The 55,644-nt window shown below is 69.8% G+C and carries 59 protein-coding genes, 1 tRNA gene and 1 pseudogene (2 of these 61 running past the window's edge); 43 read left to right on the forward strand and 18 right to left on the reverse strand.

Translation table 11 applies throughout. The features are described from left to right. Positions 1-908, forward strand: the 3' portion of a protein-coding gene (locus OG322_RS22585) for an NAD(P)/FAD-dependent oxidoreductase (RefSeq protein ID WP_123459753.1). The gene continues 478 nt to the left of window position 1, outside the view; the window shows 908 of its 1,386 coding nt (coding positions 479-1,386); its start codon lies beyond the left edge, outside the window; it ends in the stop codon at positions 906-908. 364 nt (positions 909-1,272) lie between these two features. Then, the gene (locus tag OG322_RS22590; RefSeq protein ID WP_207318888.1) at positions 1,273-2,577 is read left to right on the forward strand and encodes an SAM-dependent methyltransferase; all 1,305 of its coding nucleotides are present in this window, start codon (positions 1,273-1,275) and stop codon (positions 2,575-2,577) included. A 73-nt stretch (positions 2,578-2,650) separates the two neighbouring features. Here OG322_RS22590 and OG322_RS22595 read toward each other — a convergent pair whose 3' ends face one another. After that, the gene (locus OG322_RS22595; protein ID WP_329306847.1) at positions 2,651-5,179 is read right to left on the reverse strand and encodes an ABC transporter permease; all 2,529 of its coding nucleotides are present in this window, start codon (positions 5,177-5,179) and stop codon (positions 2,651-2,653) included. Positions 5,180-5,282: 103 nt separating this feature from the next. Further along, a complete protein-coding gene (locus tag OG322_RS22600; protein ID WP_123459750.1) occupies positions 5,283-6,053 on the reverse strand; it encodes an ABC transporter ATP-binding protein in 771 nt (256 codons plus the stop codon). A gap of 359 nt (positions 6,054-6,412) precedes the next feature. On the opposite strand from OG322_RS22600, the pseudogene OG322_RS22605 reads away from it, so the two are divergent. From OG322_RS22605 to OG322_RS22625, 5 genes and pseudogenes are all read left to right on the forward strand, one after another. Beyond that, positions 6,413-6,604: pseudogene (locus OG322_RS22605) on the forward strand (RNA-guided endonuclease TnpB family protein); the annotation flags it as partial. A 14-nt stretch (positions 6,605-6,618) separates the two neighbouring features. After that, on the forward strand, positions 6,619-6,744 hold the full coding sequence (locus tag OG322_RS22610) for a hypothetical protein (protein ID WP_260146666.1): 126 nt from the start codon (positions 6,619-6,621) through the stop codon (positions 6,742-6,744). A gap of 247 nt (positions 6,745-6,991) precedes the next feature. Beyond that, positions 6,992-7,077: transfer RNA gene (locus tag OG322_RS22615), tRNA-Leu, on the forward strand. Positions 7,078-7,178: 101 nt separating this feature from the next. Beyond that, a complete protein-coding gene (locus OG322_RS22620) occupies positions 7,179-7,640 on the forward strand; it encodes a hypothetical protein (protein WP_329306848.1) in 462 nt (153 codons plus the stop codon). Beyond that, positions 7,618-8,492 (forward strand): IS5 family transposase gene (locus OG322_RS22625; RefSeq protein ID WP_329306761.1). Its coding sequence is split into 2 segments (ribosomal slippage): positions 7,618-8,007 and positions 8,010-8,492, totalling 873 coding nucleotides; the frame shifts between segments, so codons are not numbered across the junction. The genes OG322_RS22620 and OG322_RS22625 overlap by 23 nt, the downstream gene beginning before the upstream one ends. 406 nt (positions 8,493-8,898) lie before the next feature. Here OG322_RS22625 and OG322_RS22630 read toward each other — a convergent pair. Then, complete coding sequence (locus OG322_RS22630; protein WP_329307759.1) at positions 8,899-10,341, reverse strand: NF041680 family putative transposase; 1,443 nt, start codon at positions 10,339-10,341, stop codon at positions 8,899-8,901. Positions 10,342-10,472: 131 nt separating this feature from the next. Beyond that, positions 10,473-11,009 (reverse strand): phosphoribosyltransferase family protein, encoded by a 537-nt coding sequence (locus OG322_RS22635; RefSeq protein WP_329306849.1) that lies wholly within the window; start codon positions 11,007-11,009, stop codon positions 10,473-10,475. 282 nt (positions 11,010-11,291) lie between these two features. On the opposite strand from OG322_RS22635, the gene OG322_RS22640 reads away from it, so the two are divergent. The 15 genes from OG322_RS22640 (at position 11,292) to OG322_RS22710 (ending at position 24,669) form a co-directional block, all read left to right on the forward strand. Then, complete coding sequence (locus OG322_RS22640) at positions 11,292-11,978, forward strand: glycine-rich domain-containing protein (protein WP_329306850.1); 687 nt, start codon at positions 11,292-11,294, stop codon at positions 11,976-11,978. Between the two features lie 198 nt (positions 11,979-12,176). Then, positions 12,177-12,449, forward strand: a complete 273-nt coding sequence (locus OG322_RS22645; protein WP_329306851.1) for a hypothetical protein — start codon at positions 12,177-12,179, stop codon at positions 12,447-12,449. Next, positions 12,449-13,483 (forward strand): peptidoglycan recognition protein family protein, encoded by a 1,035-nt coding sequence (locus tag OG322_RS22650; protein ID WP_329306852.1) that lies wholly within the window; start codon positions 12,449-12,451, stop codon positions 13,481-13,483. The genes OG322_RS22645 and OG322_RS22650 overlap by 1 nt, the downstream gene beginning before the upstream one ends. A gap of 64 nt (positions 13,484-13,547) precedes the next feature. Then, a complete protein-coding gene (locus OG322_RS22655; RefSeq protein WP_311305307.1) occupies positions 13,548-13,787 on the forward strand; it encodes a holin in 240 nt (79 codons plus the stop codon). 2 nt (positions 13,788-13,789) lie between these two features. Beyond that, on the forward strand, positions 13,790-14,170 hold the full coding sequence (locus tag OG322_RS22660) for a hypothetical protein (protein ID WP_311305308.1): 381 nt from the start codon (positions 13,790-13,792) through the stop codon (positions 14,168-14,170). A gap of 1,024 nt (positions 14,171-15,194) precedes the next feature. Further along, positions 15,195-16,223 (forward strand): hypothetical protein, encoded by a 1,029-nt coding sequence (locus OG322_RS22665; RefSeq protein WP_311305309.1) that lies wholly within the window; start codon positions 15,195-15,197, stop codon positions 16,221-16,223. A gap of 643 nt (positions 16,224-16,866) precedes the next feature. Next, positions 16,867-18,117 (forward strand): helix-turn-helix domain-containing protein, encoded by a 1,251-nt coding sequence (locus OG322_RS22670; protein WP_329306853.1) that lies wholly within the window; start codon positions 16,867-16,869, stop codon positions 18,115-18,117. Positions 18,118-18,487: 370 nt separating this feature from the next. Continuing rightward, positions 18,488-18,685 (forward strand): hypothetical protein, encoded by a 198-nt coding sequence (locus OG322_RS22675; protein WP_329306854.1) that lies wholly within the window; start codon positions 18,488-18,490, stop codon positions 18,683-18,685. After that, entirely contained in the window at positions 18,682-18,855 is a 174-nt protein-coding gene (locus OG322_RS22680; protein WP_311305312.1) for a hypothetical protein, read from the forward strand. The genes OG322_RS22675 and OG322_RS22680 overlap by 4 nt, the downstream gene beginning before the upstream one ends. Before the next feature lie 181 nt (positions 18,856-19,036). Continuing rightward, the gene (locus OG322_RS22685; RefSeq protein WP_311305313.1) at positions 19,037-19,525 is read left to right on the forward strand and encodes a hypothetical protein; all 489 of its coding nucleotides are present in this window, start codon (positions 19,037-19,039) and stop codon (positions 19,523-19,525) included. A gap of 97 nt (positions 19,526-19,622) precedes the next feature. Then, positions 19,623-20,045: an ATP-binding protein gene (locus OG322_RS22690; RefSeq protein ID WP_329306855.1), complete on the forward strand. Its 423-nt coding sequence runs from the start codon at positions 19,623-19,625 to the stop codon at positions 20,043-20,045. 426 nt (positions 20,046-20,471) lie between these two features. Next, complete coding sequence (locus OG322_RS22695; RefSeq protein WP_311305315.1) at positions 20,472-21,677, forward strand: hypothetical protein; 1,206 nt, start codon at positions 20,472-20,474, stop codon at positions 21,675-21,677. Then, positions 21,674-22,606 (forward strand): lactate/malate family dehydrogenase, encoded by a 933-nt coding sequence (locus OG322_RS22700; RefSeq protein ID WP_311305316.1) that lies wholly within the window; start codon positions 21,674-21,676, stop codon positions 22,604-22,606. Before OG322_RS22695 ends, OG322_RS22700 begins: the two co-directional genes overlap by 4 nt. Before the next feature lie 19 nt (positions 22,607-22,625). Further along, on the forward strand, positions 22,626-23,462 hold the full coding sequence (locus tag OG322_RS22705) for a hypothetical protein (protein WP_311305317.1): 837 nt from the start codon (positions 22,626-22,628) through the stop codon (positions 23,460-23,462). 73 nt (positions 23,463-23,535) lie between these two features. Further along, a complete protein-coding gene (locus OG322_RS22710) occupies positions 23,536-24,669 on the forward strand; it encodes a hypothetical protein (protein ID WP_329306856.1) in 1,134 nt (377 codons plus the stop codon). 489 nt (positions 24,670-25,158) lie between these two features. Here OG322_RS22710 and OG322_RS22715 read toward each other — a convergent pair whose 3' ends face one another. The 3 genes from OG322_RS22715 to OG322_RS22725 form a co-directional block, all read right to left on the reverse strand. Continuing rightward, positions 25,159-25,308: a hypothetical protein gene (locus OG322_RS22715; RefSeq protein ID WP_185095295.1), complete on the reverse strand. Its 150-nt coding sequence runs from the start codon at positions 25,306-25,308 to the stop codon at positions 25,159-25,161. Positions 25,309-25,361: 53 nt separating this feature from the next. Continuing rightward, on the reverse strand, positions 25,362-25,766 hold the full coding sequence (locus OG322_RS22720) for an SgcJ/EcaC family oxidoreductase (RefSeq protein ID WP_123459749.1): 405 nt from the start codon (positions 25,764-25,766) through the stop codon (positions 25,362-25,364). 229 nt (positions 25,767-25,995) lie between these two features. Then, positions 25,996-26,706, reverse strand: a complete 711-nt coding sequence (locus OG322_RS22725; RefSeq protein ID WP_329306857.1) for a hypothetical protein — start codon at positions 26,704-26,706, stop codon at positions 25,996-25,998. A 106-nt stretch (positions 26,707-26,812) separates the two neighbouring features. Between OG322_RS22725 and OG322_RS22730 the strand changes: the two genes are divergently transcribed. From OG322_RS22730 to OG322_RS22755, 6 genes are all read left to right on the forward strand, one after another. Next, positions 26,813-27,448 carry a TetR/AcrR family transcriptional regulator gene (locus tag OG322_RS22730; protein ID WP_123461991.1) on the forward strand — a complete coding sequence of 212 codons (636 nt, stop codon included), beginning with the start codon at positions 26,813-26,815 and terminating at the stop codon, positions 27,446-27,448. A gap of 311 nt (positions 27,449-27,759) precedes the next feature. Further along, positions 27,760-27,918 carry a superinfection immunity protein gene (locus OG322_RS22735; RefSeq protein WP_241199993.1) on the forward strand — a complete coding sequence of 53 codons (159 nt, stop codon included), beginning with the start codon at positions 27,760-27,762 and terminating at the stop codon, positions 27,916-27,918. Positions 27,919-28,393: 475 nt separating this feature from the next. After that, positions 28,394-29,977 (forward strand): hypothetical protein, encoded by a 1,584-nt coding sequence (locus tag OG322_RS22740; protein ID WP_123459748.1) that lies wholly within the window; start codon positions 28,394-28,396, stop codon positions 29,975-29,977. A 25-nt stretch (positions 29,978-30,002) separates the two neighbouring features. Beyond that, on the forward strand, positions 30,003-30,584 hold the full coding sequence (locus tag OG322_RS22745; RefSeq protein WP_123459747.1) for a hypothetical protein: 582 nt from the start codon (positions 30,003-30,005) through the stop codon (positions 30,582-30,584). 36 nt (positions 30,585-30,620) lie between these two features. Beyond that, a complete protein-coding gene (locus OG322_RS22750) occupies positions 30,621-31,070 on the forward strand; it encodes a hypothetical protein (protein ID WP_329306858.1) in 450 nt (149 codons plus the stop codon). A gap of 37 nt (positions 31,071-31,107) precedes the next feature. Then, positions 31,108-31,521 (forward strand): DUF3592 domain-containing protein, encoded by a 414-nt coding sequence (locus OG322_RS22755; RefSeq protein ID WP_329306859.1) that lies wholly within the window; start codon positions 31,108-31,110, stop codon positions 31,519-31,521. Positions 31,522-31,584: 63 nt separating this feature from the next. On the opposite strand, the gene OG322_RS22760 is transcribed toward OG322_RS22755, so the two are convergent. Then, a complete protein-coding gene (locus OG322_RS22760) occupies positions 31,585-32,058 on the reverse strand; it encodes a carboxymuconolactone decarboxylase family protein (RefSeq protein WP_329306860.1) in 474 nt (157 codons plus the stop codon). A 564-nt stretch (positions 32,059-32,622) separates the two neighbouring features. Here OG322_RS22760 and OG322_RS22765 point away from each other — a divergent pair. Both OG322_RS22765 and OG322_RS22770 read left to right on the forward strand, forming a co-directional pair. Further along, on the forward strand, positions 32,623-32,817 hold the full coding sequence (locus OG322_RS22765) for an ArsR family transcriptional regulator (protein ID WP_329306861.1): 195 nt from the start codon (positions 32,623-32,625) through the stop codon (positions 32,815-32,817). Positions 32,818-32,975: 158 nt separating this feature from the next. Then, positions 32,976-33,836, forward strand: a complete 861-nt coding sequence (locus tag OG322_RS22770; RefSeq protein WP_123459742.1) for a Bax inhibitor-1/YccA family protein — start codon at positions 32,976-32,978, stop codon at positions 33,834-33,836. A 95-nt stretch (positions 33,837-33,931) separates the two neighbouring features. Here the strand turns inward: OG322_RS22770 and OG322_RS22775 are convergent, their stop codons facing one another. Then, on the reverse strand, positions 33,932-34,159 hold the full coding sequence (locus OG322_RS22775) for a DUF4287 domain-containing protein (protein WP_124285175.1): 228 nt from the start codon (positions 34,157-34,159) through the stop codon (positions 33,932-33,934). Between the two features lie 102 nt (positions 34,160-34,261). On the opposite strand from OG322_RS22775, the gene OG322_RS22780 reads away from it, so the two are divergent. Continuing rightward, positions 34,262-34,579: a hypothetical protein gene (locus OG322_RS22780; protein ID WP_123459740.1), complete on the forward strand. Its 318-nt coding sequence runs from the start codon at positions 34,262-34,264 to the stop codon at positions 34,577-34,579. Positions 34,580-34,676: 97 nt separating this feature from the next. On the opposite strand, the gene OG322_RS22785 is transcribed toward OG322_RS22780, so the two are convergent. From OG322_RS22785 to OG322_RS22795, 3 genes are all read right to left on the reverse strand, one after another. Further along, positions 34,677-35,537, reverse strand: coding sequence for a hypothetical protein (locus OG322_RS22785; protein WP_185095293.1), 861 nt, complete (start codon positions 35,535-35,537; stop codon positions 34,677-34,679). Positions 35,538-35,864: 327 nt separating this feature from the next. Continuing rightward, the gene (locus OG322_RS22790) at positions 35,865-37,085 is read right to left on the reverse strand and encodes an acetyl-CoA C-acetyltransferase (protein WP_123459738.1); all 1,221 of its coding nucleotides are present in this window, start codon (positions 37,083-37,085) and stop codon (positions 35,865-35,867) included. 183 nt (positions 37,086-37,268) lie between these two features. Then, positions 37,269-38,330: an SGNH/GDSL hydrolase family protein gene (locus OG322_RS22795; protein ID WP_123459737.1), complete on the reverse strand. Its 1,062-nt coding sequence runs from the start codon at positions 38,328-38,330 to the stop codon at positions 37,269-37,271. 200 nt (positions 38,331-38,530) lie between these two features. Here OG322_RS22795 and OG322_RS22800 point away from each other — a divergent pair, with 200 nt between their 5' ends. Then, on the forward strand, positions 38,531-39,940 hold the full coding sequence (locus tag OG322_RS22800; protein WP_123459736.1) for a cystathionine beta-synthase: 1,410 nt from the start codon (positions 38,531-38,533) through the stop codon (positions 39,938-39,940). A 368-nt stretch (positions 39,941-40,308) separates the two neighbouring features. On the opposite strand, the gene OG322_RS22805 is transcribed toward OG322_RS22800, so the two are convergent. Continuing rightward, positions 40,309-40,734 (reverse strand): hypothetical protein, encoded by a 426-nt coding sequence (locus OG322_RS22805; RefSeq protein ID WP_123459735.1) that lies wholly within the window; start codon positions 40,732-40,734, stop codon positions 40,309-40,311. A 561-nt stretch (positions 40,735-41,295) separates the two neighbouring features. Between OG322_RS22805 and OG322_RS22810 the strand changes: the two genes are divergently transcribed. Then, positions 41,296-42,141 (forward strand): MurR/RpiR family transcriptional regulator, encoded by an 846-nt coding sequence (locus OG322_RS22810; protein ID WP_123459734.1) that lies wholly within the window; start codon positions 41,296-41,298, stop codon positions 42,139-42,141. A 217-nt stretch (positions 42,142-42,358) separates the two neighbouring features. Continuing rightward, complete coding sequence (locus OG322_RS22815; RefSeq protein WP_123459733.1) at positions 42,359-42,895, forward strand: hypothetical protein; 537 nt, start codon at positions 42,359-42,361, stop codon at positions 42,893-42,895. A gap of 8 nt (positions 42,896-42,903) precedes the next feature. Here the strand turns inward: OG322_RS22815 and OG322_RS22820 are convergent, their stop codons facing one another. From OG322_RS22820 to OG322_RS22835, 4 genes are all read right to left on the reverse strand, one after another. Next, the gene (locus OG322_RS22820; protein ID WP_123459732.1) at positions 42,904-43,278 is read right to left on the reverse strand and encodes a hypothetical protein; all 375 of its coding nucleotides are present in this window, start codon (positions 43,276-43,278) and stop codon (positions 42,904-42,906) included. A 112-nt stretch (positions 43,279-43,390) separates the two neighbouring features. After that, positions 43,391-43,861: a roadblock/LC7 domain-containing protein gene (locus OG322_RS22825; RefSeq protein ID WP_123459731.1), complete on the reverse strand. Its 471-nt coding sequence runs from the start codon at positions 43,859-43,861 to the stop codon at positions 43,391-43,393. Positions 43,862-43,899: 38 nt separating this feature from the next. After that, positions 43,900-44,691 carry a MarR family transcriptional regulator gene (locus OG322_RS22830; protein ID WP_123459730.1) on the reverse strand — a complete coding sequence of 264 codons (792 nt, stop codon included), beginning with the start codon at positions 44,689-44,691 and terminating at the stop codon, positions 43,900-43,902. Beyond that, positions 44,688-45,110 carry a hypothetical protein gene (locus OG322_RS22835; RefSeq protein ID WP_124284181.1) on the reverse strand — a complete coding sequence of 141 codons (423 nt, stop codon included), beginning with the start codon at positions 45,108-45,110 and terminating at the stop codon, positions 44,688-44,690. The genes OG322_RS22830 and OG322_RS22835 overlap by 4 nt, the downstream gene beginning before the upstream one ends. 244 nt (positions 45,111-45,354) lie before the next feature. Between OG322_RS22835 and hutU the strand changes: the two genes are divergently transcribed. The 4 genes from hutU to hutI all read left to right on the forward strand — a co-directional run bounded on the left by hutU (position 45,355) and on the right by hutI (position 50,952). After that, positions 45,355-47,016 carry a urocanate hydratase gene (gene hutU, locus OG322_RS22840; RefSeq protein WP_123459728.1) on the forward strand — a complete coding sequence of 554 codons (1,662 nt, stop codon included), beginning with the start codon at positions 45,355-45,357 and terminating at the stop codon, positions 47,014-47,016. A 41-nt stretch (positions 47,017-47,057) separates the two neighbouring features. Continuing rightward, positions 47,058-48,272 (forward strand): allantoate amidohydrolase, encoded by a 1,215-nt coding sequence (locus tag OG322_RS22845; RefSeq protein ID WP_329307760.1) that lies wholly within the window; start codon positions 47,058-47,060, stop codon positions 48,270-48,272. After that, entirely contained in the window at positions 48,269-49,696 is a 1,428-nt protein-coding gene (locus OG322_RS22850) for a formimidoylglutamate deiminase (protein WP_123461985.1), read from the forward strand. The genes OG322_RS22845 and OG322_RS22850 overlap by 4 nt, the downstream gene beginning before the upstream one ends. A 68-nt stretch (positions 49,697-49,764) precedes the next feature. Continuing rightward, positions 49,765-50,952, forward strand: coding sequence for an imidazolonepropionase (hutI, locus tag OG322_RS22855; RefSeq protein ID WP_123459727.1), 1,188 nt, complete (start codon positions 49,765-49,767; stop codon positions 50,950-50,952). A gap of 90 nt (positions 50,953-51,042) precedes the next feature. On the opposite strand, the gene OG322_RS22860 is transcribed toward hutI, so the two are convergent. Continuing rightward, positions 51,043-52,005 (reverse strand): RNA polymerase sigma factor SigF, encoded by a 963-nt coding sequence (locus tag OG322_RS22860; RefSeq protein ID WP_123461983.1) that lies wholly within the window; start codon positions 52,003-52,005, stop codon positions 51,043-51,045. 283 nt (positions 52,006-52,288) lie between these two features. Between OG322_RS22860 and OG322_RS22865 the strand changes: the two genes are divergently transcribed. From OG322_RS22865 to OG322_RS22885, 5 genes are all read left to right on the forward strand, one after another. Next, positions 52,289-52,657, forward strand: a complete 369-nt coding sequence (locus OG322_RS22865) for an STAS domain-containing protein (RefSeq protein ID WP_123459726.1) — start codon at positions 52,289-52,291, stop codon at positions 52,655-52,657. A 228-nt stretch (positions 52,658-52,885) separates the two neighbouring features. Further along, the gene (locus OG322_RS22870) at positions 52,886-53,425 is read left to right on the forward strand and encodes an ATP-binding protein (RefSeq protein ID WP_123459725.1); all 540 of its coding nucleotides are present in this window, start codon (positions 52,886-52,888) and stop codon (positions 53,423-53,425) included. 202 nt (positions 53,426-53,627) lie between these two features. Continuing rightward, positions 53,628-54,296 carry a peptidase gene (locus tag OG322_RS22875; RefSeq protein ID WP_123459724.1) on the forward strand — a complete coding sequence of 223 codons (669 nt, stop codon included), beginning with the start codon at positions 53,628-53,630 and terminating at the stop codon, positions 54,294-54,296. 43 nt (positions 54,297-54,339) lie between these two features. Beyond that, on the forward strand, positions 54,340-55,338 hold the full coding sequence (locus tag OG322_RS22880) for a COG1470 family protein (RefSeq protein ID WP_124284178.1): 999 nt from the start codon (positions 54,340-54,342) through the stop codon (positions 55,336-55,338). Next, on the forward strand, positions 55,335-55,644 hold the 5' end (the start) of the coding sequence (locus tag OG322_RS22885) for a hypothetical protein (protein WP_185095292.1). The gene runs 824 nt beyond the window's last position; 310 of the gene's 1,134 nt are visible here — the first part of the coding sequence; it begins with the start codon at positions 55,335-55,337; its stop codon lies off the right edge, out of view. Before OG322_RS22880 ends, OG322_RS22885 begins: the two co-directional genes overlap by 4 nt.

The raw sequence follows: 55,644 nt of genomic DNA on the forward strand, positions 1-55,644 counted from the left end.
TCCGCCGCAGGGCGCTCACCTTCGTCTTCGTGGGCGGCGGGTTCGCCGGTGCGGAGACCATCGGCGAGGTCGAGGACATGGCCCGCGACGCGGCGAAGTACTACACGAACGTGAAGCGCGAGGACATGCGCTTCGTCCTCGTCGACGCCGCTGACAAGATCCTTCCCGAGGTCGGCCCGAAGCTGGGTACCTGGGGCCGGGAGCACCTGGAGTCCCGCGGTGTCGAGGTCTTCCTCTCGACCTCCATGGACTCCTGCGTAGACGGTCACGTGGTGCTGAAGAACGGCCTGGAGGTCGACTCCAACACCATCGTGTGGACGGCCGGCGTGAAGCCGAACCCGGCGCTGGCCCGCTTCGGCCTGCCGCTCGGCCCCCGCGGTCACGTGGACACCTCCGAGAAGCTCCAGGTGCAGGGCACCGACTACATCTGGGCCGCGGGCGACAACGCCCAGGTCCCGGACCTGGTCGGCCGCAAGGCCGGCAACCCGAACGCCTGGTGCCCGCCGAACGCCCAGCACGCACTGCGTCAGGCCAAGGTCCTCGGCGACAACGTCATCTCCGGGATGCGCGGCTTCCCGCAGGCCGACTACAGCCACGCCAACAAGGGTGCGGTCGCCGGTCTGGGCCTGCACAAGGGCGTCGCGATGATCGTCGTGGGCAAGATGAAGATCAAGTTCAAGGGCCGCCTCGCCTGGTACATGCACCGTGGCTACCACGGCATGGCGATGCCGACCTGGAACCGCAAGATCCGGATCTTCGCCGACTGGACCCTCGCGATGTTCCTCAAGCGCGAGGTCGTCTCGCTCGGCGCCATGGAGACGCCGCGCGAGGAGTTCTACGAGGCCGCCAAGCCGGCCCCGGCCCCCGCCGCCGCCCAGCCGGTGGGCGAGAAGGCCAAGGCCTCCTAGCGCGCACCCCGGACCGGAGGCCCAGCACCTCCCGGTCCGCCCGCGGATACCCGTATCCGTGCAGAGCAGTCGCACAACGCCCGAAGGGGCCGTCCGCCATCCGTGGTGCGGGCGGCCCCTTCGGCGTATCGGGGCGAGTCGGGGCGGAGCACCGTACAGGGGGGCCGGGGCCAGTGGCCCGGCGGATGCATGGCCTCTACAGGTATTTTGCCGTTCCGTTGCGCAGTAGCGGGATGGCCGGGCCGCCGGAAACTGTTAAGGGGGGTGTACCTCGCCGCGGCGCCAACGGGTGCCGGGGCGTGGTCCGAGACATGTGTGGGCATGTCTGGGCACGTTGGGAAACACCATCACGGAGGTGTGCGCCATGGCAGACGCCGCGTTGCGGCTGACCGCTCTCGCCCAGGAGTTGCTGGGAGAACCCCTACCGGTCCGCATCCGGGCCTGGGACGGCAGCGAATCCGGACCGCCGGGTGCCCCCGCCCTCGTCATCAGGAACCGTCGCGCCCTGCGCCGGCTGCTGTGGAAGCCGGGCGAACTGGGCCTCGCCCGCGCCTGGGTGGCCGGGGAAATCGACATCGAAGGCGATCTGTACGAGGCCCTGGACCTGGTGGCCGGGCTGATCTGGGACCGCGGTGCGGAGGCGAAGGACAGCGTCCACCCGGTCCGCGACCCGAAACTGCGAGCAGCGGCCAAGGGGCTGCTGCAACTGGCCGGCCCCTGGCCCCCGCCCCCTCCACCACCGGAGGAGGTACGCCGCCGCACCGGTGCCCTGCACACCAAGCGCCGTGACAAGGAGGCCATCAGCCACCACTACGACGTGGGCAATGACTTCTACGAACTGGTCCTCGGCCCGTCCATGGTCTACTCCTGCGCCTACTGGGAGGACGGCGGGAACCTTGAGGACGCCCAGCGCGACAAGCTCGACCTGGTCTGCCGCAAGCTCGCCCTGAAGGAGGGAGACCGCCTCCTGGACGTCGGCTGCGGCTGGGGCTCCATGGCCATTCACGCGGCCCGCGAGTACGGCGCCCGGGTCACCGGCGTGACCCTCTCCACCGAACAGGCCGCCTTCGCCAGGAAGCGCATCGCCGAAGAGGGACTGACCGACCGGATCGAGATCCGGGTCCAGGACTACCGGGACGTCAGGGACGGCCCGTACGACGCCATCTCCTCCATCGGCATGGCGGAACACGTCGGCTCGGTCCGCTACCGCGAGTACGCCGACGACGTCTACGCGCTCCTCAAGCCCGGCGGGCGCCTCCTCAACCACCAGATCGCCCGACGCCCGGAGAAGGACGAGTCCGCGTACCACGTGGACGAGTTCATCGACGCCTATGTCTTCCCGGACGGCGAGCTGGCCCCGCTGGGCCGGACCGTCGCGACCCTCGAAGAGGCCGGCTTCGAGGCCCGCGACGTCGAGTCGCTCCGCGAGCACTACGCACTGACCCTGCGCCGCTGGGTCGCCAACCTGGAGAAGGACTGGAACCTCGCGGTGAAGATGACCTCGCCCGGCCGGGCGAGGGTCTGGCGGCTCTACATGGCCGCCTCCGCGCTCTCCTTCGAGCACAACAAGATCGGCGTCAACCAGATCCTGGCGGTGCGGCCGGCCCAGGGCGGTTCCGCCCGGATGCCGCTGCGCGCCCGCGACTGGAAGGCGTCCGCGACCGGCTGAGCCGGACGGGACGCGACAGAGGGCCGGTACCCACGGTGGCGGGTGCCGGCCCTCTGCCGTGTGCCGTGTGGCGCTACTCGGTCTTGATGGCCGTCAGCATGTTGAGCTTGGCGGCGTTGCGGGCCGGCCACATCGCGGCCAGCACCCCCACCAGCCCGGCCAGCAGCAGGAAGAGCGCGATCCGGCCCCACGGCACGACCAGGGCGTACTGCGGGATCTGGGACGACGCGGCCTGACCGATCGCCCAGCCGAGAAACAGGCCGAGCCCGATCCCGATCAGCGCGCCGAACAGCGAGATGACCACGGCCTCCAGCCGGATCATGCGCTTGACCTTGCGCCGGTCCAGGCCGATCGCCCGCAGCATGCCGATCTCCTGCTGCCGTTCGAAGACCGACATGGCCAGGGTGTTGACGACCCCGAGCACCGCGATGATCAGGGCCATCGCGAGGAGCCCGTACATGATGTTCATCATCAGGTTGATGGTGCCGCCGAACATGTCCCGGATGTCCTGGCGGTCCATGACGCTCATGCCCGGGTTGTCACCCAGCGCGTCCACCACGGCCTGCTCGTTGGCCGCGCTCGCGCCGCCGTCCGTCTTCACCCAGATCTCGCGGATGTCCGCACGGCCCTCGTGCGGGGCCACCTTCTCGCGGGGGATCAGGACCTGCGACAGGAAGTCGTTGTCCTTGTAGAGCGCGCCGACCTTCAGGTTCTCCTTCTTGTTGTCCTCGTACGTGACCGGGACGCTGTCCCCGGTCTTCCATCCGTTCGCCTTCGCGGTCTTCTCCGAGACGGCGATCCCGCCGCTGCCCAGGGAGTCCATCGAGCCCGAGAGGGTGTCGACGTTGAGGACCTTCTGCACAGCGCCGGGGGTGACGCCGGACGCCGAGAGGTTGGCCTTGCCGACCGTCAGCCAGACGGACTGCGTGGGCGAGAGGGCGGTGACGCCGTCGGCCTGCTCCAGGGCGGTGAGCGCCGACTCGTCGAGCGAGTCCCCGCTCGCCATCGAGACCATGTAGTCGGCCTTGACGTTGTCCGTCGTCATCCGGTCGACCGCCTGGCCGAGCGTGACGCCGAGGACCGAGATGCCGGTGACGAGGGTGAGACCGATCGCCAGCGCGGAGGCGGTGGCACCGGTGCGCCGCGGGTTGCGGACCGCGTTCTGTGCGGCGAGCTTGCCGGAGACCCCGAACAGCCGCTGCAGCAGCGGGCGGACCAGGGCGATCACCGGGCGGGACAGCAGCGGGATGAGGATGATGACGCCGATCAGCGCCAGGAAGGCACCGGCCGCGATAGCGGCCTGGGCACTGTTTCCGGACTGCGACGCACCGGCCACGATCGCCGCCGCGCCGAGCAGGGTGATGACCGCGCCGATCGAGTTGCGCAGTACCAGGGACTTCACGGTGGCCGCCGAGTACATGCTGTTCATCGCCGCGACCGGCGGGATCTTCGCGGCCCGGCGGGCGGGCAGCCAGGCGGCCAGCACGGTGATCAGGACGCCGACGCCGAAGGCGGCGGCGACGGTGGTCGGGGAGACCACCAGCGGACCGGCCGGGATCTTGCCGCCGATCAGGCTCATCGCGGAGCGCAGCCCGATGGCGAGACCGAGGCCCAGCACGAAGCCGATGACGGACGCGATCGCACCGACCACGGCGGCTTCGAGCAGCACCGAACGCTTGACCTGGCGGCGCGAGGCGCCGACGGCACGCAGCAGCGCCAGCTCCTTGGTGCGCTGGGCGACCAGCATGGTGAAGGTGTTGGCGATCAGGAAGATGCCGACGAAGAGGGCGATGCCCGCGAAGGCGAGCAGCACCTTGTTGAGGCTGCTCAGGCCGGACTCGATCTGCTTGGCCTGCTCATCGGCGCGCACCTTGCCGGTCTTGGCCTGTGCGTCCTTGGGCAGAAGCGGCTTCACCGCTGCCAGCAGCTGCTCGTCGGAGGCGCCGGCCGCGGCGGTGACGGAGACGTCCTGGAACTCGCCCGGCCTGAGGAACAGCTTCTGGGCGACCTCGGTGTCGAAGAGCACCAGGCTGCCGCCGGCGTTGACCGCGCCGTCCTCGGTGGTGAAGACCCCGGACAGGGTGTACTCCTTCACCGGCCCGTTCGTGGCGACCCGTACCTTGTCGCCGACCTTGTACTCGCCCTTCTTCGCGGTGTCCTCGTCCAGGGCGATCCGGCCGGCCGCGGTCGGTCCGGTGCCGTCGCTGAAGGTGTACTGCGCGTCCTTGCCGCCCTTGCCGGGCGAGAAGTTGGCGCCGGTGTTGGACCAGCCGTTGCCGATCAGCTTGCCGTCCGGGTCGGCGACCCCGGCGAAGCCGGAGACCCGGCCGGTGGCGCTCTCCACCCCGTCCAGGCCCCGGATCTTCTTCAGGGTGGCGGTGTCGACGCCGCGCGTCTCCGCGTCGCGCTGGTCGGCGTAGGTGGTGACCGCGACGGCGACGTCGTCGTAGTTCTTCGCCGACTGGTTGCGGAAGGCGTTTCCGAGGGTGTCGGTGAAGACCAGAGTGCCGGAGACGAAGGCCACGCCGAGCATCACGGCGAGGACGGTCATCAGCAGCCTGGCCTTGTGCGAGAGCACATTGCGCAGGGCGGTACGGAACATGGCTGTCAGTCCTGGGAGGGGAGGGGTTCCGGAAAGGGGCATGGGTCAGGCGTCGCGCGGCACGAGGCGGTGCGACGTCGGGGCCCGGGTGAGGGCCCGGGGCTCAGCTGGTGCGGCCCTTGGCGTCGAACGCCTTCATCCGGTCCAGCACCCCGTCCGCGGTGGGGTGCATCATCTGGTCCACGATCGCCCCGTCCGCGAGGAAGATCACCCGGTCCGCATAGGAGGCGGCCGCCGGGTCGTGGGTCACCATCACCACGGTCTGGCCCAGCTCGCGCACCGAGTTGCGCAGGAAGCCGAGGACCTCGGCGCCGGAACGCGAGTCCAGGTTCCCGGTCGGCTCGTCACCGAAGATGATCTCCGGCTGCGAGGCCAGGGCGCGGGCCACCGCGACGCGCTGCTGCTGGCCGCCGGAGAGCTCGGTGGGCCGGTGCTTCAGCCGGTCGGAGAGGCCCACCATGTCGATGACCTTGTGCAGCCAGTCCTGGTCGGGCTTGCGGCCGGCGATGTCCATCGGCAGCGTGATGTTCTCCAGCGCCGTCAGCGTCGGCAGCAGGTTGAACGCCTGGAAGATGAAACCGATCTTGTCCCGTCGCAACTGGGTGAGCTGCTTGTCCTTGAGGGACCCCAGCTCCGTCTCGCCGATCCGCACCGATCCGCTGCTGAAGCTGTCGAGACCGGCCACGCAGTGCATCAGCGTGGACTTGCCGGAACCCGACGGGCCCATGATCGCGGTGAACTCGCCCTGCGGGAAGTCCACGGTGACCCGGTCCAGCGCGGTCACCTTGGTCTCGCCCTCTCCGTAGACCTTCGACAGTTCCGTGGCGCGGGCAGCCACCGCGGTGGCGCGGTGAGCGGTGGTCATGGTGGTCACGGGAGACTCCAGGGTCAGGTTCGTACGGGACGGAAGGGCCTTCGGCCCGGGGCCGGAGGGAAGGCGCCGCCGGGGCGGCGCCCTTCTCGATGGCACTGCTCCATCGTCTCCGCCGCTTCGCCGCGGATCGTCAGTCCCGGTGCCCGTTCCTGGGGCCGCCTTGAGTCGCACCGGCGGGCCCTCGCGTCCTCCTGCGGTATGACACCGCCCCTGAGAGGCGGTATGACACCGGCCCTGAGGGGCGCGGTCGGGCGACCGCCCCTGAGACGGGTGACGCCGCCGGTGGGCCGTCCTGCCGCGGCGCGGCCGTCGACCCGCGCGGGACCGGCCGGGCCACCACGTCCTCGAACTCATGCGCCCCGAACTTCATGGCCCGCCTGCGCACGGTGATGTCCGTGGACTTCCCGCAAGGCCGGGACCTGAACATCACCCGCGTACGCGGCCGCTGGGGGCAGGCCAGCATTCCCAAGGTGGGCCAGGTCCGCTTCCGGTGGGCCAAGGACCTGCCCGTCGGCAAGCGCGCGGACATGGAGAACCGGATCGACGGGGCCACGAGGAGGGTGGCATGCCCGTGGCCCTGCTGCCGGGTGAGAGCACCGTGTTCATGATCACAGGTGCGGTCCTGAAGGACCCGGAGGCCCTGGGCAGGCACCCGGTCCTGCGCTGTGTGAACGACACGGTCACCCGGTAGGGGTGGCGCGCCCCTGGCGATCCGTGGCGCGCCCCTGGCGAATCGGCTGTGTGGGTGCGGCGAATTCACGTCAATTCGGATTGCCGGTCGCCACGCCCACAACCCCGCCAGGCGTGTGCCTATGCCTCTCAGGTGTGCTGACGCACCCTCAAACGGTCAATAAAATAAGACAACATCGAGCCAGTGTTCGGCCGATCGGGGGAGCCCCCCGGATAGGGTCATGTGCCAACGCGGAGCCGCGCGCCACGCCCGGATGGTGGAATGCAGACACGGCGAGCTTAAACCTCGCTGCCCCTCGGGGGCGTACCGGTTCGAGTCCGGTTCCGGGCACCACCGCGCTCATGCGGTCTGACCTGCAAGTACGGCTGATTCCCTATGTCCCTCTTCCGTGTGTTGGGCGCACCGTGGGCGCACCGCTGTCCTACGGTCCCGATATGGCGTACATCGCGAAGCGGAAGAATCAGGCCGGTGAGGTCACCAGCTACCAGGTGAAGTGGCGCCTGGGTGGCGCCCGAGACGGGGACTGGCAGACGGAGCGATTTGATGACGAGCCGTCTGCGGAGGTCTTCCAAGGAGCTGTTGACGACGCCAGCCAGCAGTGGCCGACGGGCTGGATCAAGGGGCAGGGCTACATCACCACGGTGAGTAGCGGTGACAGCGCGACGAAGTACCGATTCCGCGAGTACGCACTGCTGAGCGTCAAGAACCGGACCGGCATTGAGGAGCACTACCGCAACTCGATCCGGAAGGAGCTGGCGACGTACATCTTCCCCACGTTCGCGGAGTGCGACATCCGGTCAGCCGAGCACTTCAGCCAGGACACCATCGGGCCTGTTTCAGAAGTGGATCAAGGCCGTGCGATGATCTTGCCTCGTGGCTCGGGGAGATCTGACTGACGCTCAGTGGACGGTGCTGGATCCGCTGCTGCCGAAGGGCATCAAGCCCGGACGGCCGCCGGTGCACAGCAAGCGGCAGCTGATCAACGGCATACGGTTCCGGACCCGGACCGGGATACCGTGGCGAGATCTTCCCGAGCGATACGGGCCATGGGAGACGGTCTACGGTCTGTTCCGCCGCTGGCAGCGCGACGGCACCTGGCACTGCATCTTCGAGCAGCTCCAGGCCCAGGCCGACGCGAAGGGCCTGATCACCTGGGACATCTCGGTGGACTCCACGATCGCCCGCGCGCACCAGCATGCGGCCGGTGCCCGCAAAAGGGGGATCTGCAGGCTGAGCCGCCCGGCGGCGTCTTCGCTGAGCCCGAAGACCACGGGCTCGGACGCTCGCGAGGTGGACTGACCACCAAGGTCCACCTCGCGGTTGAGCAGGCCCAGAAACCGATGTCGCTGGTGATCACGGCTGGGCAGCGCGGAGATTCCCCGCAGTTCCAGGTCGTCCTGGGCCGCATCCGGGTGCCCCGGCTCGGCCCGGGACGGCCGCGCACCCGGCCGGACAAGGTCCGCGCCGACAAGGCGTACGGCTCCCGCGCGAATCGCGCCTACCTGCGCAAACGCAAGATCTGCTGCACGATCCCGGAGAAGCGCGACCAGATCGCCAACCGCAAGAAGCGCGGCTCCCGCGGTGGCCGGCCGCCGAAGTTCGACAAGGACGACTACAAGGAGCGGCACGCGGTGGAGTGTGGGATCAATCGCCTCAAGCGTCACCGCGCGGTCGCCACGAGATACGACAAGCTCGCCGTCCGCTATGAGGCGACCGTACTGGTCGCGGCCATCAACGAGTGGCTCTGATAGGGCCGTCGGCCCTCATGCCGGACCGGCGCCGGGCATGATGGACACCATGACCACGCCGAGCGCCGACTGGATCACTGTCACCGCCTACGAGAACCTGCCGGGCTGCCTCCGGCCCATGGCGGCCGTTCGCGCTTGACTGCGTGATCGGGGTATCGACTGGATGCCCTTCCACCAGACCGAGGTCCGTTGGGATCTGGCCTGTGGTGTCGGTGCCGACGGTCGGTGGCACGGCTGGTTCGACGTCCACATCAACGCCGACGCTCTGCGACGCCATGGACTGCACCCCGACCAGCCGACCGCCCGGGTCGCAGCCTCCTCTCCGCCCGGCTGGTGGCATGCTGCAGCCGAGCGTCACGCTCGTTGGTGATCCACTTCTGAAACAGGCCCTAGGCTTGTTCTTTATCTACCAAGATCTTCCGGGCTTGCCGATGGCCTTGAGGGTCTCGGGGCGTTTGACGGTCTTGCCGACGTCGTAGCGGGGTGCCCGGCGTTTGTTCTTGACGCCGGGTGGCCGTCCGGGGCCGGTGCCTCGAGGTTTGGGAACACGGGTCGGGCAGGCCAGGTGAGCGCGGATGTTCCTGAACCCTCGGCGGACCCGGGCGGGGGTGAGCCGGGCGGAGGCAGCTGGCTTCTCCCAGGGCCGGCGGAGGTCCTTGGCGAGGGGCCGGGCAAGCCGGAGCTGGGTGTGAGCGACGATCAGGATCCAGGTCCAGCGGTCCGCCGCCTCGGGACTACGGAGTTTCGGGGTGGTCCAGCCGAGCGTCTGCTTCGCGAAGCGGAAGGTGTGCTCCAGGTCGAAGCGGCGGAGAAATGCCTGCCGGAATCGGTCCACATCGTCCGGAGTGGCACCGGTCTTGGAGGACCATAACCACAGTGGCGGGGCATCCCGGTCCTTCGACAGATGCTCGACTTTCAACCGCATCAACGTGCCCTCGACCAAAGGGAGTTCGCCGTCGTGGTCGAGCCAGGAGGAGCGGTGGGTGAGCCTTGGGTGGACCCGGTCCCACGCCTGGGTCTCGGCCTTGCCGTAGTGGGTGGTGTCGTTGACCGTGGTGATCACGGGCTCGGGCCAGGTCTCCGGCTTGCTGAACCGGAATTCCGGGCCGTGCTTGGGCGGCCGGCCGTTAACACCATGCATCCGCGGTGGCCTCGGTAGGCGCATCACGCGGTCGGAGCGGACCCGGCCGACCAGCTCGACCGGCAGGTCGCGCAGGACCCAGGCCAGGCGGGTGACGTCGTAGCCGGCATCGCTCACGATCACGATGTCCGGGTTCCCGGCCTGCCACTGGCCTGCGGTGATGAGCCGTTCAACGACCCCTCGGAGCTGGGCGGCGGTGACCGCGGTCGCGTCGTCCGCCGGGCCGAGCCGGACCGCGTCCAGGATCGCGGTCCAGGACGTGGCGCCCGGCTCCAGAACGGCCACGAAGGAGTAGGGCCAGCCCGGAATGAACTGCGACGCGGTCTTCGCCCGGCCGTAGACGTGGCAGAACAGCCGCTCCGCCGAGCACGGCGCATCCGAGCGAAGCCACGGCGACACATCGACCGCCAGGACCAGGCGACCGCCGTCGAAACGCGGCAGCGGCAGGCCGGCCAACACCGCCCGAAGCCGATCGACGTCGATCCGGCCGTGATTCAGGCCGCCGTACATCGCTCCGTGCCCACGACGGTGCTCGGGCAGCAGCGTCAGGTCCACCGGGGACTTCACCGCACCGTCCGCACACAGCACCGCATCCGCTAGCTCGAACAACTCGTCGCGCCGAGCAGTCAGACACGCGTAGAACTCGCCCCGGAAGCGTGACGCCTCCGCGAACGCTTCCCTCCGAACAGCATCAGGCAGCAGACTCACCCTCACGGCCTTCGTCTCGGTCACGTGCACCTTGGTCGGAGCACATGATCAGACGAAGGCCGCCCCCACGTCCGCTGAACTGCGCAAATCTGCCTTAAGTTCGAGATCGGTTCGAAGCCGGCAGGTTGGACTCAGGACTCACACGGTGGGAGGTCTTTCGCAGCCAGCAGCCCTCGAACGGTGCCGAGGGCGTTGTTCGGCGCATCGGTGAGCTGCTCAACGATGACGCTGCATCCCACCCAGGTCGACCCGCACTCCTCGACCATGCTCCTGACGGCCGCAGCCTGGCTTCCGGTCTCAATCCAGTCATCGACCAGTAGAACGCGGTCTCCCGGCCCCAGCGAGGATCGCTGGAGTCGCAGCGTGTGACGAAGGCGTCGGTAGTCGGGAGCCGACTGATGCACGACTTTGTCGCCTGGGAAGAGGCCCTCGCCCTTCCGGACGGGAACGAAACCGACGCCGAGCTCGACGGCCGCGGCACCACCCAGAAGAAATCCTCGCGACTCGATCCCGCAGACTGCCGTGATCTGCTCACCCCGAAACGGTTCAACGAGACCAGCGACCACCGCGGCCAGTGCCTGGGCGTCACGAAAGATCGCCCACACGTCCGCGTGACCACCGATCCACCGGAAGTGTTCAAGCGTCAGGTCACGCGCAGTCGTAAGCATGAGCGGAAGTCTTCCGATCGCCGAACAAGGCAGCAAACCTTTATCGACCACCCAGGCGCCCGAGCTCTCTCGACATCGACCCGAGCCCGAAGATAAAGAACAAGCTAGGACTCCTGCCCTCTGCCCCTGCAGGGGCTGACATCGCCGTCCACGTGACCGCAACCCCTCTTCCACGTGGACAGCTACCCTCGTGATGCTGCTGGTTGTGGGCCGGGCACCGATCAGTCCCGAGTAGGGGTGAGTCCGCTGGCCAGCGTCTGCGCATGTGGTGAGTACTTCGTCGTGAACTCCGAGGGGGAGCTTTGCCTGGTCCCCGGTGTGATGGGGCTGCGCGACGTCCTCACGTTCAGCTCCCCGGGCGTCAGCCAGTTCGAGAAGGGCGACTATCCGTGGCTGTCTCGGGTTCGGGTTCAGGTCCAGGGCGGCGGGGGCGGATCAGGCGGCGCCGACTCCGAGGCCGGTGAAGCGATCTTTCGACCGGGCGGTGCCGGCGGCGGGTGGTCTTCCTCTCTCCTGGACGTCAGCCTGCTGGGCGCGGTGGAGACCATCGTGGTCGGGGCAGGCGGCGCAGCCGGCTCGGGTAATCAGCCAGGCATCGCGGGCGGCGCCTCGTCGTTCGGTGGGCTGGTCGTGGCCAACGGCGGCGACGGTGGCACGGCGAGCATGACGAGCGGTACCGGCATGACGACCGCGAGCGGTATCCCCGGGCCCTTCGGAGGGACCGGGAAGCTTGCGATGGGTGGTGGCGCCGGTGAGGGCGCGCTCCGGCTGAGCGGCAGCTCAGGCCGCGCCGGCATGGGCGGTGCCTCCCACCTCGGGCACGGCGGCTACGGTCGCGCGACCCACGGGCCGGGCACGGCCTCGCGCGGTTGGGGCGGGGGTGCCGGCGGCAGCGTGAGCATCGGCGGGGAGGCCCAGCCCGGATCGGACGGCGGGTTCGGCGTCGTCGTCATCGAGCTGTACGGCTGACCTGTCCGGACACCTGCGCGGACACTGTCCGGATAGTGTCCGCGCAGGTCAGACATACGTCACCAGGCCGAGGTCGGCGCATGTCCACCGTCATTCGGGGATGGTCCGGGCATGTGTCCGGCCGTGTCTGCAGGCGCTCCTCTAAACTCGGAGCGCTGCTGGTTGTGGGCCGGGCATCCTCCGACACGGAGATGTCCAATGAGCGAAGCCACCGTTCCGCCCACTGTGGGCCGCACCGTTCACTACGTCAGTCACGGAACCCCACTACGCAGCGACGGGAGCCAGGCGTTCCCGTCGGCCTGCCGCGCGGCGACCGTCACCGAGGTCGACCCGGATAACTCGGGCCGCGTCGGGCTCACGGTCACCAACCCGACCGGGTTCTTCTTCCATCCGCTCGACGCCGGCGGCTCGGTCCACGACGAGTCAGGCGGTCAGCTCGCCGGGACGTGGCACTGGCCGGGGCGTGCGTGATGGCCGTCCCGCTCACAGCCGACGAGCTGCTACGGGCGCTGCATGCCGAGGGGCTGACGGTCGTGGAGGTCGGAGACTGGCGTACCCACAACCGGAACCACAAGGGCGCCTGGGGTCCAGTACACGGGTCGCTCGTCCATCGCACAGTGACGTCCGGCACCGCGGCCACCGTCGCGATCGTCCGCGACGGATACGCGAATCTGCCCGGCCCGTTGTGCCACGGAATGATCGCGAAGGACGGGCGGGTCCACCTGATCGGCTACGGCCGCACCAACCACGCCGGAGGCGGCTGCCCGGTCGTGTTGGAACAGGTGATCGCTGAGTCCTACGGCGTCCGTCCCAGCCCGCCCACCCGGGGCAACTCCGCTGGCACGGACGGCAACAAGCGGTTCTACGGGTGGGAGTGCGAAAACCTCGGCGACGGCGACGACCCGTGGCCGGGCATCCAGTACGACGCGATCGTGCGCGCCCAGGCCGCCGTCATCCGCGCCCACCGCGCGAAGGGCGACGACTGGGGCCTCGAGGCCAAATCGACGATCGGCCACCTGGAGTGGAGCTCCGACAAGGTCGACCCGATCGGATTCACCATGCCGAGCCTCCGCGCGGACGTCGCGGAACGGCTGCGGCACTCTGCGAGCTGGAACCCCACGGAGGACGACATGCCCACACGAGCCAACCCCCCGGTCAAGAAGGTCGCGGCCCGTCCGGGCGCCGAGTGGCTGACTGTGCCCCTGTCCGGCCCGATGGTCAACGGCGCTGCTCACTACTCCGGCACGGTGACGCTGCACCTGGCCGGGATCACGGCAGGGGCGACGGTGCAGCTGCGGTTCTTCGAGACCAAGGGCGGCAAGCGCACCAAGAGCGGGCAGATCGTCGAGCGCGTCGCCACGGACGGGGACACCTTCGTGGACGTGACCAATGGGGGCGGGCATGTCGATGCCGGCGCCGCACTGGGGGTGGAGTACGCCGTCTTCGGTGACCAGGCCACACACGACCTGGTGTCCGGCCAGGCACAGATCCTCTACTGGCCGTAGCGGCGCGCTGGCCACCGCCATCACCCCACGGACCTACGTCATCAACCTGTAAAGGACTGCTCTCATGGCCACTCGTACCCCGGTGGAGAAGAAGGTTAGCTGGGCTACGGCCGCGGCCTACCTCAGCTCGACCGGCATCCTCGCCATCCTCGCGACCGTCCAGGACGACGCGCGGCTGCTCTCCTGGATGCCTGATGCGCTCAGCCCGTTCGCCCTGGCCCTCGTGCCCACGACCATCACGTTCGCGGCAGGGTGGAGGACCCGTTACACCCCTCCTCGGGCGCCTGCGCCCGAGGAGGGGTGAGCATGGACGGCACAGGGATCGAGGCCGTGGACGTGATCCTGGTGTGGGGCGGTGCTGTCACCGTGCTGGCCGGCGCGGTGGTTGCGGTGTGGCGTGCGGTCCGTGGCGCGCTGCACCTGGTCGGCAGGGTGGATGAGTTCATGGATGACTGGACCGGCGAATCAGACCGGCCCGGTGTGCCTGGCCGCCCCGGTGTGATGGCACGGGTCTCCGGTATCGAGGACCGGCTGACTGCCGTCGAGCATGAGATGTATCCCAACAGCGGGGCCAGCCTCCGGGATGCCGTGGACCTCGCGAACCACAGGCTGGCCCAGCTCTGCCCGGACGAGGGTGCCCCGATCGCATCTCCGCCGGCTGCGAGACCTCCGGCCGCAACCTCATGATGGCCACCCGCCCCCGTGGTTCTGGGGACGGAAGGTTTCACGGACCGGAAGATCCCCCCCCGAAACTGCTGAGATGTCAGCTAGTGGACTTCCTCGTCGGGCACTCACTCTGTGGGACCTTGTTCTTTTCTGACAGCGGGGAGCCGTCCAAACCGACTCCGGCCCAGTAGACACCGATGGAGGATTGGGGCTGGCCGGAGGTCGCGGTGACGAACACCTGGGAGACGTATCTTTGCCCCCCACGGGTAAGGCCTTCGACTTCGATGACACGCCCCCCCGCAGTTGTCTTTGAGTTTCTCACTGGCGCGGTGCGCAAAACGCGGGGTGGGTCGGCTGGCTTGAGGCAGTTCGCGGCGGCTTCCTTCCAGACGGCTTGGCACGCACCGACTTGGTAGGCGTACTTCTTGCAGAAGTCGACTCCATCTCCACCCGCAGGGGCGGCTGCCACCTGTTTGAGGACTGCAACCGCCTCCTTCTCGCTGACTGCTGGAGCAGTCGTCGGGGCAGCCTCATGCCTCTGCGTACCAGTACCGCACGCTGTGACGAGGGATGCTACTGCTACGACGGCGAAGGCAAGTCCGCGTTTCATGAGTCTCCTCCGGTATGGGGCGAGGGGCCCTCAGTCCTTGCTGAGACGCAGCCCATCGGAACCACCGTGCGCCCTATGGATCTTAACTGAGCACAGTCTGCTTTCTCCTTGGCTTCCGTACGACGAAACTCACCAAATCTGATGGCCGCTTGAGCCTTATGGGACCGACATGGGCGACTCGTTGCAATATGACCGAAATGGGGCGCCCGTTACGTTTTTGTGTGCGGCGCGCACATTTGAGTAACGGCTATTCTTTACGGGTCACATTAAGATAGAGGCCCGGGTTTTTGAACCCACTCTGCATGAGTTCGGACCTCATGCTTTGCTCAAGTTTCGAAAAGGTCGAGACAGGAGCAACGCAAGTGATGCACTATTCCCTTCGTCCAGAGAAACCAAGGGGAGGGTAAAATGAGAGCAACGAGACGAAGAATCGCCGTGGCTATCTCTGCTGCTACAGTGCTGCTTGGAGGCGTAACGGCTTCGAGCACAGCTCAGGCGGCCACCGGTGCGGAATCTGTTGCTGTGACGTCGTCGAACTCCGGCGACATCACATCGTCGGCAGAGGGGCGGAGAGCGCTCACGGAGTTCGCCTCCAGCGTCAGCGGCGACGCGCCACAGCTTGCGGTTCGGAGTGCAGCGGATCTGGCAACGGACTACCGAGTCCTGCAAGTCAACATGACTCAGATCCGTTCGCAGATCGCCCCAGGGGTTAAGTGCGTGGACGCTGAAGGCGACACGTATGTGCAAGACCTGCTCGTTGCCCCGCGAACCGTAGAGAACATCCGCTACGAGGTCAGCGCCGACATTCTTCAAGACCCCAACTACAACCCAAACGTGGCGGAAAGTCGATGTAAGGCTGACGTGTTCTGGGACGAAACAGCCCCGGAGGACGTCAACGACGATCCAGATGTGGCTGCCCGAGTCGCACCGTACACGCAGAAGTACGCGAGTGACTGCTTCTCCCGCAAGGCGCAGTACAAGTCATTCCTCGGCGATAACGTGTACTTCTCGTACAACGACTCCTGCTGGTCGGACTACGTGACGAAGTACGACGGCAACTCGACCTGGAATTATTACAGCGTCAAGGCGCCCTCCTCATGCCATAAGAACACAGCCACGTTTCTTACGTCCTGCGGTCACGGTGTAGAGCGGAATGCCGCCAAGGGCCCGGCTGTGAAGTGGGATGACTGGGCTCCTGCCGCTGACTCTAACGGCTCGTGCAGGGACAAGAGTATCTCCGTGTCGGTCGGCCCTCTGTCCGTTGGCGGCAGTTACACCCACTGCGAGACTCAGAAGATCCACAAGTATGCCCAGAACGGCCAGATGAGCTCTTACTGGGCCGGCAAGGAGGAGGGCACCCGTGCCACTCAGCACCAGGTGTCGGTGAAGGTCGCTCAGAACGCAGGGCGCCCCCGGTGGACCCACTGGATCAACTCTGATGCCTGCCTGCCCTGCACCAAGTAGTAGCGGATGAGGTGCTTCGCTCCCGACGGGTGCACCGGCCTTTGCGTGCAGTGAGACCGTGGCCTGAAGAGTTCACCTCATCGATCGAGTGACGAGAAGCGCTGACGCCGCGCCAATGGGGCGGCGCCAGCGCATTCAAGCGGAACGGGCCTTGAGCGAAAAGGGGTTGAGGCCCTTGCCGAATAGGTGCCCGTTCTTCCCATTGTTGCTGGGCCTCCGCCTACCGTTGGAGGGCACGCTGAGCGTGATTCGTCAAGCCGCGCGACAGGTCGGCGCCAGCGTCGCTGTGACCATAAAGCCCCGGCCGACGGGACAGGATCGCTACCGGGTCACGCTGCCCATCGGCGACCGCCCCGTTGCGCGCATGGTGGCCGGATCACGCTCACGGACGAAGCGGACAGCGGGTGGTCATTGAAGCCGTAGTCCCTGCACGGTGAAGGCGCCCCGCTCCTCCCGAGCGGGGCGCCTTTGTGCCCGGGCCGGTCAGGAGCCGGGAGCGCCTCCGCCGCCGGCGCGGACCATCACCTCAAGCAGGCCGGACGGTCAACGTGTATGCGGAAGGGCCTCACGAAAGAAGTTCGTAAGGCCCTTCCGCCGATACCGGTCCGCGCGGCGGGAGTACCGTTCCTAGTGGACGCTAGAAATGGAGACCAGCATGCCACGTTGGAGTGAGTACACCACCGGCGAGCGCATCAAGATCCTGCGGGGAAAGACCATCCGGCAGTCGGATCTCGCGGAAATGACCGGCCTGTCGCTTCCCACGATCCAGGGGGCGGAGCAGGACAAGCGGCTCACCCTGCCGACGCTCATGAAGATCGCCGCAGCGCTGCGCGTCGACACGTCCGTCATTCTCGGGCAGCAGGGGCCGCGCCGAGCGATGGAGCACGGGGACCGCACCACGATGCGTCAACTGTCTTGCGCCGTGCACGACTCGGCTGTCGGGCTGCTACCCCTGGGCGTCAACGCGCCGAGCGCAGACGAGCTTCGACAGACCACGAAACGGTGCTGGGACCTCTACTGGAAGGGCAACTATGTTGAGGCTGGCGCGGTCGCGGCGCTGCTCCTCGCCGAAGCCAGCGCCCACGTGCACGCGCAACCTGCTAGCGCGCAGTCCGAGGCGTGGGGCTTCGTCGCGGACGCCTACCGTCTCGCCGCGTATGTAGCGAACCTCATGGGGTCACGCGATCTGGCGTACGCAGCCATCGGCCATGCGCAGCAAATGGCGGACCGTGCGGGGGACGGCATGCGGGCCGCCCTGGTGGCGTCGGGCCGGTCGTGGATCTACCTGCGGGACGCGCGGCTGGAGGAGGCGCTCGCCCTGGCGGAGAAGTCTGCTGTGGACATCGAGCCCATGTTCTCGAAGGCGACCGTGGACCAGCTGGTGGCGTATGGAAGCCACGTGAACTTTGCGGCCGTCGTCGCCTCGCGTATGGGCGACAAGGAGCGGGCGGCCGACTACTTGTCGCAGTCCCACGCAACAGGCGCCCGTATGGGTGCCGAGCACCGAGCTTATGGGACCGTCTTCGGTCCGGTGTCGGCGACGACGCAGGCGGTCGGTGTGAACGTCGCGCTGGGGCAGACCGGGAAGGCACTGACACTCATCGACTCGATCAAGGATGTGTCGACGCTCTCTGGAGCGGCCCGGAACCGGTACGCGATGGACAAGGCCATGGCGCAGGCGGATGCGAAGATGTTCGATGCGTCGCTCGACACCCTGGAGGAGGCCCTTGTCGCTGCTCCAGACTGGGCGCGCCATCAGGCCCTGCCGTCCGTGATTGTTCAGAAGGTTGGTCTGGCCAATACGGCGCGGCTACGCCGGGTGTCGAAGCTGATCGGCGCCTCCCCGGCCGGAACTGGCAGTTTCCTGCCCGCCACTGCTAAAACCGCGCTGTAACTCGTACGCCACGTACGAGTATTGACGCTTACTCATATGCCACTCATACGCCTGGTGCGACTCCCGGTCTGACCAATCGGCAGAGTCGTACGGGGCGTTTCTTCCGGTCGCCCCCCGTTAGCGGGACGGTTCTCGCATGAACCGGACCCCACAGCAACGGGCTCGCCGCGCAGTTCTGGCCGAGGCAGCGAGCGGCGGACTCCGCGAGGGACTTCCTGCTCGCATCTCTCGTGTCCGTGTCGTGCTGTACGACTGCCAGCCGGCGCCCGCGGATGGGCAGCCCCTGGCTTCGCACCGCGTATTCGCTGAGGCGCGAGACTGGACGATCGTCGCCGAACTCGTTGACACGGCACCGCCCGGAACGCCCGCCATGACGTGGCCGCTCTGGCCGCGCATCGCCGAACTGTTCGAGACGGGCCAGGCTGACGGCATCGTCACCTCCGCATGGGAACCCACCGACGACGACGTCCTGTCGTGGCTGCTGGAGCGCCACGCCTTCGCTGCGTGCATCGGCACAACGGCTGTCGCCCGAGGCCCCGGACAACCTGACGGAAGCCGTCGGCCGTGAGCAATGCTGCCGCGCCGAGCGGCCTTGAGTGGGCTTCGCCCCTGCCGGAAGAAGACGTCTCCGGTGACCGGCACTGCTTGAGCGTGCTGGCCAGCCCGAGCTGTTTCGGGTTCCTCGCGTTCGTTGGCTCGTTGATCGCCGCCTGCGCCTGGCACGACCTCGCCATATGAGGTCTCGGAGCCACCTCGTTCAAAGCTGATTTGCCCATCAAGGACAGACGTCCGGGAGCTGACGATGCCGAGCACACACGCGAGAGATAACGAAGCCGCCGGCCTCGTTCCGACACGCCCCCGGGCGGCTGATGCGAGTACTGCGCCGAAAGCAGCGGCGTTATCGACTCGTGCCGAGCGGATGCTCGCCTCCGGACACTGGCTGTTGTCGGCCGCTCCGGTAAGTGCGCAGGCGAAGGCGGAATGGGAGGAGAGCGGGGCGGCCTGGCTGCGGCCGAGCTTCCTGTTCGCGGCCGTCATCGTCCCGGCCGGTGTCGTCCACGCGGCTGTCGGTCTCGACGGCCCGGAGGCGTGCAGGGCGCCCCTCGCTGAAGCGCTGGAGTACGGCCCGCTGTTCTACAGTCCGGACGACTTCTCCAACGAGGGGTCGTACACCGCGCTGGTGCCGGGCCGCGTCGCCAGGCTGCGGCCGATCCCCGGCGTCGTGATGCACCCGCAGCGCGCCTTGCTCCTGGTCCCCGCGCCCGGCGTCACCGCGCCGGACGACAGCGGGCCTTGGTGGGTCTCGCCGCTCGACGGTCCCGGTCTGCTGTGCCCCCCGGAGCGCGTCGCCGCCCTGGTCGCGATGGGCCGGGGCTTCCTCGCCGCGGAGGAGCCCCAGGATGCTTGAGACTGCCACCCGTACCCCGGCCGCCCTCGCGGTGCCGACTCCTTCGGGGGCGGTCGGCCGACGTGCTTCCCGGCATATCAGGATTGGTTCGCTCGTCATGGTCGAGACCGGAACGGGCACGCTGCCCGCCTACACGGAGACACTGCCGAGGATTCCCGAATCCGCACGCGCCGCGCGCCGCCTGGTGCACCTGGCGCTGAACGTGTGGGGCCTGAACGGGTTGCAAGACGCCGCCGAGGTTGTCATCAGCGAGCTGCTGACGAACGCGGTCCTGCACGCGCGTCGGGAGTCAGTCCGGGTGACTGTGACCCGGCTGAGCCACGAGCGGGCACGGGTCGCCGTGGTGGACATGTCGAAGAAGCAGCCCGATCTCCGGCCGGCTGGATCGGAAGAGGAGTCGGGCCGGGGCCTGGCGATCGTGGACGCGCTGAGCGGCGGACGCTGGGGCGTCGAGTCGTTGACGTGGGGGAAGCGCGTGTGGGCCGAACTTGGCCCTAGGGAGGGTGAGCCCGGTGAATGAGCGCACTCGTCAGATCCTGTACGTGGTGCTCCTCGCCTCGCTGCTCAGTGCCCTGATCCTCGGAATCAAGGACGGATAGTCGCCTCGTGGACCGAGAGTGGACTACTGGCCTGTGCTGGCGCTGCGAGGCGCCCGACGTTCCCGTCCTGTGGCTTGGACCCGCACAGAGCCTGGAGAGCGGGGATGCCCCGTACTACTGCTGCTTGTCGTGCATCCGCCGAATCGAAGCCCTGATCCGCGCCCATAACCGGGCCTGATTACCCGTCGCGCTCCCTCTGTCCTCATCCGGTGCAGGGCGAGCGGACGACCGAGCATCCGCGGGGCGCGTGGCGCCTTGGGCCAAGGCGGTTCCCGTTTTTGCCGCCTGCCTCATGCCCTCCACCCCGGAGCGGGTGCAACACCCCATCCCAAAAGGAGAGTTGGCTGGTGACACTCACGACGAGCGAGAACACGGCGGTGAGCGCGGCGCTGCTGCACACCGCGAGCCAGCGGGCCATCGCCCGCTCAGTCGAAGAACTGTGGCCGGACAAGGAGATCGTCCTCGGCCCGCAGTGCCCGAGCATCACGTCGTACGTCTGCCGGGTCACGGTGGACCACGAGGAGTTATTCGCCAAGTACTCCTGGCTGGGGCTGTCGCTGGTGTCGATCCTGCGGGGCGCCGGGGGGACGTGGCAGGAGGTCCAGGACGCTCAACTCGCCTACGTCCAGAGCCCCGACCTGCTGACGGTCCGGGAGGCGCAGAATCTGGATTCGCTGCGCAGGATAGGGCGCCCTCGGGTGTGTGAGACGGCCGGCCTGCATGGTGGGGTTCTCCTTACCCGGATCGCGGATGGGACGTCCCTGGCTGACGAGATGGCCGCACGTCCGTGGGAGACGGGTTCTCTCCTCGACGCGGTCCTCCTCAGCCTCGGCGACCTGCACAGCCCGGCCCGTGCCGAGCACCTGCGAGGAACTGCACAGATCAGTGAGCGGTCCGTCGTCGGCGTCTTCCGCAGGAAGTTCAACGGCCTGAGCACGACGGCCTATCTGCGGGCGCTCGGCCAGGACAGCGGGCTCCCGGAGCGCGAGCGCCAGGAGGTCGTGGAGCTGGTGCAGGGGACGGTGTCGAGGCTGCTCCGGATGGGCTCTGCGGTCTCATCCCGCCGGGGCACCGTGGTGTTCGGGGATCTCAAGCCGGAGCACGTCTTCATCGACGGCGCCCGGCTCACCTTCATCGACCCCGCGATGCAGCGGGCGGCCGGACCGCAGCCGGACATCGCGAAGCTCACCGGCCGGACGCTCCTGCTCGCAATCGGGCATCCGGAACCGCAGTCCGGACGACAGATCATGCAGGGCGTCGCCTCGACGCTCGCCCGGCACGTCGCGTCGTTGCCCGAGCAGAAGCGAGCGGCCCGGCTCCGTGAGGTCCTGGTCCTGTGGCTCATGGACACCGTGAGCATCCTGAGCACCTGCCTCAGCGCTCCGCCGGGGCTTCCCCTGGCTCCTCATCAGCAGACCCTCATCGCACGGGCCCGTACGGTGGCCGGCCTCGTGGACCGGGTGAGCGCGCTCCTCGTGGGGTCGATGGCTGGCCCCAGGCTCCTGGACGCCGTCTTTTCCGAAGTGGAGCACAACACCAAGGGTGCCCGGTGAGCGGCTCGGCGGTGGGGATCGTCGGGGCGGGTGCCGTCGGGCAGACCGTCGCCGCGAGCCTGGTCGCCGCCGCGCTGCCCGGACGGCTCCTCGTGGTGTCCCGGCGACCGGATCAGGTTCACGGCCTTACCGCCGACCTCCAAGACCTCGCGGTCTCCGCCCGGTCGGGCACTATGGTCGAGGCCGGGGAGGTCGCTGACCTCCACGGCTGCGATGCGGTGGTCGTCGCCCTCCGTACCGACTTCAAGAACACCGCCGCGCGGGACATCCGACGCGGCGGCGCGGTGGCGAACACCCCCGCGCTCGGCGCCCTCGCCCGGGAGCTGCACGGGTTCGGCGGAACCGTCCTCGTCGTGACGAACCCCGTGGACCTGATGGCCCGGGTCTTCGCCGAGGCGTCCGGCTGCACCCGGGTCTTCGGGATCGGTTCGAACCTCGACTCCGCCCGGTACCGAATCCTGCTGGCCCGGTATGCCCAGGTACCCCCGGATGCCGTGCACGGCCATGTGATCGGCGAGCACGGCGACCGGGCCGTGGTGTGCGCGTCGACGACCACCGTCGCCAGCCGCCCGGTCGACGTCCCGGTGCGCACCGTCGTGGAAGAGCTCCAACGGCGACCGGCCCTGATCCGGACCGGCATCGGCCGGACCCGCTGCGGCCCTGCCGGTGCCGTGCTGTCCGCGCTCCGCATGACTCTCGGCCTGGCCGACGGCATCGAGGAGCTGTCCGTGCCGTACGGGGATGTCTGGCTCGGACTCCCCCTGCGCTTCAACGGCGGCCAGGCCGTACCGTGCCTGCCCCCGCTGACCCGTTCCGAGCGCCTGCGTCTGGACTCTGCGGCCAGCAGTCTCCGTGACGCCTACACCGCGATAGTCGGACACGCCCCCTGGCCGCAGCCTTCTGCCCTCACGAGGAGTCGCAGTGAATGAGTGGACCCGCGAAGGGCCCATGACCGAGCCCGCATACACCTTGGCCGACCCGCAGAGCGGTCGGACCTTGGTGAACTACCACCTGCGCGAACTGGGTATCGGCGAGACACAGTTCGTCAGAATCGGCGATGACGGGCTGCGCTACGGCCGAAGTGAGAAGCCTGCGGATATCGGGGTGTGCCGCGCGTACGTGCTCACCGAGGCTGCCTGGCCCCAGGGAGCTGAGCTGTGCGTCATCGTGGATTGGTCGCCGGACGCCGCGCTGCGCCGTGACGCGGCAACGGGCAAGGTGCCGGCCGGGGCCGAGGACCACTGGCGTGAGCGGATCACCGCGACCGCTCAAGCTCTGGAGTCCCTCGGCTACGTCGTGGAACCGAGCCGGTTCCGCTGCTCGCCCCGGTTCCACTTCACCGCCGAACTGCTCGTGTACCGGATGACCAGCGGTGTGCTGCCGAGGAGGGCACCGGCAGACTCCGACTGGGCACTGACGAAACCCGTCCCGCCGCACTACCAGAGACACGGCTGGACGTGGCAGGAGCAGGCGCCGGAGGATCTCGTTCGCGACGCCCTGGGTGAAGCCGGGCTCCACCCGAACCGGCAGGACCAGAGGTCACCGCACGGCCAGGTCGGCGTTCGCCGCATCACCCAGACGGTGTGGCCGCCCGAGGCCGACCGCTGCGCCTTGGTTACCTGGTGGCCTGCCGTCGGAGCCGAGAACCACTGGACCGAGATCCACGAACACCTTCAACGGGTCCTGGGCCAGGCCGGCCTTGTCGTGCGCTCCCGTGCACGCCCCTGGAATCCGGAAGAGGAGACAGCCGAATTCCTCGTCTACCGCGTTGCCTCATCACCCTGACAGTCACGCCGGCACAGAGCCAGACCGCGTGGCATCGCCTCTATGCACCTGCCCCTACCGAAAGGATCTCCGCATGATCAGCGCTACCCGACTTGAGGCCGCCGCGGCGGCCGTAACCGTGCTCAGCAACCGACAGGAGGTCACTGGCTGGGCCCTGCGTTACTTCGGCCCGTGGTGGAACGCCGCGCCGGTGGACGCCACCGCCGTGTGTGCCGGATCCGTGGTGATCGCAGACGTCAAACAGGACGCCTACGAGAAGATCACCCGCCTCGTCCATGACGGCCGGTCCGTGGAGCCCGTGGACTACGCGAAGCACGCGCTGCTGGTGGCGCGTGACGGCGAGGACATCATCGCGACGTCGCCGGAGGAAGGGATCGCGTACCGCAGCACACCGTCCGCCAGTCGTCTCGTTCTCGCCGGGATCGATCCGCAGCCGCTCGCCCTGGCCGCCGCCCGCATCGCGCGGGAGGCGATCCGCGGGCAGCTCCTCCGCGACGGGTGGGCCGTGCTGCACTCCTCCGCTGTTCTGCGGCCGGGGGACGGAGCGACCATCCTCACCTTCGGTGACAAGGGGGCCGGGAAGACCACCACGGCGCTGCTGCTCGCCTCGCACGGCTGGCAGCTCCTCGCCAACGACCGGGTGTTGGTGAGGCCGACCGGTGAGCGGGGCGTCGAGGTCGTGCCGTGGCCGTCCGCTGCCGCGCTCGGCCTGGGCCTGCTCCACTCGCTCGGCTGGGACGTCCGGGCACGGGAGCACCTGCGGGACGGGGGGAGCTTCCACCCGACTCAGCACGAGTCGGTGACCGAGGCGCTGCTCGCCGGCGACCACACGCCGTTGTGGGAGAACGCGAAGAGGGAGCGGAAGGTCCAGGTGTTCCCGGACCAGTTCCCGGGCCTGTTCAATGTGCCGCTGGCCACCGGGGGCGTGGCTGCCGCCCTCCTGTTCCCCCGGATCGATGCCGATGTGGCGCCGGACGTCGTCGACGGCACCCGCACGCTGGGCGAGGCCGACTTCATGTCCGGGGCGACAGAGGACCGGTACCCGGATGTATTCGGGCAGGCCCACGGCGTGAACGGCGGCGGCCGGGAGAGTGCCCGCGCCGAGGTGGCGGCCCGGCTGGCGGGACTGCCGCACCACGCGGTCCGGCTCAGTCACGACGTCACGGCGAGTGTGGCGGTGCTGTGCAAGGTCGCGGACGCGATCTGACCCTAGGCTCCGTGTGCCGGAGCGAAGCCCCTGCTCGGGTGCTGACGTAGAAGTGGTGTGGAGGCCTGAGTGACCAGTTTTGGACACTCAGGCCTTTCGCGTGAACCACCACAAATGGTCCGTGCGCCCACGGGCGCACGGGTGCGAAGCGGAACGAGAAGGGACGGGGGAGGACGGGTCAGAACGGGTGACGCGGCCCAGGTCGGGCACGAAATGCCTGGTCAGCGGCCTGCCCGGATCCGGTTCGAGTCCGGTTCCGGGCACCACCGCGCGCATGCTGCCTGACCTGCATATACGGCTGATTCCGCATGCCCCTCTTTCGGGTGTTGGGCGCACCTTGCGCGCACTGCTGTCCTACGGTCCCGATATGGCGTGCATCGCGAAGCGTAAGAACAGGGATGACGAGGTCACGAGCTACCAGGTGAAGTGCATCCCTTGGGCGGTGCCCGCGACGGGGACTGGCAGACGGAGCGGTTCGATGACGAACCGTCAGCCGAGTTTTTCCAGCAGGCCGTGGACGAGGCTGGCCAGCAATGGCCGACGGGCTGGGTGAAGGGCCAGGGCTACATCACTACGGTCAGCGTCGGCGACGCCGAGACGCGGTACCGGTTTGGCGAGGGTGTCCAGCTCTGTCTTCACACACTGACGTTGGACGCCCTCGCCCCATGCGTGCAGCCGGTCCCTGAAATCGATCAGTCGGCGGCGACCTCCGTGTTCTGGCAGGCGGTCAGCAACCAGCGGCCGTCATCATGCTTGGACATCACGTACAGCGGAGCCCCCTCTCTCTCGTCGCCCGGGGCCAGGTAGAGCTGCCGAACCTTGACCGCCGCGACGTCCGGGCGAATGAAGAACACGTGGACCACCTCGTAGGTGACCTTGCCGTCCCAGTTCGTCGCCGGGAGGACCTTGCGGGTGAACTCCGAGATCGCGCCGAGCCCTATGAGAACCTTGCCGCCGCCCGTCGTCCAGACCGCGTCGGGGTGGAAGAGGGCAAGGAACTCATCGGGGTTCTTGTGCTGCTGTGAGTGCTCGACGGTGGCTACGACCTGTCCGATGGCTTCGACGTCTGCGGCGTGCGCCGTGGATTCCGTGTTCATGTGAACCACGGTGCTGGCTCAAGCGCGGTTGAGGTCAAGAGGTGATCGGTCCAAGGTGCCGGCGGCGCGATTCGGCGGGGGCATCGGCTGAGGACGTGCACCCGGCGGCGCTATCGCCCGCGTCCGGCAGCGAATTCTCGCGCTGCGGGCCGTCATGTGGCGTAACGACCAGACCGACAACCCGTTCCGAGGGCCCGGCCGGGAACTCCCGGCTGCGCGGTGCCGGGACTCAGGCCGCCTCGTGCGGGACTTCCCCGGCCGGTGCGGGGCGGGCCGAGGTGCGGTGGGTGAGGGTGCAGGCGGCGGATCCCAGGGCGAAGCCGTAGACGGATACGAGGCCGTGGCCGTTGGACTGGGCGAACCAGATCGCCAGGCCGAGCGCGGGTACGGCGGCCGCGAGCAGGGTCTCCTTCAGGCTCTCCCGGTCGTGGCGGCGGCCGGTGCGCAGCGTGCGCAGGAGCAGGGCTGCGGACAGGGTCGCGGCGAGGAAGTACGTGGCGCCGGAGCTTCCGGCGAAGTTGCGGGGGTCGGTGCCGTGGCCGTTCTCGCCGGACAGGGCGTCGATGTACTCGGGCAGGAGAATGCCGGCGAGGAACAGGCCCAGCGTGAGCGGCGCGCCCCAGAACCAGTTGGCCAGGCCAGCGATGACGGCGAGGGTGGCGATGTTCCATGCTCCGCCGAGGGGGCCGCCGTTCTGCATGAAGGTCGCGGTGACGGTCCGCCACCAGCCGGACCTGGCGGGGTCGCTGTCGAGGGCGTCCATCGCACCGGACCAGCAGAGCTGGGTGATCACCCCGGCGAGGGCGACCGCGGTCAGTCCCACCGCCGCCCACGGGATGCGGCGCCCCCGCAGGGTGTCCTGGCCGACGAGGGCCAGTCCGCCGTTGAGCATCAACATCATCAGTGCCGCCGTGGTCACGTTGAACAGCAGTCCGCCCATCGTCACCACCCCCCTTCAAACGCTGTTTGATTCCCGTCGGTGATGACAGTAGGCGCGTCTCCGTCAATTTTCAAACGATGTTTGAAAGTCGGCTACAGTGGGTCTCATGAAGCTGAGCACAGACCGGATCATCGACGCCGGCATGGCGGTGTTCGCCGAAGCCGGCTACCACGGGTTGTCCATGCGGCAGGTGGCGAAGCGGCTCGACGTGCACGCCGGCAGCATGTACTACCACGTGCCCAACAAGAGCGCTCTGCTCCAGCTGATGGCCGACCGGCTGGCTCAGCAGGCCTACGACGCGGGCAGCGCCGCGCTGGCCGCACTGCCGGACGGGGCCGGGTGGCCGGAGCGGGTCGAGGCCCAGGCCGTCTCGCTCCGGCGGAGCCTGCTGAGGCATCCAGGCGGCGCGGTCATGTTCGCCGACAGTCCGAAGGTGCTCAGCACCGGAGCACTGTCCCTCATGGAGCGGCTGCTGCGGACGCTGAGGGACGCCGGTATCCAGGACGAGCACCTGGGCATCGCCGGCGACACGGTGTTCAGCCACATCACCGGGTACGTGCTCCAGGAACAGAGCGAGTCGCCCGCCATCGATGTCAGCGCCGAGGACGTCGCCGAACTCCACCGGCGCTTCCCGATGACCGTGGCCGCGGCGGCTGTCCACGGCCCGGACGAGAAGTTCGTCCGCAGCGTGCGCCTGCTCTGCGCCGGAATCCGGGCGGTCGGCGAGACAGGGCGTCCGTGACACCGCACCAACGGTGTGCCGTGACACCGCATCACTGTTGTGAGCAGCGCCCGGACCGTCGCTGACGGCACACCCCCGCCATGGACTACGGGCCAGCCCTGGGCTGCGGGCATGGACGGCAACGCATCGGGCAGCGCCTCCGGCGCCGAGGTTCCTCGCGGCGGAGGCCGGTCACCCTTCGGTGATCATGGCTGACGCGCTGTGGACAACCGGTGGCGGCTGTGGAGAATGGACTTCCTCATCCGGTCGTAGTGGGGGGTCATATGAGTGTGATGTCAATTGGCGGGTTAGCGCTCATAGTCGTCATAGTGGTGGCCTATTTTCTGCCGACCATTATCGCTTTCGCGCGAGGGGTGTCGAACAGTGGCTCCGTACTTGTGCTGAATCTGTTTCTGGGCTGGACCCTGGTTGGCTGGGTCGTGGCGCTGGCGATGGCGGCGCGCAGCAGTCAGCCGCGTCCGCGGATGTGAGTTGTCCGCCCTTCGGTGAATTCCCGTCGAGGTGACGGTTCGACAAAGCGTCAAGGCGTTTTCAGTATCAAGGCGTCAAGGCATCAAGACGGCAAGCGCCAATCCGTCCATTTCCATGAATCATGAACCGTGAACGTGGGTTGTGGGTTGGCTTCCGTGACGGTCCGCCGGCTCTCCGGCGGGCCGTTCTCGCGGCGCGGAGCGGCGCGGCGCGATGCCGCGCGATGCGATGCGAACCGGCCAAGTCGTGCGACGTGGCATGGCGGCCCCGGAGGCCGGATGCCACGGCCCGTCGCCACGCTGCGTGACGCCATCCGTGCAACCCGCCACGCACCGCCCTCTTTGTCCGCGGGGCGGGTCCCATCGACCCGGTGGCGTCTGCGAATTGGGACCTGGATTGGGCCCACGGGCCCGTGCCGTATCAGGCGCACCTCTCATAGCCTCCCTGCCCTAGGGCCATACGGGAGGACAAGCCATGCCGCGGACGAGGTATCGGGAGCCCATACCCAGCAACAGACGGGGTGACCGGGGTGCCACGGCGTTCGAGTACCTCGGCACCATTCTGGTCGTCGTCTCCCTTGTCGGCGGTATGGCGGTGGCCGGTCTGGGCGGGCAGATCAGCCACCGGATCCACTGCCTTGTCGCATCGATCGGCGGCGGCAGCGGCGGGTGCGACACGGGCAAGGGTACTGAGGCGGGCGGCGATCCCAACGCCGATTTCGAGCCCATCACTTGTGCGACGGTCACGAAGTCCGGTACGCAGGGCGGCAAGATAGGCGTCTCGTTCGAGACGCTCGGTATTGAGTTCGGCGGCGAATTCGGCTTCGAGGAAACGACGTCCAAGGCCAAGACCGACGTCAATAAAGACGGAAAGATCGACGGCAAGGACGAGCAGGTCTCGCTCACCTTCACGGATGCCGCCTCGGTGAAGGGTACGGAGAAGCCCAAGGCCCGCGTCAAGATCGGCGATGTGGGCAAGGACAAGGTCGAGATCGGTGCCGGTCTCACGGTAACCACGGGCGATACCTGGGTGTTCAACAGCCAGAAGGAAGCCGACCAGTTCCGCAAGGACCTCCAGGAGTACAAGAAGCTCAACCGGCTGAACAAGCTCTCCAATCTCAGCCCGGTCGTGGGCGGCGCCACCGAGGTCGCCAGCTGGTTCGGCAAGGGGCCGAGGGCCAAGGAGAGCCGCCTCAAGAAGAACATCGAGGACAAGCTCGGCAACAAGCACATCACCACCCAGAAGCTGAGCCTGGAGGTCGCCGCTCAGGCCGGGTTCCAGTTCGGCGCGGGGATGAACGCCCCGGACACGACCAACCCCGACGGCACGACCACCTCGGCCCCCAAGCCGGGCGCCACCATCGAGGCGGGCGTCAAGATCTCCGAGGCCCAGGAGGTCACCCTGACGCAGAACCACATCAACAACACCGACGCGTACACCTACCAGGCCAAGGCCACCGGTGGCGCGTACGCGAAGGGAGAGGCCGGACCGGCCAAGGCCGGTGCCGAGGCCAACGGCTCGGCGACGGGCGCCATCACCGTCACGGTCGACAGCAAGACCGGCAAGCTGAAGAGCATCACGATGACGCGGACCCTTGAGGGGAAGGCAGAGGCCAACGCCGGCCTCAAGGGGGACGTCAACGGCAACAAGAAGGGCGGCGGGACGACCACCCAGGTCGTCACGACCACGGTTCCGCTGGACGACAAGAACCTCTCCCCGGCGGAGTCCGACCGCATCAAGGCCCAGATGTTCTCCGGGCAGGGCATGAACAGTGCGTTCAACTACCTGTTCACCGGCACGCCGGTCCCGACCGAGGACCCCGGTACCGACGACCCGTTCGGCCACTACGCGTTCCAGCACGGCCAGGTCAGCAAGCAGGAGTACGACGGTTCCTCCTCGTCCGAGGAGATCGGTCTCGACGTCAATCTGGAGGTGGCGGGCATCAACGGCGCCTACACCAGCTCCGAGAGCGAGAAGAACCTGCAGAAGGCCGAGTTCCTGGGGGCTCCCGCCAACGGGCAGCGCTCCTTCGTCCCGTACAGCTACTGTGCGAACTGATCGATCAGTACTAGGAGACGTGATCATGACCTACCGTTCCCTCCGCCGGACGGTGCAGGCCGTCGCCGTCACGACCGCTGTCCTCACCGCCGGTCTGGCACTCTCCGGGTGCGGCTCGGAGGAGAAGGACGCACCGGCCGCGCCCAGCGGCTGGAAGGAGCTGTCGGGACCGACCGTGTCGCTCTCCTACCCGGCCGGTCTCACCGAGCAGGGCAAGGCGGAGCTCGGCAAGCTCAACGACGCCGCGGCTCTCCGTACCGAGGGCGACCGGCCCACGGTCAAGGTGTCGATCCAGAGCGGCTTCGCAAACGCCTCGAACGGGGACGACGCGGCCTCGGTCGGCAGGGCCCTCCTCATGGCGACCACCGAGGTGAAGGACACCAAGGACGCCGACATCAAGGGTGCGAAGGGCGCGAAGCGCATCGACTTCAGCTACACCGGTACGGGTGTGCCGCAGTCGCCCCCGAAGGGCGCCGAGGTCAACGGCGTGGTCATCACCGGCGTCGACTCCAAGGGCAAGATCTACTCCGTACGCATCGACGCCCAGGCGGGCAAGCTGAGCGACGCCGACCGGACGAAGATCGTCGACAGCATCGAGGTGAAGTAGTGCCCGAGCGCCGGCCGACGACGAAGAGGCAGTCGAATGCCCCGATCTGACGCATCCCGCGGGTACGCTCCCGCCCCCGCCGGTGACAGGCCCCGGCTGTTCGACCTGATGCTGCCCTGGGCCGCGGGCATCCTGGTGACCCTGATCACGGAGCTGGGCGTCGCGGTGGTCGTATGGGACTGGGTGGCGGGCGACGACCCGTCGAACGTGGCCTCGCCCGCCCGTACCATCCTGTTCCTGCACCTGCCGTCCGCTGTCTGCATCGCGCTCGGCACCTGGGCCGCCGCCGCGCTGCACCGTTCGCCCTCACGGGATTCGCGCGTACGGCACGGCCTCGCCGCGTTCGCGCCCGCCGTCGCCCTGCAACTGGTGATCTACGTGTCCCAGGGAGGCGACCTCACGGTCATCACCTTCCTGGTTCAGCTGGCGGTTCTGCTGGTGGGCTGTGCGGTGGGCTTCCTCGCCGACAGGCTGCGCAACGGCTAGAAGCAATCAAGGCAGGCTTCGACGGACCAAGGAATCCATGAACACGTCGTACGTACTGATCGGTGTGGTCGCCCTGGTGGCGCTCAGGTCCCTGGGGCGGACCGCCCAGCAGCTGCGCGGAGCGCGCTCCGGTGTCTCCGCGCCGGCGCGCTGCATCCGTGTGTACGAGCGCGACTCGGCGACCGGCTCGTCGAACGACCGGCGGGCCTGGCACGTCTTCGCGTTCACCGCGCAGAACGGTGAGTGGGTCGAGTTCCAGGACGGCGGCAACCGGCGCTTCATCGAGGGCGCGCGGGTCACGGTGCGATACGACCCCGCCGATCCGAAGCGCACCGCCACGCTGGCCGGCAGCCCGCGCGCGGCCCTGACCGAGGGGGTCGTCGCCCTGGTCCTGATGGGGCTCGTGCTGGTGATGTTCCTGACCGGCTTCCCGGAGAACCTGTTCTCCTGACGAGCACGGGAGGCACCAAGGCCTCCCGTGCTCGGCGTACCGCTCGTCCGGGGACGCTTCGCGCTATCCGTGCCGGCCGACCTCGTAGTCGCCCGCGGGCTGCTGGGTGATCACGTTCAGGCGGTTGAAGGCGTTGATGGCGGCGATGACAAGCACCAGGGCGGCGAGCTGGTCGTCGTCGTAGTGCTTGGCGGCGTTCGCCCAGACCTCGTCCGGGACGCCACCGGCCGCGTCGGCGATACGGGTGCCCTGCTCCGCCAGCTCCAGGGCGGCGCGCTCGGCGTCGGTGAAGACGGTGGCCTCCCGCCAGGCCGCGACCAGATTGAGGCGCAGCTGGGTCTCCCCGGCGTGCGCGGCCTCCTTCGTGTGCATGTCGAGGCATCCGGCGCAGCCGTTGATCTGGCTGGCGCGGAGCTTCACCAGCTCCTGCGTCGCGAGCGGCAGCGTGGACTCCGAGAGCGCGTTGCCGGCGGCGATGATGTGCTTGAGGGCCTTGGCCGCGACCGGGCTGTCGAAGGGATTCAAACGGGCGTTCATGGTGCACTCCCTTGCAGATTCTTGGTGCCTGTACCTCTTCGACGGACCAGCTCGGCGAGACGTAACACCATTCAATGTGACGCACATCTCTCTGTCGCGCTTGTGGTGCGGTCACTCACGGGGCCCGGCCCGGGGCAAGTGGCGTACCGCGCGGGAGGCCAGGGGGAGGGTGGCTGCGGCGGCGGAGACGATGCCGGCCGCCCCGGCGACGCGGTCCGGACTGGCCGCGCCGCCGGGCGCTGCTGGAACGGGACGTCAGCCACCGGGCGGGACTGCTGGCCGCCTACGGCTGGCCCCGCGCCCTCCAGCAGATGAACCGCCGCAGCGCCTGGGTCGGCGCGGACGCGATCCGCTTCAGCGACCAGCCCGGACCGGACCGCGTCGTCGGCGAGGACGGAATGCTGTTCGTGCCGGTCTGTGTGACGAGCGGCACCTGGCTCTCCGAGGAGCAGCCCGCCCGGTACGCCCCTGGTCTACCCGGCCCGCGCGTCCGCTGCCGCCGCCACCGGCCGGCCGGAGCCCGCCCACGCCCTGGAACGGCTGATCGGCACCGGCCGCGCCGCCGTGCTCCACGAGCTGGAACGCCCTGCCACCAGCACCGAACTCGCCCTCCACTTCAGCCAGTCGCTCGGCACCGTCGGAGGGCACCTGGCCGTCCTGCGCGACGCCGGCCTGATCTCCGGTACGAGAGTCGGCCGGCGTGTCGTCAACCGGCGCACCGGCGCCGGCGATCTCCTCGCCGGACGGCCCGCGCCCTGATCAGGGGCCGTGCGCGGCCGGGGTATTCCCACCGCCGGGTCCGCCGTCCGGCCCCTGAGGAGGATCGGGGAAAGATCCTCCCCTGGCACTAGGGAGTTTGTTTTGCCTACCCATTACTCTTGTCCCAAGGCCGCGCAGGGTGGCCATGGAGGAGTGAGATGAGGAGCAGCAACCCGGTCTTCTCGCGACGGGGCTTCAGCCGCGACAACGGTTACGCGAACTTCAACGCGGCACCGCAGGCCGGGGCCCCAGTAGCGGGTGCCAACCCATACGCCACCAACCCCTACGCCCAGCCGGACGCCCAGTACGGCGCCCCGCAGGCGCCGGCGCGTTCCGGTGTGATGACGATCGACGACGTCGTCACCCGTACGGCGCTGACGCTGGGCACGGTCGTGGCCGGTGCCGCCGTCGCCTGGGCTCTGCTCCCGGTCGACGAGGCCAACCTCAACAAGTCGTACGGCATCGCGATCGGCGCCGCGCTGATCGCCTTCGTGCTGTCGCTCGTCCAGTCCTTCAAGCGCACCCCGGTCCCCGCGCTGATCATCGCGTACGCGGCCTTCGAGGGCGTGTTCCTCGGGGTCATCTCCAGCGCGGTCAGCACGTACATCGGACCGGGCGTCGTGATGCAGGCGGTGATGGGCACCATGTGTGTCTTCGCCGGTGTGCTGTTCGCGTACAAGATGCGCTGGATCCGCGTCACCCGCCGGTTCTACGGCTTCGTGATGGCGGCCGCCATGGGCTTCATGCTCCTGATGGTGGTCAACCTGCTGTTCGCCGCCTTCGGCGGCGGTGACGGCCTCGGCTTCCGCAGCGGCGGCCTCGGCATCCTCTTCGGTGTCATCGGCATCGTCCTCGGCGCGTGCTTCCTGGCCCTGGACTTCAAGCAGGTCGAGGACGGCATCGCGTACGGCGCCCCCCGCGAGGAGTCCTGGCTGGCGGCCTTCGGCCTCACCATGACCCTGGTGTGGATCTACCTGGAGATGCTGCGCCTGCTCTCCATCCTCAGCGGCGACGACTAGACCCGTCGGATCATCGGATCCGCCGCGAAACGCGAACGGCCCGCAGGCTCCCTCGACGGAGCCTGCGGGCCGTTCACGTATCGCGGTGACGGGGGCTACAGAAGTCGGCGGGCCGCTCTTCGCAGGTCGTACTCGTGGATGATCGCCTTCGCGTGTCCATGGGCGAGGTCGTGTTCGCTCCGCAGCCGGCTGACCTTCTCCTCGAAGCGGAGAGCGGGGCCGTCCTCGACGGTGCGGAGCCGGTCGGAGATCTCACGACCGGTGCAGTGCGGGATTCTGGAGAGCAGATGGCGATGGGCCTCTTCGGAGGAGACCCGGGACATCGGCGCCTCCGAGGCGTTGTGCGCGGTACTGGTCCTTTTCGGCACCGTGCCTGAGCGTCGGCCCGTTGGCAACCGTCCCGGAGGGGCGCGTAGGGTCGCGGAGTGCTCGATACGACGCCCCTGATCATTGCCGTGGACCGATTCGCCGACCGGCTGCGTGCCGCCCCGCAGAGCAGGCTGCAGCGGGGAGCGGCGGCCGAAGGGCTGGCCGTGGCCAGGCAATTGGCGGTGCGGGCTCAGCGCATCGAGACGCCGGACCGGGAGCCGAGGACCATGCCGGACGCCGGGATATTCGCGATCGGCGACCAACTCGCGGTCGCGGGGCGGGATCTGGCCGTGGCACTGGAAATGGCCCCGCCGGCGGAGCTGGACGAGGCCGTGCAGTTCGTCGAGGAAGCGAGCGCGCGGGCGTTCGCCTAGGCAACAGGCGATGGGCGCTCGTTGCGTGCGGTGTGCCGGGGCAGCGGCCGGCGAGGGTCACTGTGCCGGGGGAGGGGCCGGACGACCGGTCCGCGGGCTAGAAGCTCGCGATGACGCGGTCGGCCAGTATGTACACGTTCTCCCTGCCGCACGAGAACGTCAGCGCGTACGCACCGGAGACCCCGGAACCGCCCAGCAGCACCGGGTGCTCACCGGACCGCAGCGACTCGGCCAGCCGCTCGGCCGTCTCCCGGTGGCCGGGGGTCATGCAGAGCGTGGTGCCGTCGGCGAAGACGTAGACGTCGAGGGTGCCGAGCGGGCCGGGCCGCACGTCGGAGAGTTCCGTACGGCTGTCGGCGAGCTCTTCCAGACGGTTCACCGTACGCTCGTGATCGGTGACAACGGGTGTCTGCACCGGCACGAAGTCGGGGTGCGAGGGATGGCGGCGACGGGCCGCGGCCAGCTCGGGGGAGTCCTCGGCGAACTCCGCGATCTCGGGGAACTCGGTGATGTCGGCCAGCTCGGCCAGTTCCGTCAGCTCCTCCAGCGCCTCGGCGGCGTCGAGGTCCATCGCCTCCAGGCCGGCGAAGTCCGCCTGGCGCGGCATGAAGAACGGGGCGTCCTCGCCGATCCCGGCCAGACCGCCCAGCAGGGACGGGGCGTCGGCGGCGTCGCGCGCCTCCTGCGAGGCCCAGAAGGCCCGCGCCTCGGCGAGCTCGCGCTCCCGCTCCTCGGCCAGCGCCTCGGCGACCGCCGCGCGTATTTCCGCGGCAGGGGTGGCGTCGTTACGGCTCTGGGCGGGGACGGTGGCGGCCTGGGCGCGGCCGTCGGCCAGCTCCCTTCGAAGGGCCGATACCTGCTTACTCAGCCCGTGAGCGGCGTGCAGAGCAGCGGCGCCCACGGCCGTGGCAGCGGCGGTGGTCAGCAACAGGGCAAGAGGCATGGCGCTCACTGACATACTCCCGGTTTCAATCGATCCCCCGACTTCCTACATCAGCTTGGCCTGTACCGGCACCATGTGTCAGTGCATTACGTCACGAATTGGACAGGTCTTTGTGCCTGAGGTTTAGCCCTGATGTGGGTGTGACCTGCGGGAATGACTCTCCCCCAGGAGATAGGTCACATCCTGGGGGAGATTCGGTCACGGTCGGGGCTCGGAACCGGCCACGCAGGCCGGTCCGGAAGGCCCGAAAGGCCCGAAGGGCCCGGCGGGCGGGCCCGGTGGCAGGCCCCTTCCGGCCGTGCGCGGCCGGTCGCCGACGCGTTCAGCGGGACGCGGCGATGCTCAGCTCAGTCGCTCGATGACCATCGCCATGCCCTGGCCGCCGCCCACGCACATCGTCTCCAGGCCGAACTGCTTGTCGTGGAACTGCAGGCTGTTGATCAGCGTGCCGGTGATCCGCGCGCCGGTCATGCCGAAGGGGTGGCCGACGGCGATGGCGCCACCGTTGACGTTGACCTTGTCCAGCGGCAGGCCGAGGTCACGGTAGGACGGGATCACCTGGGCGGCGAAGGCCTCGTTGATCTCGGCCAGGTCGATGTCGTCGATGCTCAGCCCGGCCCGCTTCAGCGCCTGCCTGCTCGCCTCGACCGGTCCGTAGCCCATGATCTCGGGGGAGAGGCCACTGACACCGGTGGAGACGATCCGGGCCAGCGGGGTCAGACCCAGCTCACGCGCCTTGGTGTCGGACATGATCACCAGCGCCGCGGCGCCGTCGTTGAGCGGGCAGCAGTTGCCCGCGGTGACCAGGCCGTCGGGGCGGAAGACCGGCTTCAGGCCCTGCACGCCCTCCAGGGTGACGCCCGCACGCGGACCGTCGTCCTTGGAGACCACCGTGCCGTCCGGCGTCGTCACCGGGGTGATCTCGCGCTCCCAGAAGCCGTTCTTGAGGGCTTCCTCGGCCAGGTTCTGCGACCGGACGCCGAACTCGTCCATGTCCTGGCGGGTGACGCCCTTGGTCCGGGCCAGGTTCTCCGCGGTCTGCCCCATCGAGATGTAGGCGTCCGGCACCAGACCGTCCTCGCGCGGGTCGTGCCAGCTCGCACCGGACTCCTCGGCGCGGGCCGCGGTGCGGGCCTCGGCGTCGGCGAACAGCGGGTTGTGGGTGTCCGGCCAGCTGTCGGAGTTGCCCTTGGCGAACCGGGACACCATCTCGACACCGGCCGAGATGAACACGTCGCCCTCGCCGGCCTTGATGGCGTGCAGCGCCATGCGGCTGGTCTGCAGGGAAGAGGAGCAGTAGCGGGTGACCGTGCAGCCGGGAAGGTGGTCCATCCCCATCTGTACGGCGATGATGCGGCCCAGGTTGTTGCCCTGCTCGCCGCCGGGGAGGCCGCAGCCGAGCATCAGGTCGTCGATGTCCTTGGGGTCCAGCTCGGGGACCTTGGCCAGTGCGGTCTGGATGATCGTGGCGGTCAGGTCGTCCGACCGCAGGTCCTTCAGCGAGCCCTTGAAGGCCCGGCCGATGGGGGAACGGGCAGCAGAGACGATCACGGCTTCGGGCATCACGCGGCTCCATGAGGGCTGGAAGGCTGTCTGGCTGGACTGCTCTGGAAGTTACCCGGACGTACTGCTGAGGTCACCCGACAGGGCGTGTGATGCGGGCCTCTTTTCTAAGCGACCGCTCAGTCAGCCGGCGGTGACCGTGGCGGTGCTGGCGGTGGTCGTGGTGGCGGTGCGGCACCCCGCTCATACGTGCCGGGGCGAGGTGCCCGTGTCGGTGCCCGGACGCCGGTCCACCCGGGTGGAGCCGCCCTGCTCCCCGGGCGGCCCCAGCTGCGGATGCGGATGCGGTTCCGTGGCCGCGGGCAGACGCCGCCGCCTGCGGTGCTTGAGGAGCGCCCAGGGTGCCCGCGCCCCGGTCACCTCCGTACCGGCCTCCCTGGCCGCCTGGGAGGCCGCCTTGGCCACCGGCAGCATGTCCTCGCGCCGGGCGCCCTCCAGGCGGTCGGACTCCGGCCACAGCCCGAGCACCGCGCAGACGGTCGGCAGCAGCGCCATCGCGGCCGTCGCGTAGCCCTCGGCCGAGGGGTGGTAGTTGTCCGGGCCGAACAGCTCCCGCGGGTTCGCCTCGAACTCCGGGCCCAGCAGGTCGCCCAGCGACACCGTGCGCCCGCCCTGCTCCACCGAACCGATCGTCTGCGCCGCCGCCAGCTGCCGGCTCGCCCGCCGGGCCAGCCACCGCAGCGGCTGGTAGACCGGCTCGATCGTGCCCAGGTCCGGGCAGGTGCCGACCACCACCTCGGCCCCCGACGTACGCAGCCTGCGCACCGCCGTGGTCAGACAGCGCACCGACTGCGTCGCGGGCATCCGGTGCGTCACATCGTTCGCCCCGATCATGATCACGCAGATGTCCGGGGCCCGGGACGGATCCGCCAGCAGCAGTGAGACCTGCCGCTCCAGATCGTCCGACCGGGCTCCCGGCTGCGCGACATTGCGCAGATCCACCGGCCGCTCCGAGACGGCCGCCAGCCCCGAGGCCAGCAGCGCCCCGGGTGTCTGCCCGGCCCGCCGTACGCCCTGCCCGGCCGCCGTGGAATCCCCCAGCAGCACCAGTTGCAGCGGGGCCGACCCTCCGGCGAACGCCACTCCGTACCGCCCGTCCGCACTCGGCGGGACCGGTGCGCTGCCGCCGCCCACCAGCCGCTTCGCCAGCTGAACCTCCGCCAGCACGACGCCTACCGCCGCAGCGCCCAGCAGCCCGACGCTGCCGCCGCCGTAGGCCGCGCCCGCCGCGATCCGCCGTGCCACCCTCGCTCTCGACACAGTCCGGTCCACCTCCTCGTTGCCCTGCGGCCTCCCCCACGATTGCCTGCGGCGTCGTGGGGGAGGCCGATACCGCCGTACACAGAGCTAACTGCCCCCAAGGCACCGTCGTTCAATCGCTTCGCCCATTCCCGCCCCCGTACGCATACTCTTGCCGCACCATCTCGGAGACCCCGGAGTACACGGTGCAATTCCACGATTCGATGATCAGCCTCGTAGGCAACACCCCGCTGGTGAGGCTGCGCAGTGTGACGGCCGGCATCCAGGCGACGGTCCTGGCCAAGGTCGAGTACTTCAACCCCGGCGGCTCGGTCAAGGACCGGATCGCCCTTCGCATGATCGAGGCCGCCGAACAGAGCGGCGAGCTGCAGCCCGGAGGCACGATCGTCGAGCCGACGAGCGGCAACACGGGCGTCGGCCTGGCGATCGTCGCGCAGCAGAAGGGCTACAAGTGCATCTTCGTCTGCCCGGACAAGGTGTCCACGGACAAGATCAATGTGCTGCGCGCCTACGGGGCCGAGGTCGTCGTCTGCCCGACGGCGGTCGACCCCGACCACCCGGACTCCTACTACAACGTCTCCGACCGGCTGGTCCGTGAGACGCCCGGAGCCTGGAAGCCCGACCAGTACTCCAACCCGAACAACCCGCGCTCCCACTACGAGACCACCGGTCCCGAGCTGTGGGAGCAGACGGACGGGAAGATCACCCACTTCGTGGCGGGGGTCGGCACCGGCGGCACGATCAGCGGCACCGGCCGCTATCTGAAGGACGCCAGCGGCGGCGCGGTCAAGGTCATCGGCGCGGACCCGGAGGGATCGGTCTACTCGGGCGGCTCCGGCCGGCCGTATCTGGTCGAGGGCGTCGGCGAGGACTTCTGGCCGACGGCGTACGACCGGACGGTCACCGACGAGATCGTCGCCGTGTCCGACAAGGACTCCTTCCAGATGACCCGCCGGCTCGCCAAGGAGGAGGGCCTGCTGGTCGGCGGCTCCTGCGGCATGGCGGTCGTCGGCGCCCTGGAGGTCGCGAAGCGGCTGGGGCCGGACGACGTGGTCGTCGTCCTGCTCCCGGACAGCGGGCGCGGCTACCTGAGCAAGATCTTCAACGACGAATGGATGGCGGACTACGGCTTCCTGGAGGACACCGGTCCCTCCGCACGCGTCGCGGACGTCCTCGACTACAAGGAGGGCCCGATCCCGACGCTCGTCCACATGCACCCGGAGGAGACCGTCGGCGAGGCGATCGACGTCCTGCGCGAGTACGGCGTCTCGCAGATGCCGATCGTGAAGCCGGGCGCGGGCCATCCGGACGTCATGGCCGCCGAGGTCATCGGCTCGGTGGTCGAGCGGGACCTGCTGAACGCGCTCTTCGCCCAGCGCGCCTCGCTCACCGACCCGCTGGAGAAGCACATGTCGTTGCCGCTGCCGCAGGTCGGCTCCGGCGAACCGGTCGAGGACCTGATGGCGGTGCTCGGCGGTACGGGCGCGGCGGACGCGGCGATCGTGCTGGTGGAGGGCAAGCCCAAGGGCGTGGTCAGCAGGCAGGACCTGCTGGCCTTCCTCGCCAAGGACGCGGCAGCGGTCACCAAGCCGTAGACCGGGCCCGCGGGAGAAGACGCAGGCCGGGCCCGCGGGAGGAGCCCGCGCGCGGGCTTCGCGAAAACGGTACGAGCGCGACACGTACCCGCAGCACCGGCTTAACACGGCTCGGGCAGATTGGTGGGTGTCGGCAGGGAAACCCGCCGGCACCTGTACGGCGACACGGACTACGGAGCGGCTCCCGGACCTCCACTGTCGCCCGGATGCGAGACCGGCCCTGACCCGGACCGCGTCCCTCGCGGGGACCGCCGTCGTCCCGCCCCCTGGGAAACCGGGGGTGCGGCGGTCTCCGCGATACATCTGTGCACGGGGACCGCCGCGCCGTCCCGCTCTCCGGTCCGAGGCCGTCCGGTTCCCGCCGCCGCTCAGTCCTCCCAGTCGGACTTCTGCCCCTCGACGTCCCGGCGCCGGAAGAGCCGCCCGCCGCGGGCGACCTGGAAGGCGTTGACACCGACGATCCCGAGCCAGGCCACGACCAGCCCCTGGATGCCCGCGTTGGCGACACCGATGGCCGACAGCGGGATGGCCAGGACCAGCGAGATGATCGCGAATCCGTACTGCTCACCGAAGTGCCCCGCGGGGGGCTCCGGCGAACTCGCCCCCCGGGCGACGACGATCTGCTGCTCCGCGAGATGACGCCTGACCCGCCGGTCGAGCGTGCTGTCGAGCCGCTGCTCCACCTTCTCCAGGAACGACTCGACGAGCGCGGACTCGTACTCGGCCCCCAGCTCGCTGCGGGCCTGAAGGGTGGCGTCGAGTTCCTTCTTGAGCTCGGTGTCGGGTGCGTCCATATCCCTACGGTACGAAGCCGGGGCGGCCGGGTCAGTGGGGCTAACCCCCCTGTTTGTACGGGGGATCGGCGCTGTGCCGGCCGCGGGGGCGGGACTGCCCGGAGAGGGAGGCACACCGGCTCCTCCCCTGCCGGGCGGGTGATCGTCCTGTTCCGGCGCTGAGACGCCGACGCGAGGAACTCGTGGGGGCCGTCGCCTGGTTCCCCGGCCCGCTCCCCGGCCTCCCGCCGCCGAATCGGCGGGCCGGCTGCTACGGCCCGCGCCGCAGCAGGTTGATGATGGTCACGGGACGGTTACGCGCGTACGGTAGCGGGCCGCCGGGCCGCCGGTCCGCCGGACACCGAAGGCCGTGATTGATCCAGGAGTGATCACCGCTCCCCCGCAGGCCCGCGACGGGCTTGGGGGCGGCGCAGGCCGAGCCGGCAGCGGGCGGAGCTTCTGTGAGCCGTCCGGGCCGGGGCCGGAACGCGGCCGTCTGCATATGGACATGCAGACGCCTTGCTGGCTGAATGGATTCGTCGGTGCCGGACCGCGGCGCGACGGATCTACCGAGGGGACAGGATGAGCGGGAGCAGCCCGGCCGCGAGGTTGCAGCAGCTGTTCGAGGGGCGCAGGCTCACCCCCACCCAGCGGCGCATCGCGCACTCGATGGTGCGAAGGGCCGGCGACGCCCCGTTCCTGTCCAGCGTCGAGCTGGCCGAGCTGGCCGGGGTGAGCCAGCCCTCCGTCACCCGGTTCGCCGTGGCGCTCGGCTTCGACGGCTACCCCGCGCTGCGCAGACATCTGCGCGAGGTCACCCCGGCCGGACCTGTCGCGGGCACCGGGCAGGACACGTACAACGAGTACCAGCAGGCGGTGCTCGCCGAGATCGAGAACCTGCGCCACCTCGCCGAACTGCTCGCCGACCCGGGCCCGGTCGAGCGGGCCGGGCGGCTGCTCGCCGCCTCGCGTCCACTGCCCGTGCTCGGGCTGCGCGCCGCGTCCTCGCAGGCCCGGGGCTTCGGGTACTTCGCCGCCAAGGTCCACCCCGACGTCCGGGTGCTCGACGAGGGCGGCAGCATGCTGCACGACCGGATCGACGCCGCCCGCCGGGCCGGGGCCAGTGCGCTGATCTGCTTCGCGCTGCCGCGCCACCCGAGGGAGGTCGTGGACGCCCTCGCGTACGCGCGGGAACAGGGGCTGACCGTGGTATCGGTCGCGGACTCCGCCTTCGCCCCGGTGGCCGGCCACAGCGATCTGCTGATCCCGGCCGCCGTCGGGACCGGGCTCGCCTTCGACACGGCCTGCGCCCCGATGCTGCTCGGGCGGGTGCTCCTGGAGTCCATGTGCGACGCCCTGCCGGACGCGCAGGCGCGGCTGGAGGAGTTCGACGCGAGGGCGGCGGCGCGGGGCCTGTTCATCGAGTGAACCGCGCGGCCACGCGCGCCCCCGCGCAGCACGACGGCTCCCGGTCGCCGCTCGGGTCCGGCTCCTGATCCGTGTCCCGGGCGCCGCTCGGGCACGCGCCTCGATCCGTTTCTCAGGCATCGCTCATGTACGGCCCCTAATCTGCGCCCACGGAACGAGCACAGGGCCCGTCGGAAGGGGTACGGACGTGGGGCGCGGAGCGCAGTCGTTGGCGAGAGTGGCCGTGATCGTACGGGCCGGCGCGGCACCGATGTGGTGGCCGGGGCTGCTCGCCGCGGCCATCGGGGCACTGGTGCCGGGGCTCACCGGCCGGCGCATCGGACTGCTGACCGGGGCCGCGCTGTTCCTGGTCACGATGGCCGTCGTGGCTTCGGCGCGCGGCAAGCGGTACACCGCACTCGCCCGGGGCGCCACCCGGGCGGGCCGCGCCGACTTCCTCCAGGACCGGGCCGTGACGGTACGCAACTGGCGTCGCGGGCACCGATGGTGGCTGCTCGGGGCGTTCCTCGTGGCCGTCGCGAGCGCGTTCGTGCTGCCCGGGGCGGGCGGGCTGCTGCTCGCGGGGGCCGGGGCCGGGCTCTGGGCCAAGGCCGTCCGGATCGGGCAGCGGGAGCGCCGGGACGACGCCCTGTACTGGGTCCGTACGGACTGGGTGGAGCGCGGGCGGCCCGCAGGCAAGCGGGTCGAGGCGTACCGGACGACGGGGCCGGTGGCGGGGGACGCCGCGCCCGGTGGGGCGCGGCGCTCCCGCTGACCGGCCGGTCAGACCTCCAGATCGGCCTCGATCTTCTTCAGCTTGTGGCGGGCCATGGCCAGGTTGGCTCGGCTGGAGTCCAGCACCAGGTAGAGGAACAGGCCGTTGCTGCCACGGGTCTTGAGCAACCGGATCAGGTGGTACTGGGTGCCCAGGGTGATCAGGATGTCCTCGATCTCGTCCTGGATGCCCAGGTGTTCCATGGTGCGGAGCTTGGCGCGTACGACGTCGGTGTTGCCGGCCGCGGCGACCTCCAGGTTGAATTCCTTGCCGCCGCCGAGGGTGCCCAGCGCCATGCCGCTCGTGTAGTCGACGAGGGCGACACCGACGGTGCCCTCGATGGACGTCATCGCTTCCTTCAGTGACGCTTCGGTGTTCGCCATGAGTGCTTGATTCCTTTCCCTGACCGGCCGCGATGACCGGTTCCGTTTCTGTGGGGTGAGGCTCTGTGCGGTGCGGATGGCGGGCCGCGTTGTCAGGGGGCGGCCGGCCGCGTCATGTCGTGCGGTGGGGCAGGGTGCCGGGCTCCTGCGGGGTGCGTGGTCCGGGCGGCCGTGTGCCGGGTGCCGGCTGCGGGGTGCGTTCCAGCGCGGCGTCGACGAGCTGACCGATCCTGGTGCCGGCCCGGCGGCCCTCCAGATGGAGCCTGCCGACGTTGATCCGGTCCTCGGCCAGCAGCGTCAGTACGGCCGACGATCCCGCGGCGTACGCCGCGATGTAGCCCGTCTCGCCCCGTACGAGCAGTTCGCGGAAGCCGCCCCGGCCGGTCGCCTCCGTCATCCGGATCGAGACGCCGAGCGCGGCCGCGGTCAGTGCGGCGACCCCTTCGGCCTCCACCCCCGGGGTGTCATGGGCGAGAACGAGTCCGTCGGTGCTGGCCGCCAGGGCGCCGGCGAGGAGCGGCACCCGCGCCCGCAGCCGCTGGAGTTCGGCCAGGACGTTCTGGACTTCGGCCTCGGGCACCATCAGCTGTCTCCTCCCGGCACGCTGTCTGAGCGCGCGTATCACAGGGCCTCCAATGCGTCTCGGAGCCGGCGCAACAGGGCGACGTCGGGATCGGCCGTGACCTCGGGCAGCTCGATCCGGGCGGTCGCGGGGGCGGCCGGGCCGGTCGGCTCCCGGACCGCTTCCACCAGCCCGGAGGCGGCCAGCCGGCGCAGGTCGACCAGGGTGTGGAACGCCGATCTGCCCAGCTCCTGGGCGATGTCCGTCGCGGTGCACACCCCGTCCACGCGCTCCAGTACCCGGTGCTGGCGCGGTGGTACGGGGGAGTCGAGCGGGCGGCCGGTCCGTACGAGCGGGGCGCTGTCGCCCGCCGCATCGGGCCAGATCCGGTCCAGCAGCTCGCGGCGCCGGAGCGTCTCGCGCTGCACGGCGTCCACGGGCACGGGGCGGACCGGGCCGATCCAGTGGGCGACCCCGTAACGGAAGCGGGCCGGGGTCCGGGTCGGGGCGAGGGCGAAGAACGCCGCGTCGTACAGCGCCCCCAGGTGGCACAGCTCCAGCGCGCCGCCCGCCACCCGGCCGCTGTCCACGAGGTAGCGGCCGACCCGCTGTCCGGCGCCCGCCTGGGCGACCGCGTCCCACCAGCCGTCGCGGTGCAGCGCGCCGCCCCGGGTGAGCAGGACGTCGATACCGGGCGTGGCCGGGCTCTCGGCGTGCACCACCTTGCCGTCGGCGAGGTAGAGGGTGCCGCGGTCGCGCATCAGGGCGCCGGTGGCCCGTTCGGCGGCGAGGCGCTGGAGCATGGGCGAGAGCGCGGCGGCGGGGGAGGGCGCGGGGGCGGTCGTTCTCATGCCAGGACCAGCCGCTCGGCCATCTCGCCCAGCCGTATCCGGGCCAGGGCCAGATTGCCCTCCGCGCGGTCCAGCCACAGGTGGAGGAAGACGCTGCTGTCGAAGTCCGTCTCGACGAACCGGAGGATGTGGTACCCGGCCCGGGTGGTGACGATGACGTCCTCGACCGGGCACGCCGTTCCCGTAACACCCGTACTGTCGGCGGCGGTTGGCGGCTGCGGTAATCCGAGGGCGAAGGCGGGCTGCTCGGCCGCCATCCGTGCCACCTCGGCCGTCTCGGCGGCGGTGGCCTCGTGATCGCCGTTGGGCGAGTCACCGATGGTGCCGAGGGCGAGACCGCTCGTCCAGTCGACCACGGCGGCACCACGGGCACCGGGCAGTCTCATGGCGTCGAGCAGGCACTCGTCGATTCCGGGCACGCGGACTCCCCTCCGACGCTGCGTGCGGCTGTGACCCTGAGGTTACGCAACGTGCTCACGCCTGGTGGAGGTTCTGGCATTTTCCACAGGTACATGCAGGTGGCGGTGGGAAAATGCCCCGCCGCACGCCGGAGGGGGGCCGTCCGGACGCCGGTCGGGACCGGGGTGCGCCGCCCTGTTGACTGGAGCTATTCAGCCGATCAAGATGTGAATAGAAAATTCACAGTCGCGAGGAGGCATTGCCATGTCAGGACCCCGCCCCGTACGGGCACCGCGCGGTACCGACCTGAGCGCCCTGGGATGGCAGCAGGAAGCCGCGCTGCGGATGCTGCAGAACAACCTGGACCCCGAGGTCGCCGAGCACCCCGACAAGCTCGTCGTCTACGGCGGCACCGGCAAGGCGGCCCGCGACTGGCGCTCCTTCGACGCGATGGTGCGCACGCTGCAGACGCTCAAGCAGGACGAGACGATGCTCGTCCAGTCCGGGCGGCCGGTCGGCGTCATGCAGACGCACGAGTGGGCCCCGCGGGTCCTGATCGCCAACTCCAACCTCGTCGGCGACTGGGCGAACTGGGAGGAGTTCCGCCGCCTGGAGGCGCTCGGGCTCACCATGTACGGCCAGATGACCGCCGGATCGTGGATCTACATCGGCACCCAGGGCATCCTGCAGGGCACGTACGAGACCTTCGCCGCCGTCGCCGCGAAGAAGTTCGGCGGGACGCTGGCCGGGACGATCACGCTGACCGCCGGGCTCGGCGGCATGGGCGGCGCCCAGCCGCTCGCCGTGACGATGAACGACGGCGTCGCGATCTGTATCGACTGCGACCCGCGCGCCATCGAGCGCCGCATCGAGCACCGCTTCCTGGACGTGCGCGCCGACTCCCTGGAGCACGCGCTCCAGCTCGCGGTCGAGGCACGGGACGCGCGCAGGCCGCTCTCCATCGGCCTGCTCGGCAACGCCGCGGAGCTGCTGCCGCGGATGCTCGCCGAGGGCGCCCCGGTCGACATCGTCACCGACCAGACCAGCGCGCACGACCCGCTCGCCTATCTGCCGCTCGGGGTCGACTTCGACGACATGGCCGACTACGCCACCGAGAAGCCCGCCGACTTCACCCTGCGCGCCCGTGAGTCGATGGCGAAGCACGTCGAGGCGATGGTCGGCTTCATGGACGCGGGGGCCGAGGTCTTCGACTACGGCAACTCGATCCGCGGCGAGGCCCAGCTCGCGGGCTACGGCCGGGCCTTCGACTTCCCGGGCTTCGTGCCCGCGTACATCCGGCCGCTCTTCTGCGAGGGCAAGGGCCCGTTCCGCTGGGCGGCCCTGTCCGGCGAGGCGTCCGACATCCACAAGACCGACAAGGCGATGCTCGAACTCTTCCCGGAGAACGAGTCGCTGCACCGCTGGATCAAGATGGCCGGCGAGCGCGTCCAGTTCCAGGGGCTGCCCGCCCGCATCTGCTGGCTCGGCTACGGCGAGCGGGACCGGGCCGGCGAGCGGTTCAACGACATGGTGGCGAGCGGTGAGCTGGCCGCACCGCTGGCCATCGGGCGCGACCACCTGGACTGCGGGTCCGTGGCCTCCCCGTACCGGGAGACCGAGGCCATGCTCGACGGGTCCGACGCGATCGCCGACTGGCCGCTGCTGAACGCGATGGTCAACGTGGCGTCGGGGGCGTCCTGGGTCTCCATCCACCACGGCGGCGGCGTGGGCATGGGTCGCTCCATCCACGCGGGCCAGGTGACGGTGGCCGACGGTACGAAGCTGGCCGGCGAGAAGATCCGCCGGGTGCTGACGAACGACCCGGGCATGGGCGTCATCCGGCACGTGGACGCGGGGTACGACATCGCGGAGTCGGTCGCCTCCGACAAGGGTGTGCGGGTGCCGATGCGGGAGGACGGGGCGTGACGGCGCCGGGCGGACACCGGCCGGCCCCGTCCTTCCAGGAGATGTGGCGGGAGCTCGCTCCCATCGGACGGCACCCGGACAGCGGCGGCTACCGCCGTTACGCCTGGACCTCCGCCGACACCGACTGCCGCACGTGGTTCCGGGCGCAGGCCGAGGCGCGCGGGCTGACTCCGGAGACCGACCGCAACGGCAACCAGTGGGCCTGGCTCGGCGACCCCCTGGCCGGGGACGCCGTCGTCACCGGGTCGCACCTCGACTCGGTGCCGGACGGCGGGGCTTTCGACGGGCCGCTCGGGGTCGTCTCCTCCTTCGCCGCGCTCGATGAACTCCGCCGCAGGGGGGTGGAGTTCACCAGACCGCTGGCCATCACCAACTTCGGCGACGAGGAAGGCGCCCGCTTCGGCCTCGCCTGCGTCGGCTCCCGGCTCGCCGCCGGGCAGCTGACCGTCGAGGCCGCGCACCGGCTGCGGGACGGGGACGGTGTCACGCTCCCGCAGGCCTTGGCGGCGGCCGGGTACGACCCCGACGCCATCGGGCCCGACCCCGAACGGCTCGCCCGCATCGGCGCGTTCGTCGAGCTCCACGTCGAGCAGGGCCGCGCCCTCGACCTCACCGGCGACCCCGTCGGCATCGCCTCCGCGATCTGGCCGCACGGACGCTGGCGGTTCGACTTCCGGGGCGAGGCCAACCACGCGGGCACCACCCGGCTCGCCGACCGGCGCGACCCGATGCTCACGTACGCCGAGACGGTGCTGGCCGCCCGCCGGGAGGCGGAGCTGGCCGGCGCCCTCGCCACCTTCGGCAAGATCGCCGTCGAGCCGAACGGCGTCAACGCCATCCCCTCCCTCGTGCGCGGCTGGCTCGACTCCCGGGCCGCCGACCAGGACACCCTGGACACCGTCGTCACCGGGATCGAGCGGGCCGCCCGGGAACACGCCGAACGGGCCGGGATCGATCTCGACGTCGTACGGGAGTCCTTCACACCCGTCGTGGAGTTCCAGCACGCCCTGCGCGACGAGCTGGGCATGATCCTGAAGGGTGCCGCCACCCGTGGCGACGGCCGCGCCGCGCCCGTACTCGGCACCGGAGCGGGACACGATGCGGGTATTTTGTCCGCTTCGGCCCCTACCGCCATGCTGTTCGTCCGGAACCCCACCGGGATCTCGCACTCGCCGGCCGAGCACGCCGCCGAGGACGACTGCGTGGCCGGGGTGATCGCACTCGCCGATGTACTGGAAGGTCTCGCGTGCCGATGACAACGGAGCCGACGGGCAGGCCGACAGCCGAGCCCGCGACGGAGCCCGCAACGGAGCCGACCGGCAGGCCCGGCACCGTGACGTACTGGCTCTCCCATGCCTGGCTCGGCACCCATGTCGAACCGGGGGTCGTCCTGGAGGTGTCCGGCGGGCTGATCACCGGGGTGCGGACCGGAGCCGGCTCCCCGCCGACCGGCGCCACCGTGCTGCACGGGCTCACCCTGCCCGGTCTCGCCAACACCCACTCGCACGCCTTCCACCGCGCCCTGCGCTCCACCGTCCAGGTCGGCTCCGGCACCTTCTGGACCTGGCGCGAGACCATGTACCAGGTCGCGGCCCGGCTCACCCCCGACACGTACTACGAACTGGCCCGTGCGGTGTACGCCGAGATGGCGCTGGCCGGCATCACCGCGGTCGGCGAATTCCACTATCTGCACCATGCGCCCGGCGGCACCCCGTACGACGACCCGAACGCGATGGGCGCGGCCCTGATCGCGGCCGCGCGTGAGGCCGGCATCCGGATCACACTGCTGGACACCGCCTATCTCGCCGCCGGGTTCGGCAGCCGGCCCTCCCAGTACCTGAAGCCCGACCGGCACCAGATGCGCTTCTCCGACACCACCGCCGAGGCCTGGGCCGAGCGCGTCTCCCTCCTCAAGGGCGACGAACACGCCCTGATCGGCGCCGCCGTCCACTCCGTGCGCGCCGTGCCCGCCGCGCAGCTCGCCACCGTCGCGGCATGGGCGCAGGAGAGGCAGGCGCCGCTCCATGTCCACCTCTCCGAGCAGACCGCGGAGAACGACGCCTGCCTCGCCGTCCACGGCTGCACCCCCACCCGGCTCCTCGCCGACCACGGGGTACTCGGCCCGCGCACCACCGGCGTCCACAACACCCATCTCACCGATGAGGACATCGCGCTGATCGGCTCCACGGCCACCGGCACCTGCATGTGCCCGACCACCGAACGCGATCTCGCCGACGGCATCGGCCCCGCCGTCGCCCTCCAGCGGGCCGGCTCCCCGCTCTCGCTGGGCAGCGACAGCCACGCGGTGATCGACCTCTTCGAGGAGGCCCGTGCGATGGAGCTCAACGAGCGCCTGCGCACCCGGACCCGCGGCCACTGGACCGCCTCCGCGCTGCTGCGCGCCGCCTCCGCCGACGGGCACGCCGCGCTCGGCCGGCCCGACGCGGGCATCCTCGAACCGGGTGCGCCCGCCGACCTGGCGACCATCGCCCTGGACTCCGTCAGAACAGCGGGGCCGGTACCCAGACTGGCTGCCGAAACAGCCGTATTCGCCGCCTCCGCGGCCGATGTGCGCCATACGGTGGTCGCCGGACGGCACATCGTGCGCGACGGACATCACGCGCTGGTCGCCGACGTCCCCGCAGCACTCGCGAAGGCCATCGCGGCCCTGCACCGCTGAGCGGCCCCGAGAAGCCGCCCGGCCCCGCGCCCCCGCCGAAGCCGACACGCAAGGAGAGCAGTCCCCCGATGACGACGACCGCCATCACCCACATCGCCGCACTGGTCACCAACGACCCCTCCCTCGGTGACAATTCCCCCCTCGGACTGATCCAGGACGCGGCCGTCGTCATCGAGGGCGACCGGGTCGTCTGGACCGGTGAATCCAGCAAAGCACCCGCCACTGACAACGCCGTCGACGCCGCAGGCCGGGCCGTGATCCCCGGCTTCGTCGACTCCCACTCCCACCTCCTCTTCGCGGGCGACCGCACCCAGGAGTTCAACGCCCGGATGTCCGGCCGGGCCTACACCGCGGGCGGCATCCGCACCACCGTCGCGGCCACCCGCGCCGCCACCGACGAGGAGCTCTCCGCCAACGTCGCCCGCTACCTCGCCGAGGCGCTGCGCCAGGGCACCACGACCTTCGAGACCAAGTCCGGCTACGGCCTCACCGTCCAGGACGAGGCCCGCGCCCTGCGCATCGCGGCCCGCCACACCGACGAGGTCACCTTCCTGGGCGCCCACATCGTCTCGCCGGACTACGCCGACGACCCGGCCGGATACGTCGACCTGGTCACCGGCCCGATGCTCGACGCCTGCGCCCCGTACGCCCGTTGGATCGACGTCTTCTGCGAGAAGGGCGCCTTCGACGGCGACCAGGCCCGCGCCGTCCTCACCGCGGGCCGCGCCAAGGGCCTGCACCCCCGCGTCCACGCCAACCAGCTCGGCCACGGTCCGGGCGTCCAGCTCGCCGTCGAACTCGACGCGGCGTCCGCCGACCACTGCACCCACCTCACCGACGCCGACATCGACGCCCTGGCCCAGTCCGCCACCGTCGCCACGCTGCTCCCCGGTGCCGAGTTCTCCACCCGCGCCACCTGGCCCGACGCCCGCCGCATCCTCGACGCGGGCGCCACCGTCGCGCTCTCCACGGACTGCAACCCGGGCTCCTCGTTCACCTCGTCCATGCCGTTCTGCATCGCACTCGCCGTGCGCGACATGGGCATGACCCCCGACGAGGCCCTCTGGTCCGCCACCGCGGGCGGCGCCGCGGCCCTGCGGCGTACCGACATCGGGCGCATCGGCCCCGGCGCCCGCGCCGACCTGGTCGTCCTGGACGCACCCAGCCATGTCCACCTCGCCTACCGGCCCGGCGTACCGCTGGTGCACGAGGTCTGGCGGCGCGGTGAACGCACGGGCGCCCGGAAGCACGGCTGATGTCACGTCAACAACGCGGAAGGACCTGCCCTTCGTCGGGGCAGGTCCTTGTGTCCGGCAGTCCTCGCGAGCGCGTTGCGAGGTGCCCGCTCATTCCTCCAGCGTCAGGCCCTTGCGGAGCTTGACCAGGGTGCGGGAGAGCAGCCGTGAGACGTGCATCTGCGAGATGCCGAGCTCCTCGCCGATCTCCGACTGCGTCATGTTGGCGACGAACCGCAGCGAGAGGATGGTCCGGTCGCGGCCGGGCAGCGAGGCGATCAGCGGCTTCAGGGACTCGACGTACTCGATGCCCTCCAGTCCGTGGTCCTCGTAGCCGATCCGGTCGGCCAGCGCGCCGTCGTTCTCGTCCTCCTCGGGCTTGGCGTCCAGCGAGCTCGCGGTGTACGCGTTGCTCGCGGCCATGCCTTCGACGACTTCTTCGTTGCTGATACCCAGGCGGTGGGCGAGCTCGCCCACGGTGGGCGAGCGGTCCAGCTGCTGGGCGAGCTCGTCGCCCGCCTTGGCCAGGTCGAGCCGGAGCTCCTGGAGGCGCCGCGGTACGCGCACGGACCAGCTGGTGTCGCGGAAGAAGCGCTTGATCTCACCGACGATGGTCGGCATCGCGAAGGTCGGGAACTCGACGCCCCGGCTGAGCTCGAAGCGGTCGATCGCCTTGATCAGGCCGATGGTGCCGACCTGGATGATGTCCTCCATCGGTTCGCTGCGGGAGCGGAACCGGGAGGCGGCGAACTTGACCAGGGCCATGTTCAGCTCGACGAGCGTGTTGCGTACGTAGGAGTACCCGTGGGTGCCCTCTTCGAGGGATTCGAGCCGGGCGAAGAGCGTCTTCGAGAGCGCCCTGGCGTCCAGCGGGCCCATTTCGGCGATGGGCGGGATCTCGGGAAGGTCCGCGAGTGCGCCGGTGGTGATTTCGGTATCGCTGTGGTCACTGCTGGTGGTGCTGTTGCGCGTACCGTCCGGGACGGTCGCGACAGGGGAGTCTGATTCGGTCAGTCCCTGAGGACATACTGACGTCGCGTTGTGGGTACGCGGTTCGTCGAGCCGGGGTGACATGGTCTCCTCCATCGTTCTCGGCATATGGCTGCCGATGCCCATACGTGTTCCTGCGGTGAAGCGGCGCCTCCAAAGCCGGCCAAGTTTTGAGTGTCCCCCTACCCTTACCCGGTCCGTGTGGCTCGTTACAAGCTCCAATTGCCGCTATATGTCCGGTTTGTTGAGGTCTTCGGCTACCGCGTGGCGCACGGAACGCGTACTGTTTCAAGAACGTCAGCGACAGCTGCAACGCATCTGCACGCACAGTGATGCGGACAGTGACGAACGGTGAAGAGGGACGGGCATGGACCGCGGGACGGTCGGCAGTGCGAACCGGGGAAGGCTTCAGGTCGAAGCCCGGACCGTGGGCCGCAGCGAGGTTGTGACGCCGGCGGGCGAGCTTGATCACCACACGGCCGATCTGCTGCGCGAGCCCCTGGAGAGCGCGGTCGAGCAAGGGCGCGCGCGCCTGGTGGTGGACTGCTCGCAACTCGAATTCTGTGATTCCACCGGGCTGAATGTGCTGCTCGGTGCCCGCCTCAAGGCGGAGGCGGCCGGGGGAGGGGTCCATTTGGCCGGAATGCTGCCGGTGGTGGCACGGGTATTCGAGATCACCGGGGCCGAGGCGGTTTTCACCGTTCACGGCTCCCTCGAAGAGGCCCTGGAAGACTGATCGCGGTGCGTTTCACCGCCCCTGAAGCCTGGTGTGTTGCGAGTGTCACGCGATCCACATGGGTGAAGTGGGTGTTGTCACGATTCGGCCGGGCAGGAGACACCCCGGCGAGCCCTCGGTGAGCTGCACGCTCCGTATCCGTCCGGTGCCTGTATTCAGTGTCCGTATCTGTATTCGTATCTGTATCTGTTCGATGGCGACATGGTCAATCGGTGAGGTGAAGCGCTGATGAGCACCACCCGGCAGCATCCGCCGGGCGACCTCGGCCGCGAGCCGGAGGGCGCAGGCGTGGGTGCACACACCGACGCGGACGCACCCGCGGACGCGGGCGTCGGCGCTTCCTCCGACGGGTCCGTCGAGCGGCGGTGGCACACGCTGTCGCTGCGGCAGGTCAGCGGCATCGTGCCGACGGCCCGCGATTTCGCCCGTCAGGCACTCCATGAATGGGGCTGGCTCCCCGCCTCGACCGCCGACCGCCGTGCGGCCGCCGAGGATGTCCTGCTGGTCGTCTCCGAGCTGGTCACCAACGCGTGCCTGCACGCGGAGGGCCCCGAGGAAATCCGTATCGGGTGCACGCCGAAGGCGCTGCGGGTCGAGGTCGTCGACGGTGGCGCGGGACAGCCCGCGCCACGTACCCCGCACCGGGCCGGCCGGCCCGGCGGGCACGGCATGTTCATCGTGCAGCGGCTCTGCCTGGACTGGGGAGTCGTACGGGTGCCGGGCGAACCCGGCAAGACCGTCTGGGCGGAGCTGGCCGCCCCCGCGTAGCCGCCCGCAGGTTTCCCTGCCTGCCCCGGGGCCGTACCCCCCGGGCCCCACGCCCCTTGAAGAGCGCGCCGGATCGGCGCGCTCTTTGTCTTCCCTCCACAAGGCCCCGGGCGTACCTTGAGCGCCAAATCTGATGTGTCGTCAGCTATTTGGGCCGCGCGGAAGCGGCGCACGGCGACTCCCGGCAGGAGGGGAATTCGAGGTGTCGTACCAGAAGCGAACAGCTCTCGCGCTGGCGTCCGGGCTGGCGGGGGCGGTGGTGCTGATGGCCGCGCCCGCCGCTCACGCGACGGTCGTCGACGTCAACTACCAGTGCAAGACCCCGATCGGGGACAAGGCCGCCGTGTCGCCCATCGACATCAAGAGCGTCAAGAGCGGCAGCGGCTACAAGCTCACGATGTCCTTCCAGAAGGGCGTCTCCTCCAGCCCGGTCGAACTGGGCAAGGGGGCGATGAGCCCCAGCGCGGTGATCAAGGTGGGCGGCGCCGACCCGGGCCAGGTCCAGGTCGCCGGAGCGGCCAACTCGGCCGCGATCCCCGCCAACAGCCCCATCAAGATCAGTGACCTTTCGGGGACGTACACCCCGAAGAAGAGCGGAAAGGTCGACTTCACCGCCGGGGTGCTCACCATCAAGGCACTCGGTACGACGACGACCTGCACCCCGTCCAACAACCCGGGCCCCTCGCTCTCCCTCGACGTCAAGGCCGCCGGCGCAGGCGCGCAGAGCGCACCGGATGCCAACGCCTCGCTGCCGAAGACCGGCCCGCTCGACTCGGCGGTGGCGCTCGGCACGCTCGGCGGCACCGTGCTGCTGACCGGCGCGGCCGGGGTGCTGTGGCTGACCAGGCGCGGGCAGCGGGCCACGGGCTGACCCCCGCGAACCGCCGCCGCCGTCACGCACCAGGGAGCCGCCCATGCCGCCGTTGACCGGTCATGCCACCCGATTCGCCCTTGCCGTACCGCTGCTCGCCGCCCTGTGGTGGGCCGTCGCCATGACCGCGGCGGCCGGTGCCGGCGAGCACCCGGCCGCCCCGGCGTGGACGGCGCAGCCCGCGGCGAACGGCGCGGGCCGGGACGGCGGGAGACCGTACTTCTACCTGGAGGGCCTGCCCGGCAGCGTCCTCCAGGACCGCCTCTCGGTCACCAACCCGGGCCCGGAGCCGGTGACCGTACGGCTGCGCGGCGCCGACGCGTACAACACCGCGAAGGGCGGCTTCGCGGTACGCGGCGCGCACGGCTCCACCGGTACCGGGGCCTGGCTGCGGACGGCCGCCACCGAGGTGACCGTGCCCGGCCGGACCCGTGCGCAGGTGCCCGTCTCCGTCACCGTGCCCCAGGACGCACTGCCCGGTGACCACCCGGGCGCGATCGTCGCCGAGAGCGGCGGCCGCTCGGTGGGCGTCCGGGTCCAGCTGCGGGTCGGCGGGCCGACGCTGGCCGCGCTCACGGTCGAGGACGTCACGGTGTCCGGGCGGGCCATCCACTACACCCTGGTCAACCGGGGCAACGCGGTTCTCGCGCCCCGTCTCGCCGTCAGCGCCGACGGGGTGTTCGGCACCCTGCTGCGACGCGGCGCCCGCACCCTGCCCGTCGAGCTGCTGCCCGGACAGCGGGTACGGCTCGCCGAACCGTGGCGGGACACCCCCGCCCTCGACTCCGCCACCGTCCGGCTGCGCGTCACGGCGGCGGGCGGCGCGCACAGCGAGGCCACGGCCCCGGCGCTCTTCGTCCCGTGGGTGCCGGTGACCGGGGGCGCGCTGCTGCTCCTGGCCGGGGCCGCCGCTGGTACGTACGCCCACCGGCGCCGGCGAGGAGCACGGCGGAGCGGGCGCGACGACGGGGCCGTCCCGTCACCTGACCATCAACAGCATTCCGACGAGAGGCACTTGGTGAAGGCGGGAGCGGAATCGTGACTGGACGGACCGGACCGGCGGCACTCCGGAGCGGCGGCCGCGGGCGGGCGGCCCTGCTGCTCGCCGCACTGCTGGCCGCGATACTGCCCGCCCTGCTGCTGACCGCGACCGGCGCCCACGCCACCGGCCGCAGCGCGGCGGACCCGAAACCGGCGGTCACGCTCTCCGGGAAGCAGGCGGGCAAGGGCGGCGAGATCACCGTCAAGGGCAGCGGCTGGCGGGCGAACACCCTGCTGATGATGCTGGTCTGCGGGCAGTCCAGCCCCGCCCGCGGGGTGATCGGCGGGACCAACTCCTGCGCCAACG

The organism is Streptomyces sp. NBC_01260, assembly GCF_036226405.1.
GTDB classification, from domain to species: domain Bacteria; phylum Actinomycetota; class Actinomycetes; order Streptomycetales; family Streptomycetaceae; genus Streptomyces; species Streptomyces laculatispora.

Excerpts from the sequence above, each read along its gene's own strand:
- OG322_RS22590 (WP_207318888.1), top strand. The coding sequence starts at position 1,273 with ATGGCAGACGCCGCGTTGCGGCTGACCGCTCTCGCCCAGGAGTTGCTG.
- OG322_RS22595 (WP_329306847.1), bottom strand. The coding sequence starts at position 5,179 with ATGTTCCGTACCGCCCTGCGCAATGTGCTCTCGCACAAGGCCAGGCTG.
- OG322_RS22610 (WP_260146666.1), top strand. The coding sequence starts at position 6,619 with ATGCCCGTGGCCCTGCTGCCGGGTGAGAGCACCGTGTTCATGATCACA.
- OG322_RS22620 (WP_329306848.1), top strand. The coding sequence starts at position 7,179 with ATGGCGTACATCGCGAAGCGGAAGAATCAGGCCGGTGAGGTCACCAGC.
- OG322_RS22635 (WP_329306849.1), bottom strand. The coding sequence starts at position 11,009 with ATGCTTACGACTGCGCGTGACCTGACGCTTGAACACTTCCGGTGGATC.
- OG322_RS22645 (WP_329306851.1), top strand. The coding sequence starts at position 12,177 with ATGAGCGAAGCCACCGTTCCGCCCACTGTGGGCCGCACCGTTCACTAC.
- OG322_RS22650 (WP_329306852.1), top strand. The coding sequence starts at position 12,449 with ATGGCCGTCCCGCTCACAGCCGACGAGCTGCTACGGGCGCTGCATGCC.
- OG322_RS22655 (WP_311305307.1), top strand. The coding sequence starts at position 13,548 with ATGGCCACTCGTACCCCGGTGGAGAAGAAGGTTAGCTGGGCTACGGCC.
- OG322_RS22660 (WP_311305308.1), top strand. The coding sequence starts at position 13,790 with ATGGACGGCACAGGGATCGAGGCCGTGGACGTGATCCTGGTGTGGGGC.
- OG322_RS22670 (WP_329306853.1), top strand. The coding sequence starts at position 16,867 with ATGGAGACCAGCATGCCACGTTGGAGTGAGTACACCACCGGCGAGCGC.
- OG322_RS22675 (WP_329306854.1), top strand. The coding sequence starts at position 18,488 with ATGACGTGGCCGCTCTGGCCGCGCATCGCCGAACTGTTCGAGACGGGC.
- OG322_RS22685 (WP_311305313.1), top strand. The coding sequence starts at position 19,037 with ATGCTCGCCTCCGGACACTGGCTGTTGTCGGCCGCTCCGGTAAGTGCG.
- OG322_RS22690 (WP_329306855.1), top strand. The coding sequence starts at position 19,623 with ATGGTCGAGACCGGAACGGGCACGCTGCCCGCCTACACGGAGACACTG.
- OG322_RS22705 (WP_311305317.1), top strand. The coding sequence starts at position 22,626 with ATGACCGAGCCCGCATACACCTTGGCCGACCCGCAGAGCGGTCGGACC.
- OG322_RS22710 (WP_329306856.1), top strand. The coding sequence starts at position 23,536 with ATGATCAGCGCTACCCGACTTGAGGCCGCCGCGGCGGCCGTAACCGTG.
- OG322_RS22720 (WP_123459749.1), bottom strand. The coding sequence starts at position 25,766 with ATGAACACGGAATCCACGGCGCACGCCGCAGACGTCGAAGCCATCGGA.
- OG322_RS22725 (WP_329306857.1), bottom strand. The coding sequence starts at position 26,706 with ATGGGCGGACTGCTGTTCAACGTGACCACGGCGGCACTGATGATGTTG.
- OG322_RS22730 (WP_123461991.1), top strand. The coding sequence starts at position 26,813 with ATGAAGCTGAGCACAGACCGGATCATCGACGCCGGCATGGCGGTGTTC.
- OG322_RS22740 (WP_123459748.1), top strand. The coding sequence starts at position 28,394 with ATGCCGCGGACGAGGTATCGGGAGCCCATACCCAGCAACAGACGGGGT.
- OG322_RS22745 (WP_123459747.1), top strand. The coding sequence starts at position 30,003 with ATGACCTACCGTTCCCTCCGCCGGACGGTGCAGGCCGTCGCCGTCACG.
- OG322_RS22750 (WP_329306858.1), top strand. The coding sequence starts at position 30,621 with ATGCCCCGATCTGACGCATCCCGCGGGTACGCTCCCGCCCCCGCCGGT.
- OG322_RS22755 (WP_329306859.1), top strand. The coding sequence starts at position 31,108 with ATGAACACGTCGTACGTACTGATCGGTGTGGTCGCCCTGGTGGCGCTC.
- OG322_RS22760 (WP_329306860.1), bottom strand. The coding sequence starts at position 32,058 with ATGAACGCCCGTTTGAATCCCTTCGACAGCCCGGTCGCGGCCAAGGCC.
- OG322_RS22770 (WP_123459742.1), top strand. The coding sequence starts at position 32,976 with ATGAGGAGCAGCAACCCGGTCTTCTCGCGACGGGGCTTCAGCCGCGAC.
- OG322_RS22775 (WP_124285175.1), bottom strand. The coding sequence starts at position 34,159 with ATGTCCCGGGTCTCCTCCGAAGAGGCCCATCGCCATCTGCTCTCCAGA.
- OG322_RS22785 (WP_185095293.1), bottom strand. The coding sequence starts at position 35,537 with ATGTCAGTGAGCGCCATGCCTCTTGCCCTGTTGCTGACCACCGCCGCT.
- OG322_RS22790 (WP_123459738.1), bottom strand. The coding sequence starts at position 37,085 with ATGCCCGAAGCCGTGATCGTCTCTGCTGCCCGTTCCCCCATCGGCCGG.
- OG322_RS22805 (WP_123459735.1), bottom strand. The coding sequence starts at position 40,734 with ATGGACGCACCCGACACCGAGCTCAAGAAGGAACTCGACGCCACCCTT.
- OG322_RS22810 (WP_123459734.1), top strand. The coding sequence starts at position 41,296 with ATGAGCGGGAGCAGCCCGGCCGCGAGGTTGCAGCAGCTGTTCGAGGGG.
- OG322_RS22820 (WP_123459732.1), bottom strand. The coding sequence starts at position 43,278 with ATGGCGAACACCGAAGCGTCACTGAAGGAAGCGATGACGTCCATCGAG.
- OG322_RS22825 (WP_123459731.1), bottom strand. The coding sequence starts at position 43,861 with ATGGTGCCCGAGGCCGAAGTCCAGAACGTCCTGGCCGAACTCCAGCGG.
- OG322_RS22830 (WP_123459730.1), bottom strand. The coding sequence starts at position 44,691 with ATGAGAACGACCGCCCCCGCGCCCTCCCCCGCCGCCGCGCTCTCGCCC.
- hutU (WP_123459728.1), top strand. The coding sequence starts at position 45,355 with ATGTCAGGACCCCGCCCCGTACGGGCACCGCGCGGTACCGACCTGAGC.
- OG322_RS22845 (WP_329307760.1), top strand. The coding sequence starts at position 47,058 with ATGTGGCGGGAGCTCGCTCCCATCGGACGGCACCCGGACAGCGGCGGC.
- OG322_RS22850 (WP_123461985.1), top strand. The coding sequence starts at position 48,269 with ATGACAACGGAGCCGACGGGCAGGCCGACAGCCGAGCCCGCGACGGAG.
- hutI (WP_123459727.1), top strand. The coding sequence starts at position 49,765 with ATGACGACGACCGCCATCACCCACATCGCCGCACTGGTCACCAACGAC.
- OG322_RS22860 (WP_123461983.1), bottom strand. The coding sequence starts at position 52,005 with ATGTCACCCCGGCTCGACGAACCGCGTACCCACAACGCGACGTCAGTA.
- OG322_RS22865 (WP_123459726.1), top strand. The coding sequence starts at position 52,289 with ATGGACCGCGGGACGGTCGGCAGTGCGAACCGGGGAAGGCTTCAGGTC.
- OG322_RS22870 (WP_123459725.1), top strand. The coding sequence starts at position 52,886 with ATGAGCACCACCCGGCAGCATCCGCCGGGCGACCTCGGCCGCGAGCCG.
- OG322_RS22880 (WP_124284178.1), top strand. The coding sequence starts at position 54,340 with ATGCCGCCGTTGACCGGTCATGCCACCCGATTCGCCCTTGCCGTACCG.